This window comes from Butyrivibrio sp., assembly GCF_017433805.1.
Taxonomy (GTDB): Bacteria; Bacillota; Clostridia; order Lachnospirales; family Lachnospiraceae; genus Butyrivibrio.
The window spans coordinates 57,672-115,342 of record NZ_JAFRGN010000040.1; the positions used below are offsets into that span (position 1 = coordinate 57,672).

The following is a 57,671-nucleotide window of genomic DNA, read 5'->3' on the forward strand; positions in this document are numbered from 1 at the left end:
ATGGCCGCTGCCATAGCAGTCTTCCAGGTTCCAAATACATTGTTTTTGATAGCTTCTCCAGGACTTGTCTCCATAAGTGGAACATGCTTGTGAGCTGCAGCATGATAAACAATGTCTGGTTTGTACTCTTCAAAAATGTTGTTGATACGAAGTGTATTTCTAACGGATGCAATAAGCACTACAAGATCCATTTCAGGATATTTGCGAATCAACTCCTGCTGGATATCGTATGCATTGTTCTCATAAATATCTACTATGATAAGTCTCTTAGGCTTGTGTCCTGCAATCTGTCTGCAGAGCTCTGAACCAATAGAACCACCACCACCTGTTACCATGACCACCTTGCCTTGAACATAACCTGCAATCTGGTCCATATCAACTGCGATAGGATCTCTTCCCAGAAGGTCTTCTACTTCTACGTCTCTCAGTCTTGAAACATTAACATCACCGTTTACAAGCTGATACATTCCTGGAAGTGAACGAAGCTTACAGTTAGTATTCTTACAGATTTCAAGAATCTTCCTAAGTTCAGGTCTTGATACAGAAGGAATAGCAACAATGATCTCATCTATGTCGTAGAGGTCTGCACATTCAACGATTCTGTCTCTACCGCCAACTACTCTAATGCCCTGAATGTACTTGCCCCATTTATTGGAGTCGTCATCAATGATACATTTGATGGACATTGTTGAGTAATTACTTGTGATGATATCCTTGATGATAATGTTGGCAGCTTCACCAGCGCCGATTATCATAACAGCCTTACTGTTGTTCCTGTTCTCTACTCTGTGCTTCTGACTGCGCAGGAATCTATAGGAGAATCTGCTCACAAAGATCATGCTGATCAGAATGAAGGTATACAGGAAATAATAGCTCTGTGGAACTGGCTGTGACTGGGACTTAAAGAACTGAAGTCCTATTGCATTGATCACACCTGAAATAACACAGGCCATTACCAGATTCTGCATTTCTCTTTCACCTGCATATGCCCAAAGGCTGTCATACAGTTTAAAGATATAGAATACGCAGAATGTCAGTAAAATATTGATAGGCAAAAAGGTGTTTACCGGAGTCATGAAGTGATCCGGAATCGCATCCAGCTTAAACTCATATCTGATCAGAATAGCGAAATAACTGGCAAAAATAATGCTGATTATATCGTAGATGATAAGACCAGTTCGCCTATATAGTTTTTGATAATTAAAAGGTTCTTTTTTCTTACTCATTAGTTTTTTCCTTAAAGATCATCCCCGCAAAAGATAGCATCAGAGCAACCGTCATAGGGTTACATAAATGGAACACCCACTCTGTCATTCCTGCTACAACAAAACCTATTGTAATTGCAAAAGAAATAAGTGTAAGCGGATCGTTATTCTTATTTCTCCTGTACATACTGATACCTGAGATAATAGCCGAGAGTATCAGCAGAACAAATACAGCACCCGTGATAATACCATTATCATAGGCAACCTGAATATAAGTATTATGCGCATGAACTGCAATTTCCCCATTTGGAAGCTCTGCTCCCATCTCTTCATGCCCATACATATTAAGCTCTTTAAGATAAGACTTGAATATGGTGATACGGCCGTTGGATACAACATCCAATCTGTTATCGAGGTCAACATATCCATTTAGAGTATCCATAAGCATAAGATACTCAGCGCGCGTAAAGCCATTAGCAACAAGATAGTCGCCGACAGGTCTGGCAAAAGTAGCTGCGCCCTGCTGCTGATAATATTCTTCTACAGAATTCTCTAAAGGATATCCATAGTTATCCAAAACAGGATTTCTGTTGCCATCATAATTATACACGTCAACAGGATAGAAATAATCATCAGCATCTATGCCAAGAATCTTGGTTCCAAAGAGATTAACAAATCTCTCTACACACATAAAGTTAGGATTATCCCAAGATGCTCCTCCACGTATTCCTGCATCGGCATCGTCAATTACATAGAACACGGGCTGTGAAACTATTGTAGGAACAATCCTCTGAAGTGTAAATGCAGCAGGGAAGCACACAATAACTGCAGCAACCATAACAGCAACAATTCTGAAGAACTGCTTCCTGTACTGGCTGACAACCACCAGCAGAACTGCAAGAACAACTGCACAAATAGCCACATAGGCTGTTCTTGATACTGTAAAGATGGCATACGCCATGATCCATCCAAAAAGAATCAGCTCCTTCCATGCTGTTCTGAACAGATCCCAGCAGTGCATTCTCTTAGGGAATGCCACAACCTTGATCGCCAGCATTACTGTAGCAACTGCACCCATAAATGTAAGATACTCAGCAGTTACTGTAACTGTGTGGAAAATAAAGGCAAATCTTCCGCTTACATATCCTGGGAAATATCTGTATAAAAGGGAATATCCCAGAGAGATGGCAAAATTAAGCATGAGACCACCGGACAATATCCTGTACCAGTCTCTTTTGCCCTTCCAATAATACAATCTAAAGTAAAGTCCGCCATATATAAGGGCCAGGTAAATTCCCCAGGTCCTGGTATTTCTGAAGATGATCAGCATCGCAAAAAGAAGTATCAGAACAAATCCGAATACAGTAATGCGATAGCTTGTACCAAATACCTTCTTGTTGCTACGAATATTATGAGCAATACATGACAAAGCTGACCTGATGATATTGATCACGATAAAACCAGCAAGTATCACTATGATGATCAGATACTTAAGAGCCATGTTTTTGAGGTCAAACTCTTTTTCCTCAGGGCTGACAGCATTGGCGCTGTAGTAGTTAAGACCACCTGCCACAGATGCCACAAACCAAAGGAAATTAAACGGATTGAATACATCCTTAAAGGAGAAGGTCAAAATGATCAAAAGCAACAGACAGATCACCATTCTTCTCTCAGATAAGGTGTGGAAAATGTCATACAGGCCATTCATATAGTCGTTGGCATGCCAGATTGCAAGGGCAATCATCAGCATCTGCAGGACATAGATAACCCTGTTCTTGCTATTGATGCCATCCCAGAAGGATATTCCGAATCTATGACTCACAACCTTGTGGTTAATACCATAAAATACCATTGCTGCTGCAATGAGTAGACCAGCTTCATAGAAAATTATATCCGCCACTCTTGAATCAAATACTCTGAGCGGAAATACCATGATCATCAGACTTGCAAAGCACACAGCAGCTATAGGATTAGCCACAACCCTAAGTGCGCTTTCGCCAGTTGATAATGTGTTCTTATCTGGATTCTTTTTGAAAAACAGCTCTGTAAAGAGCAGGATCACGATACAGGCAGCTGCAATAGCCAGTATAACTATCATGGAAATGCTCTTAGCCATAGGAATCCTGTAATTGTATCTGGCATAAATATGCCTTGCCGGAATCTCTTCCCAGTTATAGAAGAGTCCACCAACGTAGCCAGCCTCTCCTGTCAGATTCTCAAGGCCAACAATATACTTGGATCTGCAGCCATTAAGGCCTACGTAATACTCTTTACCAACCTCAAGATTGAGCTCCATTGGTACATTTACAAAACCAGGAAGCGTAAGTCCATCTGTATCTATAAAGGTTCTCAGAATCTCAGCTGCGTTTTCATCATACACAGAAACGCCTATATATCTGCCATTTATCATTTCAGATACATAAACGTCTACACTACTAAGTCTGTCATACTGACTCACAAATTTCTGCTTGAGAGTATATTCGTAGTTGATAACGCCAGAATACTCCGTGAGCTCTCCACCAGCAGAATACTCCTGCACTGTTGTCCACACTCTAAGTGGGAAAACACTCAGGATAGCAACCAGTGCGATCAGTATTGTCGTTATTGAAATTGCCGTTTTCTTACTAATAATTTGTCTCATATATTCAAGTCCTTGGTAATTAAAGGGCACAAAAAGCCATCATTAAATATTATCATACCTGTTATTCTTAATCAAATCAGTGACAGAGCCTGTGATCATCAAAAGAGGCAGAACTGTCCACAGATACAGCACATATCTTGGCAGGTAAGTTGGTCCAAGGAGTACTGTAAGCCATGTCAGCATAACTGGCACAAAAGGTAGCACTCTTTTGTAGTTTTTTTGCGAGATACGATACAAAAGCGTGAACATAAAAATAATTATCATAAGTCCTGGCGCAAAAAGCAGCGACAAAACAAGATTATCATCATGAAAAGATCCAATTGAAATATATCTGTAAAGCTCATCGATTGCCGGAATAAAGCTGGTGCGCTCTCCTGGCTGTTCCACTTCATAGCCAAAATATGAGCTTTCGTCATAGGTAAATGTGAAAACTGTCGTTCCTTTATAGACATTTATATTTGCAGCCGGATACCAATAGCCATAAGAAGTCAGCATCCATGCATTCATGTAGGTCATAGGATGCTTTTTCAAAAGAGAAAACCACAGCTTCCAAAAGCTGTTTGAGTCCTGCTCATATTTGTCGTTGTTAAATGAAACCTTCACAAGATCTGATACTCTCGCAGTATACAGATTAAGATTTTCTTCAGGGATATACTCTTTTAACGTTGCTATTTCTTCCTGTGTCATGCTATCTCTGTCATAGGTATAAACCCTTGCAATCTGCATGATAGGAACAGTGAGCTTTTCCTGGTGATGCGTGCCCTGACATCCAAGTGCTGCTGCCAGTACTGACGAAATGATAAGATACAGCACTACAGGAATTACAAGCATTGGTATCAGGAATGACTTAAGCTGCTTTCTGAAATATATGAGAGCAAATGGTATGAACACAAGATATGCATAAAAGCCATTGTGTCTAAAGCATGGCATAAGAGTTGCCACACAGATAAACGTTGCTATTTTCCTCTTATTTGACAGAAAAGCCTCTGAATCCTCAGTAAGCTCTATCAAAAGAACTGTCAAAAGAACAAGAAGTGCTGAGAAAAGCCCATCCTTGCAGGAGCAAAGCGTGAACATGACGATAGTAGGGAACACGCCATAGTAAAGGATCCACAAAAGCTTTCCTTTCTGTCTAAGTCCTTTTTTTCTCATGAATGTTATAACATAAGCAAATACCGCTGTTATGACCAGCATCTGTATAAAAACATAGGTAGCGATTCCTACATTCCAGGATCCTGTTAATTTGTGCACGAGGGCAATCGTTCCACCTAGAAAAAGAACGTGAAGAAGCGGGTGATGAGTAGAAAAGCTTCTGGTTATGACCTCCATCAGCTCATCCTGAGCGTCATAGACAAAAAAGCCAGGAAAAACGCCAAGAAATACAGGCATATTCAGTACAATGAGTAATATCCAGTTAACAAAAAAGTCGTTCTTTTTAACTGGTTCTGCAGCCTTTCCAAAAATCTTTTCAAGCCTGAAGGTTCCCATAAACTTTCTGCCATAAAAGCTCTGAGTATAGTTATCCCAGATATGTTTGGTGTCTATGGCAAAAACTGCGATCATCAGGGCCAGTACCAGAAGAGAGTTCTGGTCAGATAAATTTATGCTATCGCTCTTTTCAAGCTGATATCCAAAGACAATAAAAACAGCTGATAAAACGCCAAATAAGCCTGACAAAAGCCAGGCTAATCTATCGTTTTTCATGTGGTTTGTTTTCCCCAAATTACTTTTTTCCATCTTCTGTAGTCTCACGAATTACATATTGTGGATTCTTGTTCTGAGAAATATAAACTCTGCCCAGATACTCGCCAATCATACCCAGCATGAGCATCAGCATCCCCCCGATAAAGATAACTGCGCTCATAAGTGCTGAAAAACCAACTGGCACTGCTGGATTGACGAATTTCTTGACGACAGTATATATGCCATAAATAAATCCAATCGCAGCAAATGAAAATCCGGAAAAAGTAGCAATTCTAAGAGGCTTGATGCTAAAAGCGGTAAAACCGTTTATCCAAAGTCCGAGAAGCTTGGAGAAGGTATATCCGCTCTGACCAACCTCACGCTTTCTGTGATTAACATCGACATTCACGATGTTCTTGGTAGTTCTGAGAACCAGGCCAATAACATAGGGATAAGAGCTCTCATATTTGACCATCTCATCTACAACAAACTTCCTTGCTGCAAAATAGCTGGATACAAACAGGTCCTTGGGCTTACCAAGCATTACTGTCGCCATGGACTCATTCATGAAGGTTCCGAAGTTTCTGAAAACATTGTGCTGCTTGTGACCATATCTTGCATAAGCTACATCTGCGCCGTTTTCAAGTGCATCTATCAGCTTGAAAACCTCATCCGCAGGAGTCTGTCCATCATCATCAAGACATACAACATAGTCACCTGTTGCCCTGTAGAGGCCAGCCATAAGAGCTGCATGCTGTCCAAAGTTCTTGGCAAAGTTGATACCAAGAATATGACCATCTGCTGCCTTGGAAACCTCGCTGCATATAGCTCCCCAGGTATTATCTGGTGATCCATCATTTACGAGGATAATGTCATGGCTATAATCACTTCTTGTTGCTAATGTTCTGTCTATCTCTTCTATTACAGAGCCAAGTGTATTCTCTGATCTGTAGCAGGGAATCACAAAGCTTATCTTTTTATCTGCCATCTGAAATCTTACCTTTCGATTTATAAACAATTCTCCATGAGTATCATATCACTTTTTTGACCATCACTGCACTCTACACCTGGCATATCCTGAAATTTAACAAATCCAGCATTCTCATAGCTCTTGATAGCTGCAGTGTTATAACAGAAGGCTCTGAGTATCAGCCTCTTAATTCCAAGCTCTTCTCTGGCATACTTAACAGCCAAATTTGCCGTTTCATTACCATAGCCTTTTCCAATAGCATCATCTTCACCTATAAAGATTCCGTACTCTGCTTCTGACTTGTCATCCTTGGTATATTTGAAATACACGCTTCCAACTGGTTTGTGATCCTCACCAGCCATAATGATCATCTGTACTACAGCACCTGTAAACACAGAATTCTCAAGCCATTTCTCGTGAATCTCTTTAGTAAAGAATTCTCTATATACAAAATTATTTCTGACTCTTGGGTTGTTGCGCCACTTAACAACAAGCTCTGTATCCTGTCTTGTGATCATTCTAAGGCTTACAAGCTCGCCTTGTTCTAATATTTCCATTTCACTCATCTCAATTAACTCTTTCTAACTTATAAATCACAAAAGCATCTGCAATTTCATCTATCTCACTGATATTTATATCGATGCCCTTTTCCAGATAATAGTCTGTAAGCCATTTGGTCTCATAGGTCTTATTCTGGACAAAATATGCATTTTCAGCTAATAGTGCATCCTGAACATTTGAAAAGCCAGCTCTTCTCAGCTTATCCTCATATGCCGGGCTCTTGGATGCCCAACCTCCCAAAAGGTCGTGGTTGGCAAAGCTGTTGTCTACTCCTACAAACATCTTCTCCGAGAAAGTAGCTACATCTCCCTCTACCGCTTCCCCTAGAGATACACTTGTGTAAACATCTATAAAATAATACGAATCCTTATTGTTCGCACAATAGTCGTATAAAGCCTCGTATCTATCAAGCATTGCCTGTCTTGAAGCATTCTCTTTGGTTATAACGCTACTCTGCATAGGAATCGTTACTATGCCGACAATTGCCAATAATACTGCAACGATCCATGTCTTTGCAAGCCTGGAATCTTCGGCTTTATCCTCTTTAGCTGTAACCAGTAGGTACATTCCGGTTAAGATCACCATCTCGATGAGATACAGAGGATGTGTGATACGAATCGGATCTCTTCCGCGAATAATAATATACAGCCACAAAGCTGATCTGCAGGCTATAAGAGTTACAGTAAGAAGACACCCTATCTTGATGTAATGTCCATCCTTCTTATGGCCAATGAAAAGACCTGCTATCACCGCCAGGTACAAGAGAATAACTCCAACATTCCATGGATAGTCTGTCATTGGATATTCATAGGTAATTGGAGCAGCCACGTAGTGCATTCTATAAACATAAAGAGAGATTGCGCTGCGAAGCCTATTGGCAAATGGCTCTTCCGCACTCTTGGTTCCTGCTGCATACTCAGCTATAGCACCAAGTGTATCTGCATTTATCTCATCATCAAGAGCAAAGTTGTAGTTGATAAGCAGCTGCTGCTCACTTTCTGAAAGGCCTATACTGTCGTAGAAATCCTTGTTCTCTGCATAATCAGGAATGTACTGGAAATCATAAAGCTCAGTCCTGTTGTCAAAAAATCTGTTGAACTCTTTCCAGTCAGCTCTGGAATAGGCCAGTCTATGGAGCCCTGTGCATATCACAAGTCCCAACACCAGAGTAAGGCATAGACATAGGTATCTACGGAATAGCTCTTTCTTTTCACCCACGTGAGATACTGATATATCCTTCGAATACTCGATTCTCGATAATGCCCACTTGATAAGAATAGCCACGCCTACCATAGGCAGAGTTAAAAGAAGCATCTCAGATCTGATAAGATACGCTACCAGAATAAGTACAACTGCAATAATGTTGTTCTTTTTGTCCTCTTTTGCTGTCAGAATCAGAAGCGCTGCTGTTCCAGACATCAGTCCGCATACAACTGTGTACTGAACGAATAATAAATGAGGCCAGAAAAATCCAAGGCAAACCAGCACAATGCTTACTGCACAAAGAAGCTTTTTCCTGAAATCCGCAATTCTCGAAACAAGCGCCTGTAGTATCAGGAACAAACATAAATACTGGATAAAACATAAAAAGATGCCGTACCAGTCAAGGTTTATTCCCGTTTTATACAAAAGAGAAATAAACCAGCTAATTGGATACAGCATCTGTATATTGTGCCCCTCAGGCGTACCTGTATAGGCGCCTGAGAGAATATCTCTCATCAAAACATCGTCGTTAAGGTCGAAAAAATAGTCACCAAACACAAGTGTCACTACCATTACAGCTAGTACTGCCACAGCGGATACTATTATGCTAATAAACTTTTGTGACTTCTTCATAATCGCCCCAACTCATGTTAGTTTTCTAGAATAGGCTACTGCTCAGCTAAACTTGTAGTACTCCTTGACTCTCATAACTACTTCGTCAAGATCTTCGTTAGTAAGCTTATAGTACATAGGAAGTCTAAGCAGTCTCTCACTCTCTTTGGTTGTGTACTTATCTTCCCCTCTGAACTCACCGTAGATAAGTCCTGCCTTGGAAGAATGAAGTGGTACATAGTGAGAAGCAGGAAGGATATCATTGCTCTGAAGGTAATTAATAAGTCCTGTTCTCTCCTCAAGGTCCTTACACTTAATGTAGAACATGTGAGCATTGTGAACGCATCCCTCTGGAACAACAGGAAGCTCGATAAGTCCCTTCTCCTCAAGTGGTCTGAGGGCTTCGAAGTATCTGTTCCAGTGATCCATTCTCGCATCATTGATCTCATCTGCCTTCTCAAGCTGAGCATAAAGATATGCTGCGTTCATCTCGCTTGGAAGATAGGATGAACCTGGCTCGATCCAGCTGTATTTATCAACCTTACCCAGTTTGTAAAGAGTACGGTTTGTTCCTTTTTCTCTGATGATGATGGCATCATCTACAAACTTCTCATCGCGAAGAAGAAGTGCTCCACCTTCTCCCATGCTGTAGTTCTTGGTCTCGTGGAAACTAAAGTTACCAAAATCACCGATAGCTCCAAGTGCCTTGCCCTTGTAAGTAGACATTACACCCTGAGCAGCATCCTCGATAACATAGAGGTTATGTCTCTTGGCGATATCCATGATTGTATCCATCTCACAGGCAACACCAGCGTAGTGAACTGGCACGATTGCTCTTGTCTTGGATGTGATAGCCTGCTCGATCAGGTTCTCATCAATATTCATTGTATCAGGTCTGATATCAACAAATACAACCTTGGCTCCGCGAAGTACAAATGCATTCGCTGTAGAAACAAAGGTGTAAGAAGGAAGGATTACTTCATCCCCTTCCTTGATACCAGCAAGGATTGCTGACATCTCAGTTGCATGTGTGCATGAAGTTGTAAGAAGAGCCTTGGTTACGCCTGTCTTTTTCTCAATCCACTCATTAGCCTTAGCTGTATATGGACCATCACCACAGATCTTCTGGTTCTCTACACACTCTTTTATGTAATCAAATTCTTTTCCTGTAAAAGGTGGTACGTTAAAGTTTATACGCATAAATTAGTCCTCCAAGTAAAATACCTGTAGTCAATCAGTCTTTCTTTTTGAAAACAATAAGCTTACTGATGATATAGTTGAGCACGATTACAACAAATGTAGCTCCAAGCTTGACTGGCATCTTGGGCAGGCCCATAAGGGTAATGAAAATAAAGATAAGAACATCCTCAACTACAAGAGTAAATAATCTTCCTGCTGTAAAAGCTCCAGCCTGTTTGAAGAAATCCTTCTTGGTCTCTACCTTGCCATCAAACACCCAGGTTCTGTTGGTAAAGAACTGGAATGCCACACAGATTACCCAGTCAATAGAGTTATTAACTACCTCATTAAGGTGCATCACACTGTCCATAAACCAGAACAGGAAAATGCTCAAAAAGAAAGTCAATCCTCCGAAAAAGAGGTACATAAGACCTTCCTTGTATTTCTTATAAAATGGTTCAAATATATTCAGGACAGGGAGTGACATGATCTTGTCAAAAATGTCCTTCTTCTGAGTCTCTTCCATAGTTATTATACTAATCCTCACTTTCTATCATTACCAGCAAAAACAATAAATCTTTCGCTCTCAAAGACACTATTATAATCGTGATTATCTATATAGTCCAATAAAATATCATACTTAGCATCAATATTAGCGTAGTCCTGCATATCCTTGCCAATAATGATCATAGGTGTCGGATTCTCTGAAACTGAAAGTTCCATAAGCGCGCTGTCAAAACGCTCTGTCTCATAACTGTCAAGGTCAGGCCATACAGTTCCAATAGCTGGCTCAAGATCGAAGAGATAAGCAAGGCCCGGTACTCCGCCAAATAATATCACGCGGTTGTCTATTTCTCTTGCATCTTCTACTACAACAGCCAGTTCCTCAAGAGTCTCTATATTACCCTTAGTTGAAACCATTCCCTTTGCCTTATGAATAGTTGTGGATACCGTATCCCTCTTTTGTCCATCTGCGCCGTCAACAAAGGCAAAGTTGCAGTGGAAAAGGATTCCCTGAACTATAACCACAATGATAACCATTGTTATCATACTCTGCCATGCAAAGTTGTATTCCCTCTCTCCAAGCCTCTGCATAAGTCTTCTCATGAGCCAAAGAGTTATAGGGGCTACTATGTACAGGTTGTTGATAACCGGATAGGTGTAATTGTTACTTCCAAGAGGTGTTATCAGTACTATCATCAGGACAGCAAATGCAAGGGACTGTTCCTGTTTACTTCCGTTCAAAAAGCCAGTGCTGCCAACTATTGCAAGTATAAGCGCTATGATCACAAACATCATTGCAGCTTTGAAAATACTGTCATAGTAAAAGTAATTTCTGGTAAATACGCCCTTGGCAAAATAGTATCTTACAAGTACCAAAAGTCCAAGGCAAAATAGAAGCTTCTTTATCCATACAAATCTATCTTCCTGTAAAAGGAACATAACAAAGCCCGCCATAAGACACGGAATCAGAACTATCATCGCAGAAGCTGCCGATGTATAGCCAGAAAGGATAAGGCCCAGCATCCCACCTGATGAGTAATCTAACGCAGTCTCTGTCATTCCAAAGAGGCTTGCGATCATATCAAAGTACGCTGTCGGGCCATGAATAACACTTATTATTATATAAGGCATTCCCATTCCTACCAGATAGCCCAATATACATGTGCCAGTCTTTTTAGCTGCTTCTACAAATTCTACTCTTGTAATAGCACAGTAAAACCATAATACAAGAATCATTCCCGCTTCTACTACGTTAGGAAACCTTACCATTACATTCAGTCCAAGGCATACACCAGCAAGAAACAGATACAGCTTTTGTCTGTCCCATGCAAACATTCCCTTGAGCAAAAAGATTGTTCCAAGAGTGAAAAATAAATATGTCAGGTAATTGTACATGATTACTCTTGGGCACCAGGAAAGGCTCTCTGCTATGAAAAGCCCAATAAAGATCATCCACCCAGGCATATAATCCTGAAGGCTATAATATACCACTAATGCTATAAGACTTATCAGGAAACTACAGTAAACGCTAAAGCCAAGCATTGTTCCGGCAAATGGAAGATGCATTATTATGTTGCCTGTCACATTGCTAAGATAAGTAGAGAACATCCACATAGGATAAATGTGGTCTATATACTGGTAGTTTGCCAGATTATACATGGTATCAGATATATCAAGGCCGGCATTTACACCTATAAGTGGGTACAGTAACAGAACCAGTGGAAAAAAGTACTTTTCCAGAGGGCTTTGAAGTCCCTTATAGCGCATAAAGTAGCATCTGATATTTTTTAACATAAGTCGTTATCCCACTGTCTTATTTTCTTAAAAAGCCAGGTATCATGCAGAACTCTTCCCACATAGTCAAAGATCATCTTTCTGATCCAGTCCACAAATACACCAGCTGCAAAAACGATTATCACTGATCTGACAAGATGCCATACATACAGGATAATGCTTCCTGTAGGAATATCTCCCAGAAGATGTGTCAGCCATATAACCCATCTGTCCCTGATCTCCAGATGCATGTGGAGAAGGTACACACCAAAAGTAAGTGGCGCAACAAATCTGACTACATCAGCAAATCTGCTCTCTCTCATCTGGTAGAACCTGAACATAGAGAACAGTCCAAGAGAACCAGTAAGAGTAAAGATAAAGTTAAGATGGATTGGAACCTCTGCGTAATAATTCAGACCGCCAAACTTAAGATTATAGAGGTAGGTTGCAATGCTCATAAATCCGATCATAAGACATGAGATTACAAACACCAATGCACTTCTTTTGGCGTTATAGAACAGCACTATGTCATACTTTCTGACATATGCTGCTATAAGATACAGGCATAAAAACCAACCATAGTCATATCCAAAATGGTCTGTAACAAACATTACAGGCACGATACTCTTAATAAAGCTAAACCAGATCAGTAAACCAAGTATGGTCCATTTGAGCTGCTTTCTGGACAACACTTCTACTGCAGCATTCATGATAGGAGCAAAAACATACATGATGATGTATGCAGTAACAAACCAGTAATGCTCAGATGAAATAGGGAACAGATACTGAACCGTTTTGAATACTGAGTCGTTTGTCTGTACGACATATATGCCAACTATCATCATAGCAACTGATATTAAAATAGTATAGAAATACACCTGGCAGATCAGCTGAATGATCTTGCCTGGCTTAATCTTGGACTTGGAAAGAAAATATCCACTAAGAAAAACATAGGTATTAAGTCCTGTAATACAGAAGCCTTCCAGAATTGTAGCAAATATCTGAACTCTGTTTGCAGGTACTCCAAGCTGGAGTAAAACATTCGCATGCGAATTATAATGAAGTACCAGAATCATGAGCATAGCCACAATTCTCAGCAATTCAAAATTAGCATTTCTCTTTTTCTTTGTCTTACTCAGACTTTCCCCACCAGACATTACGCCTCCAACTGCAGTTATCTGTCACGAACCGCTTTTCCTTCTTCTATTCTGTAAACCATATCGCACTTCTCAATTGTCTGAAGTCTGTGCGCGATAATGATCAAAGTCTTTCTGCCATGAAGCTTGTTGATAGAATCCATGATAGCAGCCTCTGTCTCATTATCAAGAGCAGATGTAGCTTCATCCAGTACTAAAACCTCAGGATCCTCGAAAAGAGCTCTTGCAATACCAATTCTCTGTCTCTGTCCACCAGAAAGTCTGATTCCTCTTTCACCGATCTGAGTATCAAGTCCCTCTGGAAGACTCTTAACAAATTCATCAAGGGAAGCTTCTCTGAGAGCCTGCCATACCTTGTTATCATCAATCTCATCATCAGCGTAGCCAAATGCCACATTCTTACGGATTGTTGAATCCACCATAAAGATAGTCTGTGGAATATATCCGATATTCTTGAGCCATCCCTTGTAGTTACTCATTACATCTGTGCCATCAGCTGAAATCTTGCCACTCTCAGGCTTAAGAAGGCCCAAAAGCACGTCTACAATAGTAGTCTTACCTGCTCCGGAGGTTCCAACGATTCCCACTGACTTACCTACAGGAATGCTCATGCAGGCCTTGTTCAGGATATAGGAATCTGTATTTGGATACTTGTAGCAAATATCAGTCATCTCGATATCTTTAGTCACAGGAAGCTTAGTAACTTCTGTCTTTTTCCTGTAATCTGCAACATCATAGGAAACTGAGCCGTCATGGATCTCCTGCTGGAGATTATCTGTAACATTCATCATGAATGGCTCAAAATATGCTATAGATGTCAGGTAGTTGTTAATTCTGTTAGCACTTGGTAAAAGTCTTGTTGCTGCAGCAAGAAGGACTGTGAGCTGTGGAAGCAGTGTTGTAAGAGATGTTCCACTCATCATAACGATCAGCATATATCCGATCATTCCGGCAACAGCAATTGTTTCTATCAACAATCTAGGTGTTGAGTTATAAAGATTGTACTTCTGAACTGCATATACATAGCCAGCTCCGCAATCAGCATAACCGTTAATGAAGTAGTTTTCCTTGTTAGCGATCTTAATCTCTTTGATTCCTGTTACAGACTCATTGATCCACTTATAAAGTCCGCTGTAGAAATCCTGATTGTCTTTTCCTGCCTTGACCATTACAGGCTTGATCACGAACTTAATAATGAGAAGTACTGTAACCAAAAGAGCTGCTATGGTGATAGTCATCATGGCATCCATTCTCAGAAGGAAGGCTACCAGGCAGATAAATACGATAACTTCACTTGTAAGCTGTAGAATACTAAGGATCAGAGCGTACATATTGTTAACATCAGAGGTGATACTACGCTGAATTACGCTGGTATCAGCATTCAGATAGTATTCGTATGGTCTTTGCATAAAGTTGATCATCATACGTCTTGATGTAGCAAACTGATTAGTGTATGTAAACTTAAGCTGAACAACGTTTATCAGGAACAGAACAAGGTTCTTGATGATAAAGACAAGGATAAGACCACCCATGATCACTTCTGCAAGCTGAGTAGTTGTTGATAAGTTAAGTCCATGGTACATAGCAGAAAGATATTTGCTCTCCTCAACCTTCTGAGGGTCTACGACGATCTGCATAATAGGTGCCAGCATGGCAATTCCCAGTGATTCGAGAATACCTCCAATAAGCATCAGGAAAACAATTCCTACCATCTGTGTCTTTTGTCTTTTATCCAAAAGAACGTTTATCTTCTTAAAAATCTTACGCATAAATAATATATGTCCTTCCAAGTGGTTCAGGCCATAAGCTGTATTATGGCATCCACTATTTTTTCTGTGCCCTTTCCATCTACGATTTCCTTGGCCTTTTTACTCATTCTGGATCTGAAGCCCGGATTATCTACCGCAGCAGTTCCCCAGGTCACTATCTTCTGAACAAGTCTGTGATCATTTCTGGCATCACCGGCATATTTGCCAGCGCCGGCCTGATCAAAGCCCTTAGCAAACTCAGCCTGGCTGTCGTTCACACTAAATATTACCGTAGGAACGCCAACTGCACACAGTTCGTACAAAGTGGCTCCTCCAGCTGAAACAGCAAAATCACAACCACTCATTATAGCGGCCATGTCATCGCCAACGCCGCTGTGCAGGGTAATGGCGCTATGTCTGTCTGCTATTTCCTGTAATTGTCTCTTATAATCAGCATCAAACAATGCCCCAACAATCACGTCGCAGCCAAGTCCCTTGGTATCAAGAACCTTCCTGCATGGACTGTCTGCTTCATATATCTCAGAGAGAATATCTCCAAGGACATAATTTGAGTCTGTTCCTCCAGCAGAAAGAAATACTCTTTTAGCATGAGGATTTATAACATATTCTGTCTGTCCAAATTCTGCGCGAATAGGCGCAAACTGACCGCCCAAAAGCTTTATCTGCGCACTGTAGATATCTTCTGGCCCAGAAACATCATAATTGATTATTAAATCCACAGGATAATCGTTTTTATTGTAATCGTCAATGTATCCCGTTTTGATACTGTGATTGCTACCTGCAAAGAGCTTATTGATCTCCTGAACGTACTCAGGGGTTACAAATGGAGAGTCCACCAAAAAGAAATCCGGAGCATCATCCTTTATTATATCTGCTATCACGGGAATATCTCCCATGGGCTCAGAATATACTGTATGAAGAATCCTGGCGTCGAAAGCAGCATCTTCCTGATCAGATAAGGTTATAAGCACATTGGCACTGTACTCATCTGATAATATGAATTCCACATCCATACCATGACTTATCAGCTCGCTGGCAATAGTCATACAGCGTCTGATATGTCCAGTTGCTACTTCACCATTTCCGTTGGCCTTGATCCAGATCTTTTTCTTTTCCATTTGTCATCCTCTTATCAAGAATACATCAGGTTATACTTAAGTTCCGCAAGTTTCCAATCTACTTCGTTATCTATATCCTGAACTTCCAGTTCTGAAAGTTCAAGCGGTATTATGCTGCCCATCAGAAGGCTGTTGGTACGAAGAAAGCTCTCTGTTCTGGTAACATAGAACTGTCCGGCATCGTGATAATGTGGTGTCAGATCCTGAGATCTTGCTGTAAGATTCTCCGGCTGTCTGAACACAAGCCTTCCATCCTGTATTTCCATTGCTCTCTGTGGAGGATAAGAAAATCTAACCACAGGAATAAGAGAGTCGGCATCAGAGCTTTCAAGGTCTTCTACAGCTTTTTTTAATTTCTCGGATGTAATAAAAGGGGCTGTAGGATAAATGCAGGTAATGATGTCAAACTTCTGACCGCGTTTTTCGTACTCGCTTATAACTTCATTTATAACATCGGATGTTGTGGCGAAGTCATTAGATGTCTTTTCGCTTCTAAGAAATGGCACCTGTGCTCCATAGGATCTTGATATTTCTGCAATTTCCTCATCATCGGTAGATACCATTACTTCATCAAATACTCCGGAACCAAGAGCTGCCTCAATGGAATAAGCTATTATTGGCTTACCATTAAAGTCTTTGATATTTTTCCTTGGTATTCTCTTACTGCCGCCTCTGGCAGTAATAAGTGCTAATGCTTTCATTTCTTGTTTCCAAACCTCTTTCTCAAACCTCTATAACCCCATAGGAGCCTGTAATATACATAAAACAGCACTGCAGAGCTGCAGGCCATATTTATAAGCTTCTTTTCCTCAGGATTAACCCTGTCTATATAATAGCTGTTCTTGGTAAAATCAGGAAATGTCTCAAGCATTTCTCTTGTGAGCTTCCTGACAAAAGATATCCTGGCCGGCTTAACACAAGGCATATATGTAAAAAGAGTATTCACATAAAACAGCTGTGTGAAGATAAACTCTATCTCCGACCTGAACTCATTGAAAAATCCAAGTCTTCTGGCCTCGCTCAGCATTATTCGTCCCGCTTCCATCCTGTCCTGGCACATCCTCTCGGAAAAAGAGTGAACCGTGGAGCTGCCATGCTGGTAGTAGTAATACCACGGCTTTTCAATGTACTCATAATGACTTGCAGTAAGCAGATAAGAATTGCTCATTGCGTTGTCTTCGTAAAAGATGTTCTCTGGGAAAAATAGCTTATTCTCTAAAATAGTGGCTCTCTTATAAATCTTAACTACAAGTCTTCCGCCGTCCAAAATAAGCTGCTTTTTCCTGTCGTGGTCAAGTGGACCAGACAAAGAAGCATTTCCATTTTTCTCTATTTCATCAGAGACCTGATAGGTGTGCTCTGTGACAAGTGTAAGATCACAGCCCACCATATCTGCACCCGTATGATCTGCCTTTTCCAGCATAAGTCTGTACATGTCAGGATCAATCCAGTCATCTGCATCAATAAAGCCAATCCAGTCACCCTGAGCTTCGCGGATTCCTATATTCTTGGCTCCGCCCTGATGCTTGTTAACTTCACTGTGGATAGCCCTGACTATACCAGGAAATCGCTTCTCATAATCCTTTAGTATTTCAAGCGAGTTATCTGTAGAGCAATCATCAACTGCAATGATCTCAAAATCTTCCAGATTCTGCGAAGTAAGGGAATCCATGCAGAACTGCAATTTATTGTCCTTGGACATATTATATACAGGAACAATTATACTTAGTTTCATAAATCCCCCATGAGCGCCCTAGCTATACGAATAGCGCCTTTTCCGTCGGTAATTCTCTTAAGACTAGCTGACAGCTTATCAAGCTGCGAAGTATCTGACAGCCTTTCGATAAGCGCTTTCTCTACATTATCAATAGCAAATGTTTTCTTTGTGTCACTCTCAGAAACATCACCTGCAAAGGTCATTCCCTCAGAATTTCCCCAGTACTGAACATTGAACTTCTGATTGTCAGCCACCTGATAAAAGATTGTAGGAAGTCCACAGGCAGCGCACTCTGTCAGCATAGTTCCCGCTGCCATAACAGCCAGATCGCATCTGTTCATAAGATATGCCATATTCTGAACTGCTCTGTGTATCACTATACTGTCATGCCCTTGTGCCTTCCTGATAATGGCATCAGCATTTTCAACAAATCCACCTATTACAACATGCCAGATTGCTTTATCCTCAAGCTCTCCGGAAATAATTCTATCTATGAGTGGCATCAGCATACCACACATGTCTGCTCCACCAGTTGCTATCAGCACGTGTCTTTTATCTTTTCTGGCAAAAGAATCTACTATGTCTTTATCTACTTCTGAATCAGGAGTTTCTTTGTAGAACTGTTCCCTGAGTGGTGCATATTGAAGGCCAAGATATAAGACAGTTTTCTCATCATTATATCCAGTCATATCCTTGTAGCCTTCGGTATAGTCCATATTCAAAGAATAACCGCTGTAATTTATAAGCATATTTACAGGGTAAGCTTCCTTGTTAAGGTCATCCAGATAAGCCACTTTACATATTTCTCTTAGTTTCTCAAAATATGTCCTGGTCACACTGTAAGAATCCACAAGCAACGTCTTAATAGCTCTTTCCCTGAGCTCTTTGGTCAGAATATCCAGTTCGCCTTCCATATTCTGCCAATCGGTACCAAGTACAACAACCTGGAATTCGTTTTCAGAAGTACTACTCTCAAAAAGTCTGAGGGACTCCTGATCTGCCAGGAAGAAAGTCACTTCCTCCCCTAGTTCTTTGGCAGCCTTGGCTATACTGATACACCTCATTACATGACCAGTTGCTATTATGCTGTTGGCGTCTGCTCTGATTCCAATCATATCTCTAGTTATTTAATAAGATCCCAGCTAAGTGGTGTTCCTTTCTCAATATCATTTACAGCAGTCATTCCAAGTACTTCTTCATAGTGCTTGGTGTGCATGCCATTTCCAGGTCTGATAGATCTGACATTCTCAGGAGTAAGCTTTTCTCCTGCCTTGATATCTTTTACTACAAACAAGGATCTGCTAAGTCTTCTCTCAGAAGCCTGCTTATCAGATATAGCGTACTCTTTCTGTCCAAGAGCCTGCTCCATTATTCTTACATTTCGAACCATCTCAGCAAATTCAGCTGGTTCCATAGAAAATGCATCATCAACACCTCCAGCAGAACGGTCAAGTGTAAGGTGCTTCTCGATCATCTTTCCACCAAGGACTATGCTTCCTGTTGCTACAACGCTTCCAGGAGTATGGTCTGACAAGCCTACTATACACTCATATTTCTCTGCAAGGTCCTCCATCATCCTGAGGTTGACCATATCATAAGGTGTAGGATATGCACTTACACACTTAAGGAGAATGATGTCATTATTTCCTTCTTCCTTGCAGGTATCAAGCGCGAGCCTGATATCTTCTTCATAAGCTATTCCTGTTGCAAAAATAATAGGCTTGTGGAGACTGGCTACCTTCCTGATAAGAGGAATATCATTTATCTCAAAGCTTGCGATCTTGTATGCAGGGACATTGAGATTTTCCAGATAATCTACTGCTGTGAAATCAAAAGGTGAAGAGAAGCATTCAAGGCCAAGCTTATTAGCTTCTTCTATGAGGCCAGCATGCCACTCCCATGGTGTATAGGCTTCCTTGTAGAGGTCATGAAGTGTTCTGCCCTCCCAAAGGCTTCCCTCTGATGTCATAAACCATGGTTTGTCACAATCAATCGTTATTGTATCAGCGGTGTAAGTCTGCAGCTTAACAGCATCTGCTCCTGCTTCTGCAGCAGCATGAATGATCTCCACTGCTCTGTTATAATCGCCGTTATGGTTACCAGAAAGCTCTGCAACAATCATGGTCTTCTGGTCTTTTCCAACGTATTTATTTCCAATCTTGATCTTGTCGTTAAACATTACTCACTCCACAAATTCTTAATATAACATCTGATATCACCAGCGATCAGCTTGGTGTATCCGTTTTCTTCAAAGCATCTGGCTGATGCTACATTGTCCTCATTCACAAAACCCACAAGACTCTGAATTCTGTTGTCAGTTACTGCAGTCTCTAATTCAGGAACATTGTCTATGAGCTTTATTATTTCCTTGCCTAGTCCCTTTCCCCTGGCTGCAGGCGCTATCATATAGCTAATCTCAGCAATCTTGTCTGTAATATCCAACCTGATACTGCCTAAAGAGCCAGTTTCATCCTCAAGGATATACATGAGACAGTTATTATCATCCAGTTTTCTTTTGAACCATTTCAGATGATTTTCCTCTGATATCTCTTCCTGCGTAAACGAATTCTTCCTTGTGGTCTCATCATTACGCCATGTAAGCACATCGAGAGCATCATCCATCGTAGCGCGCCTAAGCTGCATATTTACTCCTTAATACTCACTTGTCTAAAAGCTCTGTCTTCCTGTGAATGCTAGGATCCTCATACTTATCAAGGAAATCCAGTCCCAGGTAAACAATCTCTTCAGCAAAATACACATTATCAACCTGTGTGATGACTGATACAAGCTTATCTACCTTAAATCCTGTAATATCCCCCAAAACTTCCATCGGGAATCTGTCCTTGACAACCACAACTCCGGGGAACTCCTTCTCGTAATCCAGAAGATCTCTTGGATGTGGCTTGATGATAACCCTGTAATTGTCCTTGTAATCGTTAACTATATCTGCAAACATCTGCCTTCTGACATCAAGCTCGCACAGAGGCTCAGTTAATATCATAACATTTGGTTTGTTTGCATCAGCTTCACTCTTATCAAGGAGCTGGCTTACTAATCTGTCAGGATCAGTTAGGAATATCTCTACCAGAACTCTGTGATCATCTACTGTCAGCTGGCTATTCATTCCTTCTCTTGGTATCTCTACAACATTTGGAGGAAGACTATGGTTGGCCTTTATGTCATTTACTTCATAGTCAAGACAGTACTTGCTGTAGCCACTCTCGATGAAAATAAGTCCCATACCGGCCATAGCCTTTTTAAGTGGCCATGCACCCTTGTTGGCATTCCTGGCCTGATCATCCAAAAGTCCTGAATTAAGGCCATCTTCTACGGCATGATAATGTATTTTTTTGTAGTTAAGATAATATCCGATAGGATCAGAATCGCAGAAAACATATACATCGCTGTATTTTGAAATATCTGTTGGTATGTAATCCTCCTGAAGCTTACCAAGGAGCTTAGTATATTTAATTCTCTGCATCAAATTAAGGACGATGTTTCCTCTATCCCTGTGATATTTCATCACTTCCTCTGAGGTAACATCTTCCTGTTCATCGTAAGTATAGATATTCTCAAATACACCAGACTTAGAAAGCCTATCTTCAAGACTCTCAAAGTTATTGGACATTGTGCTGAGAATAATATCAGCACTTCCGTTGCTCTCACGTCTTCTGATCAGCTCTTTTACCACTGAAATATAGACGTGATAATAAGTGTGGCAAATATATACTCGCCTGTTAGTTTTATCCCTTTTCATGCCCTTTATTATATAATCAAACGCTGTCATTGTCATCCACTTGCCTTACCTTATTATTTAGTAGTATACTAAATCGATTTATTTTTTACCGTATATAAAGGAGAAAACGCACATGAAAATGCGATATTGTAAGCGTTGCCTGCAGCCAGACACCAGACCAGGCATTGTTTTTGACGACGAACAGATTTGTTTTGCCTGCCGTTATGAAGAATCTAAGGCAACTATCGATTGGGCAGCACGTGAAGCTGAGCTCAGATCATTTGCTGAAGAAGCTAAGGAAGAAGCCAAGAAGCGTGGTAACACTTATGATTGTATCATCGGTGTATCAGGCGGTAAGGATTCTACATTCCAGGCTGTTTATGCAAAAGAAAGACTTGGACTTAATCCTCTTCTCATCAACTGTATGCCAGATGAGATAACAGAGATTGGTCGCAAGAACATCGAGAACCTCAACAATCTTGGTTTTGATATCATTTCTATCAGACCTAATCCTATTGTTGCCAAGAAGCTCGCCAGAAAGTCATTCTTTGAGAGAGGTAACATTATTGCTGCTTCTGAATACTGTCTGTGGGCATCATCATATATCATGGCTGTTAAGTTCAATATTCCTCTTATTATCCAGGGTGAGAACGCAGCACTTACACTTGGCGCTGCCAAGAACCAGGAAGCTACAGGTAATGCATTCTCAGTAATGCAGCTTGAAACAATCCGTGGCGCAAGCGTTGACAGCTTTGTAGATCTTTCTAATAACATCACAGAAAAAGACCTGTTCCTTTACAAGATTCCTACTGTTGAGGAGATGCAGGCTAAGGGAATCAGAGCTATCTTCCTTCAGTACTACACAAAGGAATGGTCACAGGTTACAAATGCAGACTTTGCAGTAGCTAGAGGCCTTACAGGCAGAAGTGGTAACCTTCACGATCTTGGCCGTTACAGAAGATATACAGCACTTGATTGCGACCTTCAGATTCCTAACCAGATGATCAAGTATCTCAAGTTTGGTTTCGGATATGCAACAGATGAGATCTGCTACGACATCAGAGAAGGCCGTTTCAGCAGAGAAGACGGCAAGTGGTATGTCAATGAGTACGATGGTGGCTGTGGTGAACAGTACATCGAGCAGACATGCAAATACTTATCAATCACCAAGGAAGAGTTCTGGGAAGTAGTTGATAAGTATGTAAATAGAGATCTCTTCGAAAAGATTGATGGTAAATGGACACCTAAGTTCACTGTAGGAGAAGATTACGAGTCATGACAAAGACAAATACTCTTAAAAAGTATTGGTACGTATATTTAACAGGAACACTGCTGGCTATTCAGGCCGCAGTGTTCCTTATATTTAGAGGCGAAAGCTATTTCCAGATTCACGATAACCTGGATCTGTTTATGGCTCACTATGAGATGCTCAAAAAAGCAGGGCTGTGGTTTAAGCAGGGCGCTGATGCTCCTATTCTCCACGGTGTTCCAAGAGATTTATTCGGGTCCGAATTCCTGATCTACAATCTCTTCTACATTCTGCTTCCTGGCGTTTGGGCATACCTTGCCGGTTACGCAGCCAAAATAGCAGTTGGTATGATATCCTTTATCCTTTTGGCCAAGGATGTGTACAAGGATCACTACGAGCAGTACAAGCCTCTTATTATTGTAATTGCTGCAGCTTATGGAATGATTCCTGTATTCCCTACCTATGGAATCGCCTTTACTTCTGTTCCATTTATTATTTTGCTTCTCAGAAAGCTGTACTTTGCAGATAACTTTAAGCAGAGACTTCCGTACTATATTGGAGTATTTTTATATCCACTGTTATCTTATTTCTCCTACCACGGATTCTTTATTCTTTCCTACATGGTAGTAGCTGTAATCATTCTGTGGATAAGGGATAAGCATTTTCCTAAGAGCACTTTTGCTTCAATAGTTATTCTCTCAGCTGGATATATTATCTTTGAATACAGATTGTTCAAAGAAATGCTCTTCACTGATACTGTTACTATCAGAACTACAATGGATCACGGCGATATCAGTTTTGGACAGGCAATACTCACAGCTCTTACAGAATTTGCTGATGCTTCCTTCCATTCTGAGGATTCTCATACCTATGTAGTTCTAGGCGTTGTATTGATTGCAATTGTTATTATTAATGCAATCTATATCAAAAATAAAGAAGCAAACAAGATCCTGAAGGATCCTATCAATCTGGTTATGCTCTGGATTCTCTTCAATGTTCTGATTTTTGGATTATACCAGTATGCTCCATTCAGACATCTGTTTGAGCTTCTGGTTCCACCACTTACAGGCTTCGAGTTTGCAAGAACTGCTTACTTTAATACCTTCCTGTGGTACGCTGAGCTACTGCTTGTTTGTATCAGAATGTATGACTATAGCAAAAAGAATCTCAAGCTTCTTGCTAATGTAATAGTTACTCTGGCAGTACTTGTTGTAATGTTTGTTCCTCAGGTATATAACGACTTCTATTACACCTGTTACAATCAGGCCTTTAAGATAATCAAGCATCGTGACACAACTTATGTTAACTACAATGAATTCTACTCAACCAAGTTGTTCGATAAAATAATAGATGATATCGATTATAATGGCGAGTGGTCTGCTGCTTACGGTATGCACCCAGCAGTTCTGAACTACAATGGAATTGCTACTGTGGATGGTTATCTTGGAATGTATGCTCAGGAGTACAAAGATAAATGGACCAGTATCATCGAGCCAGCTCTTGAAGGTTCACCTTCACTTAAGTCCTATTTCGAGGGCTGGGGAGCGCGAGTAAGTTTGTACTCTGGATCAGATGAGAATACTTATGCTCCTCTGAGAAATCTTGAGGTAACTGACAAGAGACTCGTGGTAAACATGGACGAACTTAAGAGCCTTGACTGTAAATATATTTTCTCACGAATCGAGTTATCAAATGCTGATGAGCTTGGAATCAAACTTGTCGGCACTTACACAGACGATAGCAGTCCTTATACAATCTATGTTTATGATTTAGACGCTTAATATTAAAAGCCGCACGGATATGATTCCGTGCGCTTTTTTTATTCTAATTCATAGGAGTTCCACATATCCTCAGTAAAAAGTGGCATAATCTGCGTTTTCCTCGTAGCCTCTTTAAGGTCAGTGATTGCTTTGTCCTGATAATCATCATCAGCTACATAGAGGATAATCTTTGAAGCATTAACAATCTCAGAATCTTCGATATTATTGGAATTCTCCACATCCATATAGAAAACTTTATCATATTGCAAGAGTTCATCTGTGAGGCGCCATATGTTATGAGGAGTGGCTGGGTTGAACATTACTACTGCCACCTGATCGTGGTTATCAGCAGCGTATTGAATCTTAGCTGTATCCTCAGGATAGAGGAACAATACGCGGTTATCAATACATATTCCTTTTACCAATATTACTAATACAAAAACACTAGCCAGAACACCAGCAATTATAGGTACTACAGAATTCTCTTTTCCCTGAGCGTCTTCAAATCTCCATATCCTCTGCAACAGAATCACAGTAATCAAGATAATAAGCCCGTAGCAAGGCATCTCATATCTGTTAGAAGCAGCACCCACGAGAAGTGCTGTCTTGGAGGTAATGAGGAAATATCCGATTGTGCCGATGATAAGTATCACAAGGTCAGGCGTAAATGCTATGGTCTTCTTTTGGTAAATTCTGATGCCAAGTCCAATAAGAATCGCCTCGAGCACCAGAATAAATAATCCAGCAAATACGAAGTCATTAAGAAGACCTGCAAAAAACGATAGCCTCATAATCGTATTTCCTATATCAAACAGGCTTCCAGCTGCCTCATTTCCTCTGTATCCGCCTAGCATATGGTGAATGCTTGCAGGGTAAGTTATGACTGCTAATCCAAGGGATATAGCGCAGCTTGCCACATATATCAGACCATATCTGACATTCTTTTTCCAAAATATTAGCCAAGCAGTAAATGCAATTCCAATGGACACAAAGAAAAAGATGTAGAAATATTGTGTCAAAAAGCCAAGGTACGAAGTAACCATGACAGGCAGCATATATGAAGCATAAGCTCTGAGCGCAGACTTCATATCTCTTTTACCAGTATTGGCCTTATCCCCATAGAGAGAATAATCCTGGATCAGCCTGATATGAAAATAAGCACAAAGGGCTACCCACAGCGAAAGCCATGCATACATTCTGATGAGCATATTGCTGGAAATAGTCTGAGGATTTACTCCATAGAACAGCAAAGCTATAGCTTCTAGCCAGCATGGTGTTTTAAGGCGCTTCATGATAAGATGCATCACCCAGAAAGCTAAGACAAATGCAATAAGATTAGTTATGACACCCGTCCATTTGGTGAACACGCCAGGTACTAATGAACAGATAGTGTGAAAGATCATGTAATAAAGCGGCGGATGAACATCCCAGGACTGAACGAGCTTAACAAGCCCATAGTTAAAACCTTCCCCTGGTCTTACTACGAATTCATCCAGTATAGTCTGCCTATCCTGCCACTCTCTGTCTGGCTGATAGAGGCCAGCCGTTCTATTGGAAGAATAATAGGTATAGTACTCATCCTCATGAAATCCGGACTTCTGGAATCCGAAGTATATATTCACTATTATTGAAAGCACAAAAATGAGTAATATGCCACATTTCTTCATCAGTTCAAACCTCTTACAAAGGCGTGGAGCCTGCGCACAAACCTGGGTGCAGGAGCAAGAATAAATAAATACGCCTTCTGTTTACCAGTCAAATACTCATTGCCAAGTATCTCTCCCATATTGGATCTGATATTCCTGACAACATCCATGTAGAACGTGTTATCTCTGGTCATCTTGGACACAGGGATATGCAAAAGATAATCCAGTCTCTGAACAGCACCAAATCTTTTAGCTACGCTCTCCAGCTCTGGAAACTCTTTTTTAACAAGCTCAAGTACAACATCCGCATTACGCACAATATCAGTAAATACAGATGGAAAATAGTCCCTATCTTCAACTTTTCTGCGGCTGTTACTGCCAAGTCTGTAGAAAACGTGATAATACTGCTGAGGAAGAATAACCACTTTATTGACCTTCCCCAGCATGTGGATCATCAAATAGAAATCCTCGTTAAGTTCGCCCTCAGGAAACAACATATCCTCTGTAAAAAGAGCTCTTTTAACAAGCTTGGTGCAATAAGAAGCATCGCCCGTGTGCATCAGAAGAGTTCTGAAATGCTCCCTGGGCTCAATAACTGTAACTCCGGAAGGAGGAATCACAACATCAGGGCGTTTAGTGCCATCCTCTGATATCTCATCCCTGGAAATCTGTACCATATCAGCATCGTACTCGAGAGCAGCGCTCATAAGGCTGCTGTACATACGAGAATCAACAAAGTCATCGCTATCCACAAAGCCGATATAGTCCCCTGTGGCATGCCCTATTCCAAGGTTTCTGGCACTACTGGAGCCACCATTTTCCTTGTGATAAACAGTCACATTCTCATATCTGTCTGCCAGCTCATCAGCCACTTTCCCTGTGCCATCAGAAGAACCATCGTCCACAACAATTATCTCCAAAAGCTCTGAAGGATAATCCTGTGAAGCAACGGATTTAACGCATTTACCAAGCAGGTCTTCGATATTATATGCAGGAATAACAACCGATATCTTTTTGTCAAAATCAGGCATTTGCTTCCTCCGGAATCTGCATCTGCTTATAAAGGTCATAGCCTACAGTAAGGATAATAACAAGCATAGCAACAGTAAGTGGCCACAGGTATGTAACTGTAGAGCCAAATAAATATCTGGTATAAGTGATCATTGAAATCACCTGAAGGAACGCACATACAGGAAGTCTCTTGTAGCTATAAAGAGCATAAACTACTGCAAGCAGCTCAGGCATATATCCGTATCTCTCATGCATAACAGGAAGGCAGAAGCAACAGAGCTCAGCTGTAAATATAACAAGAGTTATCATAAACTTATCGGTAATCTCGAACTTCTTGTTGTACATATAGTAGGCAATCATACCAAAGATAACTACAGTTGCCAATACTCCACCTTTGATAATAAGGCGCCTTACGTTCTTATCAAGATCGGATGTTATTATTGTATATATACTTGGATAGTTCATTGAAAGTCTTGTGAACATTTCAACCTGGTTGCCATAGATTCCCAGAAGGTCAGCCCATTCTCTTCCAGCGATTGCTGAAGGAATCATAGAGACAACATGGAATACTGGAACCACTAAAGCATATCTGATCTTAATCTTGTTCTTAAGCCACATCAAGATAATGAATGGCACAAAGAAAATTGCCTGCTGCTTAAAGCTGTAGGATATAGCCAGATACAGAAATACTCTGAAATCATTCCCTTTTAACACATGTAAAAGGGATAACAAAATAAAAGCTGTGTATATAGAATCATTCTGAGCCCAGGCTGCACTGTTGAGCACAACAGTTGGAAGAAACAGCACTGCGAAATATGCAAGCATAGACTTCTGCACATTTCTGCCTGATACATGGTATGCAATCCTTGCAAGGTTAACTGCGCAGACAAAGTCAAAGATTACTGACAAGGTCTTAACCAGATACATATCAGCTATAGCTCCATTACCGCCAATATAGTGCAGTAATACGATCAGATACTGAAACATGCAGTTATAATCGAAAGTACTGGCATCAGATACTCCAGGCTTGATTCCAAGGTATGCAAAGCCTCCAGCTGCATGACACTCTTTCATCCAATCCGCAAAGGCTTTCACGTAATCTCCAGACTCAATATCATACAGGGAAAATCTGAACATCACTCCCAGTGTAGTCAGTACAATAGCCACCAGAATGTCAAAGCACTTTATCTTTACATCCCCAAACTTAAATTCAACATCAAAAATCTTATCAATAGTTCTCATTTCTTATTCCAATCTGTTTTTTTCCTGTAATGAACGAATAAATCCTGCCGGCGGAAGATTAGGCGCTAAGCTCATAGGACCATCTGCGCTTGGCTCTGGAGTATTTTCGTTCATATACTCTTTTACAAATCTTATCAGCTCCCTGGCTGCATTTTCAGCATTCCACCACTTCTCAATGCTCTCCTGCGCTCTTTTGCCAAACTCTCGAATTTTATCTCTATTTTCAAATAAATACAAGACTTTGGCCTGCATGGCATCCAAACTGCCATTATCATAGCTAAGTCCATTTACGCCATCCTGTATCAGGAACGGAACAGCGCCAGCCTCATTAGAAGCTACCACAGCGCATCCGCACTGCATCGCCTCATTAACAACAGCGCCCCAGCCCTCTAGATAATTGCTTGTAAAAAGAAATACATCAGCCTTCTGCATATATGTGAGCACTTCGTCAGGTCTTTTACCACCATGCATTATTACCTTATCCTGAAGACCATACTGACTGATAAGCGCTTCCAGGTCGCTTCGCTTGTTGCCATCTCCAACAATATCAAGCCTGAAATTATATCCCTTTTCAGCAAGGCTTCTGGCGGTTTCTATGGCATATTCGCTGTGCTTGAGCTCTATAAGTCTTCCTGCCCAGCAAAGCTTGATACACTCAGACAACTCTGGTTTAATATAGCTCTCACTAGCCTTTTCAGGGAAGTATCCCCATTTAAGCTTCTTGCCCGGATAGCTCCTTATCAGATCAAAATCCGAGGCAACATAAGCGCCTGCGCACAATAAATACACAGGCTTATTTCTATATCTGATATGTTCGTTATATTTAGCCATAAGTCCCTTGGGGCTTATGAACTTCCACTGTCCTTCCCTGTAAATGCGTTCACTCACCCTGAAGGTCAGCTTACCGGAAGACAGCCTCTCTTTTTCTATATCTGCAACTATTCCATCGGACCATCCAAGGATAGTCACATCACTATCCAGAATAAGCCGTTTGCACTTATCTTCATCCTCGTAAAAAAGCGAAACAAATGGGAGTTCACTAACATCCATCCCCCAGCCCATAGCAATACGCTTTTCCTCCATAGGCTCTGTCTGGATAAAATGAAACTCCACATCCTCCATGCTGTTCATGGCTTTGCAGAATGGAAGCTGATGATGATTTATGTAGTTGGAAACAAAGGTAACTTTCATTCCTCTTCCACCTGATATGTCATTTCTGATCAATGATCTGTTTATAAATCTGTATTAATCTCTTGTAATTAGCGTCGGGATCATGTGACAACTGCGCGTGTTTTCTGGCATTATCTCCGTACACACCAGAAATAACAGGCTCATCCCACATCTGAACAACAGCATCAGCAAGGCTCTGAACGTCTCCAGATTCAAAGAAGCTGCATTCCTTATTGGCCTGTATCATACTGGGAACACCGCCTACTCTGGACGCTACGATTGGCATACCAAGAAGCATTGCTTCTGCCAGTGAATTAGGAGAATTCTCCACAACTGACGCACACACAAAGAGGCTGCTGTCAAGCATTCTCTGCTTCATCTCCTCTTCGCTCAGCATTCCAACCATTGTAACCTTTTTCTTGAGCTTATTAGCGGCTATTATTGACTTCAGATACTTGCCATAGGCGCTGGCTCTAAGGAAATATGGATATTTGCTCTGGCCTTTCCCAATAATGTTATTTCCTGCAACGTATAAATGAGCATCTGGATATTTTTCCAAAATAAGTGGCATTGCTTCCAGCACAAAATGGAAGCCCTTAAGCGGATAATCACCCTGTGACAAAAAGATGCTGTGAGGCTGTGCATTCTTCTCTTCCCACTTATCCTGGTAGAAAGAAGGTCGCATGGTCTCATTCATGGCAAAATATCTGGCCTCTGGATTGATCTTGGCAACTTCCTCTTTATCAAAAGCAGTTCTGCCTGTAACATTGCCAGTTAAAAGAATTGATTCTCTCTCATGCTCAGCTCTTACCCTATACTTCTCCTGCTGCTGCATAAGTGAATCATCTTTAAGTCTATCGCGTAGTGTTGCTGATTTCTGGACTTCCTCAGGGATACCCGCCATATACTCCTCAGCAATCCTTGTACAAACTCCCTGAATACCTACAAGAGCCCTGTCCGGAGTACCAAAGGACCTGAGCATAGCCAGAGTATGTGGAAACTCAGTTCCAAATATATGCACTATATCTGGATTAAAATCATCCAGTATCTCTCTGAAACGATTCTCTATAGTGCCATCATATACTTCAGGGTGGTTTAGATCCTCTGTAAAGCCATAATAAGTAACTCCATCTATAACTTCCTTGGAAGAAGCTATTTCTGAAGTTGCAGGGAAGCATACTCCCAGCTCAATCTCTCTATCAGCAAGAGGTTCCTTATTGATTCTGTCAAAACATCCGGAAAGCCAACCTTCCCTGACAGAAAATTCCTGGTTATGAGCTCTGGCATACGCCGGAAGCATAATATTACATAGCCATAAAACCTTCAATATTACTCCTCCTTACCAACTTTGATTCCGTAAATAGCTGTCTTTACAGAGTTATAAAGACCAGCTGTTATTTTATTGGATGCCAAAGCCGTCCTCAGTTTTGACAACGTAACTATCCTGAGAAAATCATATTTTCTGATCTGTGCACCTGTCAGGTAATGTTTGATTATCTCTTTTCTCTCTTCCTCAGAAAGCTTTTTATTCTGATCTGAATATCCTCCGCCCTCATAGCTGGAAACAACTATAGGAACATAATATGTAGATGCCTTGTCTCTATAAAAGCATCTAAGGAACTGCTCATAATCAGCCCTGACTTTGTATTTAAGATCAAATGGGTTCTTGTAGATAAGCCTCTCATCATAGAAACATGCCTGATGAGATGGTACATTTCTATAACAAGCGTAATCATTTATCTGCGGATTAGAAGCGACCTTCTGACCAGTCTGCCTCTCAAAAATATCACCATAATAAATAGCCGGAAGAGTTGTTCCTTCCTTGGCAGTTTTGCTATTTATAGCATCATGCATGTTCTTGAGAACATTCTCATCATAAAATCTGTCTCCACAATTAAGGAAAAAGACATATGATGGAACCTCGCCTGCTCGTAAAAGTTTAACATCCTCTGTGTTATCAACATCATCTCTTATGGCTCTGTTCTCAATGATCCTGTCCTTAAGATATGCTGTTGCAATGTTCATTCCATGATAAATACCGTTATCACAGCTCTCCAAAAGAGTGATCGTCTTGTCATCGTCAGTTCCTGCGATAGCAACATCATATTCAGCTTTCAGCTTATCTATGGATCCGTCTGTAGACATACCATCCTTGACCAGAATCCTATAGTCTGTAAAAGACTGCTTCTCCACACTCCTGATAGTCTCGAAAAGCTTCTCTCCAGGATTATATGACACTATGATAATTGTAAAAAAAGTTTTCTTCATAGTTATTACTCTCCTTTAATAGTAGCCTCTCTCAGAGAGAGTTAGTGGCAAGTCATGAAAAAGAAATGTCTGATAAGGAAGTATTCGAATCCCGTCATTTCCCGCGCCTCTCATATAAAGAGCAAAATACATAACACACGCTATCGTAACGCAGGCTGTGGCAAGTTTTCTTTTATCCTCGTCCTTAATTCCCATTACAAGAGACGGGATAAATAAAAGATGTGTAACTGTCAGGTAATAGCCAACTCTTGAAATCACCGGAATAAAGGCTCCAAAAACATAAAGAACCATAGCCATGATATTACAGATAAAATAGAACCTGTCAGCCCTGCTGTCTCGTATAACATCCTTGTACATCCATAAAGAAAATGCAAGGATCACAATACATCTGACTATGTTTACAATACTCGTTCCACCCTCGAGATACTCCGTATCCTTGTAGGATGGATATAACAAAATTACTACCTTAAGATAGAAATCCTTGAGAACCAGGCATGAAGCTCCGAGTAGTCCAAGGCCAACGTACATCCATCTTCTCCACTTAAGCTGTGCCACCACATATAATAGCAGGATAAGCAGAAGTGATTTATGGAAAAGACTGCCTATAAGCGTTATCAGAACAAACCTTGGCCAGTCCCTGTTTACAACAAATTTAACAGCATAAAGAGCTACAGATAATGCCAGATAATACCTGACAGTACTAAGTGACTGAAAATAGTAGCCCAGCAGCATGAACATCACCATGCTCAGGGTAAACCATTTGCTCTGCTCATACATAGCCTTCATAAAGAAGTAAATGGTAGCAAACGCAAACATGGCAAATATCAGAAGATAGTTCTCAAAGCCGCATACAAAATACACTATTCGAGCCAGAGCATTAAAGCCAATCTCAGTTGGCACGTAAGCCCTGCTATAGGCCAGATGCATAAACTCAACGTATTTGAGATAGTCATTACCGACATTGAGTCTAAGGGCAGAAACAGCAAATAGGAGCACAAAAATAATAAGGCAGGTGACACAGTTAACCATCTGCTGCCTGCTCATTCCCTGATAAATGCGGAGAGCTCCTCCTGCTCTGTCAGTCTGTTTAATTAGTAGCGCCAGTAACAGCACTATAACAGTAAGGGATAAATAAACTGCCATTTATTCTCTAATCGTCCTCCCGTGTCTGACTCCGGATACCAGTAGCCTAAAGCACTTAAATAGTCCCATATCAGCACACATAGATTGTCTGTTCTTGAATAAAAATCTAAATCCCAACAAAACGGCCATTTTACCATATAGGAAATGGTATAAAACGCCTCTGTCAAAAAAGAATTTCTCTGTATAACCTTTAAACCAGGTAGATTCGCCGACAAGCTCATGGCCGATAGCCACATCAGTCCTGTATACAGCAAGTCCTGCCTTCAGACAGTCATGTAAAAAGAGGCTGTCTTCACCGTTCATATAAGGTGCTCCGCCGCCAAACAAAAGCGAATACCTGACACCACTATCTCTTAGCTTATTTCTCCTGGCGCAGATTGCATAAGCTGGATATCTGCCGTAATTCTTCCAGGAAATCTTAGCAAAGTCCTCATTCCAGTAGGTTTCTCTTCCTGGCTGAGCCTTTACATTAAACAGCAGAACATCTGCTTCAGGATGCGCATCAAATTCTGATACGATTCTGTCTGCATATCCACTGTCGTACACTATATCATCATCACCGAACTGAATAATCTCATGATCAGCATTGTCAAAAGCAAGATTTCGAGATCTTCCTACACCCTTTTCATGTCTGGTAAGTATGATTGCCTTATGCTCACCAAAGCAAAGCTCTTCATCCAAATCTTCCTGGCTGGAAGCATCTTCCCCTATGATCTGATTGACAATAACAGTATCAGATTCTAATTTCATAGTCTCAGGAAGCTTACCTGCATCCTTATTAACCGCTGAAACAAGAATCTGTAGTCTTTTTTCATCCATATCTTTTACCATTTATTTAATGCCATAATAGCCGCGCATAAAAGTCCTGTCAGCTCTGACGATAACCATACCCAGAACCGGGCACTCATGCTTTTTGAGCTGAGTCAGAATATGCTCAGTAATAGCACCATTTCTGATTCCAAAAGGTACACATACGATTACACCATCGCAGGTACCAATCTTCCTGTAATTATCCAGTACAGTTCCAGGTACAGCCATAGGAACAAGACTTACATTCTCTGCAGCCTCAGAACCCGCAATGATTGCCTTAATAGTCTCAGTATCTTTTTCTGAAACTTTGTCATCTTCTATGCTGTCAACGGAAATGACTGCTACTCGTGTTGCACCTTCTGTGGCCTTTCCAAATGCTGCAACAAGCTCGTTCTTAAAAAAGTCATCTGCCTTTTTACACTGAATTCCAAGAACATTGACGGAGTATCTCTTTTCCGCATCCTCCTGGATAAAGATAGCATCATCAATAGAATAGATAAGAAGCATAGCCAGAATAGCAATTATCGCAGCAGCTACTGCTCCAAATATGCCTGCTGCCATGCTTCTGTCTGAATAAGTAACAAGCTTGGCTTCATCTATGCTAAGGCATTTGATGGAATCGAAAGCTTTATTAGTACTACCATACTTCTCAAGCGACTTAACACTAGCGCGAAGGATCATATCAGCCAGATCCTTGTCCGTATTCTCAGCAGAAAGAAGCATGAGCCTTACATCTGAAGGCGTATCAGCATTTATTGAAGAAAGCAGCTCATCTTTGGTAATGGATTTCTGGTCGCCATAGTTGGCAATAGGTCCTCCATCCTCAACTACATTGACCTCATTAGCCATAAGCTCAGCAATAATAGGAATTAAAATGTCATCAGTTGGCATCAGCATATGCTGCCAGGTGTAGGCATTGTAGTGATCAACCAATGTACCCTTGTTCTCATCATAAGCAAAGCTCACATATAGTCTCGCCTCAGCCTTGTAGGTTCTGGCAGGACCATAAGTCACTGTAGCTAGTGTGTATATTCCAAAGCACAGAGCAGCTCCGATTATTGCTGCCAGTGGCACTATCCATATCTTTCTGAGAAGCTTCAGATAAAAACACCTTAGGTTAAGTATTTCATCTCTATGTCCCTTACTTTCTCTTTTCATACTCTTCTCCCGAACTAAGGATCACACCTTTTTCTGGGCTGTGACCTGATTATCATCAACACCTTCTGTACTGTCAGGTGTGAACAAAATCTTGACTGTTAAGAGCATAAGCTTGATATCAAGCCATACGGAATAATTCTCTATATATGTAAGATCCAGTTTGAGCTTGTCGTAAGGTGTAGTATTGTACTTGCCATACACCTGCGCATAGCCTGCAAGACCGGCCTTAACCTTCATTCTGAAAGCGAACTCAGGCATCTCCTCAAGATACTGAGCAATAATCTCTGGTCTCTCAGGTCTGGGACCAATAAATGCCATATCACCCACAAGAATGTTAAAGAGCTGTGGAAGCTCATCAATTCTGCATTTACGAATGAACTTACCAATAGGAGTTATTCTGGAATCATTCTTGGAAGCAAGTCGCGCCACGCCATCCTTCTCGGCATCAACACGCATACTTCTGAATTTCATGATCTTAAATTCTCTTCTGTTCTGAGTGCATCTAACCTGCTTGTAAAGAACAGGGCCACCATCATACGCCTTGACGATAATCGCAGTTATCAGCATTATCGGCGATGTCAGTATTATCAGTAAAAGAGAAAGAACAATATCGATAAGTCTCTTAATCGCTCTCTGCTCAACCTTGATGGCATATTCTCTAAGGAGCAGCACTGGTGTATCGAACAGATGAAGCTGTGTAGAGCCCTTTAAAAGAACATCTGTTATCTTAGGCATTACATAGATTCTGATGTTTCTGCCATAGCAGTACTTAACCAGACCATTTCTGTACTGGCTTGGAACATCCCAGATAACAACTCCGTCGTAGTCTCCAAGACATTCCTCATATACCTTTTCGATTCCCTCAGATATATTCATGGACTTGACGATGTTGTACTTGTCTTTTCTGGTATTGAACTTCTGAGTAATATCATCTACAGGATAAATACCACTTATTAGAAGAAGTCTTCTCGGCTTAAATATCCTCATATACAGGGCATTTGTAGCATAAGCCCACAAAAATGAGATGACCAGCTGGATCACGAATATCATCACGATAGGAGTTGCTGTTACCAGCCAGTTTCTCAGAAGTGAAATCTGAAAATATGAAATGAAGTTTACCATGAAGAGGGCAAAAATCTGTGAAAAGAACACATCCATAGGCTTGAGATAGCCTATCTTAAGTCCTCCGTAGGTATTAGAAAAGAACAAAAGAAGTATGAAATAAATTCCAAGTATAAGGAGATGACCTCTAAAGTACAGCTTAAGTCCTCCACCAAGCACGTAACCATCCTGGCTTATACGAGTAGCTGCAACTATAGGATAATATGTTCTAAACCAAAAAAAGGCATAAACAGCGGTTTGCATCCCCAAACCAACGAATCCCAGGAATAAAACAAGGATTCTCTTTGCTGATTCCACATTTTTCATACAAAATCCCCTTTTAACTGATCAAATTCTCCTCAGTGTGGCTCTTACGGCCCATCCGACGAAATAAAACATAGACTGTATCACTGAGAGATCAGCAATATTTCTATACAAAAACCATATTCTCTGTATGGCAACAAATTTATTGGAAGACAAGGATTTAGCTGGCCTTCTGTAAACTGCAAGATTCTCATCCAGTCCATAAGCCACATATCCGCTCTTTAAGATCCTCCACCAGGTTGCTGTGTCCTCACTTGGCACCTGTGGCATGTGGATGATCTCCATGTCTATCTTCTCTGTGTCAAACATGACTGTAGTAGTAAATATAACAGTTCGTGAAAGCGCCTGTCTGAACTTAAGTGTCTGTGGCGCTCTTACGACTCTTCCCGTTGGATTAGCCTCTTCATCTCCAAACTCATAGGAGTGAAAAGAAAAAGCTGCTCCGGTCTGTTCCATAAAAGCAATCTGCTTCTCAAGCTTCTCCGGGCGCCATACATCATCCGCATCCAAAAAAGCTATATATCTGCCGGCAGAAGCATCAATTCCACTATTTCTGGCAGCTGCTGCACCTTCATTAACACTTTTCCTGATGAGCCTGATGCGCTTGCCCTGACTGGCTATAATATCTTCAATCAGGTCAGCACTTCCGTCAGTAGAAGCATCATCCACCAGAATAAGCTCCCAGTCCTTGTAGGTCTGCTCACTTACCATGGTAATGGTCTTCTCTATATATTTAGCTGCATTGTAAACAGGAACAATAATGCTGACCATTATAACTCCTCTTTTACAATGTACATAGGACGCTTTTTAATCTCCAGATATGCCTTGGAGAGATACTGTCCAACAATTCCCAGACAAAAGAGCTGTACACCACTTACCAGTGAAATGATACATACAGTTGACGCCCATCCCACAGTATTGTTAGGATCACCGACAGTAATCTGTCTTACTACGATAAAGATAATGAAAATAAGCGCTATAAAGCAGAACAATACGCCAAAGACTGACGCCATTGCAAGTGGTGCTGTCGAGAAAGCAACGATTCCATCGAGTGCATAGAGGAACAGCTTCCAGAATGACCACTTAGTCTCGCCCTTCTTTCTCTCGATATTCTCGAATTCGAGCCACTTAGTCTTGAAGCCAACCCAACCAAAGATTCCTTTGGAGAAACGATTGTACTCTTCAAGAGAGAGGATAGCATCCACAAACTGTCTTGTCATAAGTCTGTAATCTCTTGCTCCATCTACAATCTCAGTCTTGGACATCTTGTTGATGATCTTATAAAACTGTCTGGCAAAGAAGGATCTGATAGGAGGCTCTCCCTTTCTGTCTACACGTCTGGTAGCCACACTGTCATAGCCTTCCTCTACTATACATTTAAACATCTCAGGCAAAAGAGCTGGTGGATCCTGAAGGTCACAGTCCATAACAACTACGTAGTCACCCTTGGCCTTCTGAAGTCCGGCATACATACCAGCTTCCTTACCAAAATTTCTGGAAAAGTTGATGAGATGCACTCTCTCATCCTTAGCATGAAGCTCTTTTACAATAGGTACCGTGTTATCTTTTGATCCATCATTTACAAAGATAAGCTCAATATCAACATCCCTGTTCTTAAAAAAGCCCTCATATTTAAAAAGCTCGTTGTAAAAATCTACAATATTCTCCTGCTCGTTATAGCAAGGCACAATAACGCTTAACAGTTCCATTACAATTCTCCCAAATACATTTTCTATTGATAGCGCATTCAACGCATAGTAGCGCAATCCTACCAAGTATTTTACACTTATCCACCAGTTCTTTCAATGGTTTACAACTTCGGTAATTTCGCTTATTTCCACTGTAGTCTGTACTCCAAAGGACTTATTCCTTCTATTTGCTTGAATATCCTTGAGAAATAGTAAAGCGGCGTTATTCCACATCTTACCCCAATCTCTTCAACAGTCTCATCTGTGAATCTCAGCATCTGCTTGGCATGGGTAATCCTAGTTATCAGAAGATAATTAATAATAGATGTTCCGTACTGTTCCTTGAATCCTCTGGACAATGTGTACTTATTTATAAGAAACATATCTGCCAGCATATCCAGACTTATCTTTTCCTGATAATGGGTATCAAGATAATCTTTGAGGTTCATGAGCGTCTGGGAGTTATTGTTAACAGGTGCAGCATCAGGATTCCAGCTAAAGCTCATCAAAAAAGTTATGAGCTTACCCAAATATTCATTGATACGGATATCTCTGATGTAGTCAGAAGATCTTGCTATTGTGTTTATCTCCTCCCATATTCTATGAGCTTCAAGGCTTGTACCTGGCTGAAAAACCGGCTGTCCACCTCTTTCCACATATTTCAGATATATTGGGAGCATGCTGTCTCCGTTGAAATGGATCCACTCAAGGGCCCACAAATCTTCTGAGGTTCTGTGAAGATATGGATTCTTACAGTTAATAAACACGCAGTCCCCGGTTTTAACCATATACTCTCTTCCGTTATAATCCAGCGTTCCACTTCCCTCTTTTACATAAAAAAAGAGAAACGAATCAAGATTCTGTCTCTTGCTGGCGTGGGTTTTCCTAGCTTTAAGCGCGCCTATTTCCTGCAAATACATAAGATTGGACTTGGCAAATTCAGATGGAGTATACAGCATTCTGTCTGATGACACATACTCGCCCTGAAACAATTTTTCCTGCATACGTCGATTTCTCCTGCATTTAATAGTTTGTTTAGCATTTTTATAAAAACGTTATATTGATTCTTTTATTGCAAATTACGATGATATCTACAGTATAATTACCTCGTCAAGATAATGCAAATAAAAATCAAGAAAGTGAATTTGCACAGCAGAGCTTAGACAATATAATAAGCAGGAAATATGCAAATATTATTCTTTATTTATTATTGAGAGGAAAACAATATGGCTAAAAAAGCACTTATTACTGGTATAACTGGTCAGGATGGATCTTACCTTGCTGAGTTCCTTCTTGAGAAAGGTTATGACGTTCACGGTATCATCCGTAGATCATCTGTAGACTACAGAGAGAGAATTGCACACCTTGAGGGACATCCTAACTTCCACCTTCATTATGGTGACCTTGGCGATTCAATGAGCATCCTTGGCGTTGTTGGTAAGGTTCGCCCAGACGAGATCTACAACCTCGCAGCTCAGTCACACGTTCAGGTATCTTTCGATTCACCTGAGTTCACAGCTGATGTTGATGCTACTGGTGTTCTTAGAGTACTCGAGGCTGTTCGTCAGTGCGGTCTTGCTGATACATGCCGTATCTACCAGGCTTCTACATCAGAGCTCTATGGTAAGGTTGAGGCAGTTCCTCAGAGTGAGACAACACCTTTCCACCCATACAGCCCATATGCTGTAGCTAAGCTTTATGGTTACTGGATCATCAAGGAGTATCGTGAAGCTTACAACATGTTCTGCTGCTCAGGTATTCTTTTCAACCACGAGTCAGAGAGAAGAGGCGAGACATTCGTTACACGTAAGATCACTCTTGCTGCCAGCAGAATCGCTCAGGGCAAGCAGGATAAGCTTTATCTTGGTAACCTTTCATCACTTCGTGACTGGGGTTATGCTAGAGACTATGTTGAGTGTATGTGGCTCATCCTTCAGAACGACAAGCCAGAAGATTTCGTAATCGCTACTGGTGTTCAGCATTCAGTTCGTGAGTTCGCACAGCTTGCATTCCACTACGCTGGTATCGAGCTTGAGTTCAAGGGCGAAGGCGCTGATGAGAAGGGTTATGACAAGGCTACAGGTAAGGTTCTTGTTGAGGTTTCACCTGACTTCTACAGACCTACAGACGTTGTTAACCTTTTAGGTGATCCTACTAAGGCTAAAGAGAAGCTTCACTGGAATCCACAGACAACTTCTTTCGAAGACCTTGTAAGAATCATGGTTGAGCACGATATGAAGAAGGTTGCTGTTGAGAGAGCCAACGAGCACGTAAAGTTCAACCTTGCTGAGTTCCTTGAGAAGGGTATCGACAAGTAATTTAAGCTAATCATTTAAATTGATATTGGAGATCTTACAGATGGAAAAGAATTCTAAAATATATGTAGCAGGCCATCGTGGAATGGTAGGCTCTGCAATCGTTCGTGAGCTTAATAAGCAGGGTTATAACAACATTATTACCCGTACACATAAGGAACTTGATCTCACAAGACAGGATCAGGTTGAGAAGTTTTTTGAAGAAGAAAAGCCAGAGTATGTATTCCTCGCAGCTGCCAAGGTTGGTGGTATCATGGGTAACTCAGAAGCTCTTGCAGATTTCATGTATGAGAACATGATCCTTGAGATGAACGTTATCCACTCAGCATGGAAGAACGGCTGTAAAAAGGTAGAATTCCTTGGTTCATCATGCATTTATCCTAGAATGGCTCCTCAGCCAATGAAGGAGAACTGCCTCCTTACATCTGAGCTCGAGAAGACCAATGAGGCTTATGCTCTTGCCAAGATTTCTGGTCTTAAATACTGCGAGTACCTTAACAAGCAGTACGGCACAGATTACATTTCAGTAATGCCAACAAACCTTTATGGTCCTAATGATAACTATCATCCAACACATTCACACGTACTTCCAGCTCTTATCCGTCGTTTCCACGAAGCTAAAGAGCAGAACCTTCCTTATGTAACATGTTGGGGAGATGGAAGCCCACTTCGTGAATTCCTCTATGTTGATGACCTTGCAAACCTCTGTGTATTCCTTATGAACAACTACAGTGGTGATGAGACAGTCAACGCAGGAACAGGTAAAGAGCTTACTATTAAGGAGCTTACAGAAAAGGTTGCTTCTATCGTAGGTTACACAGGTGAGATTCGTTGGGATCCTACCAAGCCAAACGGAACACCACGTAAACTTCTTGATGTTTCCAAGGCTGAAAAGCTCGGCTGGAAGTATACTACTGAGCTTGATGACGGTATTCGCCTTGCTTATGAGGATTTCCTTAACAATCCTATGAGAGCAGAGCGCTAATCGCATCACAATATAATAAAGTGCTTTTGATTCATACAAAAGGCCATACGGTAATACCGCATGGCCTTATCTATTATCATTATAATCTCTGCAACATCTCAACGAAATTCACATACTATAAAGGTCTCTCCATTGTCATTGCTATAATATGCAATCCCAACTGAGGAAAAAGTGCTACGAACAACATTAGCATAATGCTTGGGACTAAGCGTCCACGCATATACTACATTTTCAGGTTTCTGCTGAGTCATGGTAACAGCATGCGCAAGATTCTCACCATTAGTCAGCTTGGATACTGTATACCAGGCCTTACCATTGGGACGTATATGAGAAAACTTCTGGGAACATTCTACAGCCCGAATTTCAGCTATATCCTGTAGATCTTCATCCACAGTAAAAGCCTCAAGTCCAGCTGATTCTCTCACTGCATTCATCAAAGTAAGAACATCATCTTCATTTGATGCCTTAGCAGTGATCGGATCAAAGAACATTGCTACTGTTAAAAAAGTCATTAAAAATGCTAAAGCCTTCTTCATAAAGTATCCCCCTTATCTAGCAGATCGGGTTGTCCTTTTACCTACTAATATGATACTTTACCCAGGCTTGCAAAATTTAATTATGCACTATATTTAATACATTTTTATACATTATTTAACTTTATAAAGATTTTTTCAGAAATTTTTCACTCCTCTGAAACTGGAGCAAATCCGCTTGTAACATCATATCCCATAAACTGGATTTCCTGGCTCATATCCCTGGTAGCTGCAGGGAAATACTCATAGCCAATCCTGTCATCTCCCGTAGGATAATAAAAAGTAACACCTGATATTTCAAAAGATGCAACTTCATAATGTCCGTAATCCTGCTGAATAAGGAAGTTTCTTGCATTAAAGGATGGAATGTCATCTCTCACAAGATATGCCCCCTTATAAATAAGCCATGCTATAAATATTACTGTTACTACCGTAATTGATTTTTTGGCCAACTCACTCTCATATCCTACATAGTTGAACAGACGAATCAATAATCGCCCAAATATTATGGCAAAAGTAAGATATACATACACCACTCCATATCTGATAAGAGGCGCTGTAAAGAGCCAGAAAAGAAGACAGGCAACCATAGTACCACTTATAGTCAGGAAATCTGCAAAATTAACCATCCTGCGGTCGCTGATGCTAAACACCTTATTATCTGCAATACCAGCCTTCTTGTTAATATAAATTGCAAAGAAATAAATGAGGCATGCGATATATACTACAACCGCCACAATATCCATTATGAGCATAATCTTGTTAATGCCATGTATGCCAGCAAACCATGGACCAATCCACTCCTTAAAAGACATATCTCCATAAGTAGCAACATCAGTAAAGCCTCTTCCAAAGGTCTTTATCTCTTTGGCATCATACTCAGCAAGCCCCTTTGGAATCTTCCATGCAACATCAAAAAGGTCCACAGAAGTAAATGGATATACCAGCCAGCCAGATATGACCACATTTCGGATAAGAAATGGTGCAACTATTATAAAGGCCAGCAGAACAGATAATCCCAGTGCTTTCATTTTATTTGTATTTCTGTTTGTCAGAAGTCTGTGTATAGGAATTATAGTCAAAATCAGAATTGGCGCTGCAGACAGCTTAATAGTAACTGCATACACTCCCAAAAGAGACAACATAATATAAGGCACATATGAACGCTCGTGCTTAACATTCATATCAAGCCATCTGATGACAATATAAAAAACTATTGTGGACAAAAAGTAATCAGATGCCGGAGCCACCATCTCATCAAAAATGGTAAAGAGGTAGAAAATCCCCATCACTCTGGCAAAATCAGATAATATCGGCTGCCCTCTTCTGACAATATCCTTGATATCAAGGCACTGCCATGCAAGCATAAGCGCACAGAATCCCGCCATAACATGGAAAGATCTTCCTCCAAGAAAACTCATGCTATAAAGAGCAGACAACGGAAAAGATGCACTATTATAAGCAAGCCTCACATGAAGATTACCCAGTCCCCTGATAAGTCCATAATCTTCAATCCAATGGATTGCCTGAGCATGGTACAGATCAGAGTCGTAATGCATGATTCCATGTGAAGTGCCATAGGCCATGATCAAAAAGACAACAAGATAGTAATAGCCGCTACGACCAGAAACAAACAGACGCAGAATATCTGTAACATCTGACTTCAGCTCATCTCTGTAGTAAATAGCTATTACAATACAGAAAGCCACCATCAGGACATTGGCCACAAGGCCAACACCCTCAAAAAGACTATAAATCTCGGCATATATTGTATTAACTACAAGGCCTGCAATAATGTAGCTGGCCCTGAAATGCGCATTATATTTTTTGTATGTACCCTTAGCTTTCTGAGAATGCATACAATCTAGTGAGGTTATGAATTTGAGTAATGCAAAGCCAGTTAAATAAGTTGTGGCTATCACATATATCCAAATGAGTACAACAGATAGCATTAACTAATAGCCCCCACACATCATAATATTTAGAAGTTACAGATAATTATTCCAACTACAACACCAAGAATTGCTCCGAACAGTACCTGAAGAGGTGTATGGCCTACAAATTCCTTGAGTTTTTCTTCTACAGGAATATCACTGTCAAGCTCCTGGAACCAATCCATCATGTTGTTGATAACCTTGGCCTGAATTCCAGTCTCTCTTCTAACGCCCATAGCATCGTGCATAACAATAAGTGCCAGGACACCTGATATAGCAAATTCAAAACTTCCTGCTCCAAAGCTATAAAACGTACTGGTAACAAGGGCCATAACTGTAGCAGAATGTGAACTAGGCATTCCACCATCACCAGTAAGTCTTTCAGCGTTAAATTCCTTGTTAACAAGAACGTATATTATTGTCTTAAGAACCTGTGCTGATAACCATCCAAAGAATGCTGCAACAAGTATCCTATTGCTAAATAAATCATTAAAAAACCGCATAAAGCAAAATCTCCACTACTTCCTCAAATTAAAGAAGCTCTTTTAAGTATTCCTCAATAGCATCATGCCAATCAGCAAACATGTAATCGGATGTAAGCTTAAGCATGTAGTTCTCAAGAATACTATATGCTGGTCTTGGAGCAGCCTGAGGATTCTTCTCGAGATACTGCGCTGTAGTAACATGATTAACCTTTGTTGTCTTGCCAGCAATTCTGAATATCTCGTCTGTGAAATCAGCCCAGTTAGTAGAGCCTTCACATGTACCATGGAATACACCATAGTTATCCGTTGGGAAAAGATATGCTATAGCCTTAGCGAGTTCCTTAGCACTTGTAGGCGTTCCCTGCTGATCCATAACAACGCTGATCTCATCCATCCTCTCTGAAAGTCCAAGCATTGTCTTAACAAAATTCTTGCCATCACCATAGAGCCATGCTGTTCTGACGATAAAGAATCTGTCTGCAAACTGCTTAACAAATTCCTCACCTGCAAGCTTGGTCTTACCATATACACTTACAGGACCAGTCTTATCAAACTCTACATAAGGTCTTGTTCCATTTCCTTCAAATACGTAATCAGTTGATACATGAACAAGCTTGGATCCAACCTCAGTAGCTGCTATAGCAAGGTTTCTTGGGCCAATAGCATTTATCTTGTATGAAAGATCAACATCTGATTCCTGCTTATCAACAGCTGTATATGCGGCGCAGTTGATGATTGCAGAAGGCTTAACCTCTCTTGCAAGCTTAATTACATTATCAACATTTGTGATATCAAGCGGTGTAATGCCCTCGCCTTCAAATACATCAGTATTAACGATCTCATACTTACCAGCAAGTTCCTTGTTAATAGCTCTTCCAAGCTGTCCATTGCAGCCTGTTACAATTATCTTCTCCATAGTAGCAAAACCTTCCTAAAATCAACGTAAGCGGACGGCATCTCTGCCGTCCGCAGTATTCTAATTTAATAGCATCAGTCTTCGTAAGTTGTTCCATTCACTTCAAACTTAGAGAAAGAACCGCCCTTTTCCTGTACAACAAAGATCATTGTCTTACCAGTGTTAAAAGTAATCTCCTGACCATTGTCATCATAGTACTTGGTTGGAGCATAATCTGCTGTCTTTTCCCAAGTCATATGGATCATCTTACCCTTTGTGATGTAATATCCATCTCTTGTCTTGTCATGCATCTGATATGCAAGATATCCGTTAGAATCACGAACTTCGTGATATGTTCTCTGAATTACAACGTTTGCAAATGCAAGCTGTTCGCCTGTTACAGCATCTTTCTGAGCATCGCCATACAAAGTCTTAAGATATACTTCCTTCTCAGGATCATACTTAAGCGCTGACTTAGTTACAGGATAGCAACCAGCCATATCGATCTCTGTAGCTTCTACAGCATCTGGATAGTCTTCCAGAGTATTAGGATTGGTATAGCCTGTAAATGTAAAGTGAGGGCCTTCCTGGAAGTACTCAGTTCTATGTGTCTTGGAATAACCGGCCTTTTCAATAGCTGATGCAACATGAGAGCCATCTGTGAATGCAGTATGCTCTGATGTGCTTCCCTCTGGAACTCTGAAGAATGCGCCGTAGTCAGGGCCCATTGCCTTACCACCAACACCGTTCAGGTTATCAACATCATCAACACCATCTGGTCTGTTCTTACCTGTCAGAACACCGCTAACGTATAATTCAGGACCACCAAAGTGAACGATAACTGGATCATACTCAAGCGCTGCATAAATGAAGTAATCACGGATACTTCTGATATTACCGATTCTATCAAGACCTTCCCAGTTCTCGAGAATACCCATCTGACGGCTCATGCTGCCCTCTTCCATGATCTCATAGAAAACTGCAACATTGCTAAGTCCGTACTGTGGCTGAGCCTCTTTGTTAATTGGATACATTACTGCAAGTGGTCTGTTAGTATTAACTGCTTCATCAACCCACTCATTAGTGAAATAACTTCTTACCATGCCTTCCTGAGGTGGCATGTCTTCATTAGACTCCTCAACAGAAGCTTCTACACTAGCCTCTACAACAGGTGCTACATCTTCTAGTTTCTCAATGCTGATACCAACTACTGCATCATCATCAGAGCTTCCGCAACCAATCAGCATAGCAGCTGTTAATCCAGCCAGCAACAAAGCTTTAAATCTTTTCATTTTAAACAACTTCCCCTTTTGTCTTATTTTACTCGCCAAGGCCATTTTCAATTGCTTCCACAAGAGCATCCATTGCTTCCTGCTCGTCTGGGCCTTCGCACTTAAATTCTAATTCATCTCCACACTTGATGCACGCACCAAGAACACTGAGAACACTCTTAGCATTAGCAGTGTTTTCACCATAACTGAACGTTATATGTGATTTGAAGTTCATCGCAACCTTACACAGATTTCCCGCAGGTCTTAAGTGCAAACCTGTAGGATTAGTAATCACTACTTTCTGGCTAACCATATTACAGCATAACCTCCTCAATGAGCTTAGCAAGTTTTTTGGCTTCGTCCTCTATCTGATTCTGATCTTTACCCTCTATCATTACTCTTACAAGAGGCTCAGTTCCTGATGGTCTGATAAGAACTCTTCCATCTCCGGCAAACTGTTTTTCAAGATCAGCGATTGCTCCTGCAATCTCAGGATATTCCATATAGGAATCCTTTTTGTGTGTAGGTACATGTGCATTCACAAGTGCCTGAGGCATAACTTCCATAACCTTGGCAAGTTCTGACAGTGGCTTGCCTGTGGAAACCATTACTTCTAACAGGTGAAGAGCTGATAACAATCCATCGCCTGTTGTATTATCATCAAGGAAAATAATGTGTCCAGACTGCTCTCCGCCAAGATTAGCTCCGATCTCTTTCATATGCTCAAGAACATATCTGTCACCAACCTTAGTCTTATCTACTCTGATTCCTTCTCTTTCTGCCATCTTGAAGAATCCAAGATTACTCATGACAGTAGCAACTATAGTATCGTTGGCAAGCTTGCCCTTTTCTTTCATAAACTTACCGATGATAGCCATGATCTCATCGCCATCAACCATTTTACCATTCTCATCAACAGCAAGGAATCTGTCAGCGTCTCCATCGAAAGCAAGTCCAATATTAGCCTTCTCAGTTACAACTCTGCCCATTAATTCTTCCATGTGAGTTGAACCACAACCAGCGTTGATATTTGTTCCATCTGGATTATTGTGGATTACTACAACCTCTGCACCAAGCTGTCTGATTGCCTCTACAGATGTATAGTAGGAAGCACCTTCAGCACAGTCCATAACAACCTTCATGCCAGAAAGGTTGATATCTACAGCATTAAGATTGTGGTTGATATACTCTTCTCTGGCATCAGTACGATTCTTGATCTTACCAACACCTGCTCCGGTTGGCATCTTGACGCCTTCCATATTATTTCTGATAAGCTCTTCAATCTCATCTTCCATAGCATCAGGAAGCTTGAATCCGTTTGCATCAAAGAATTTGATTCCGTTGAATTCCATAGGGTTATGTGATGCAGAGATAACAACACCTGCATCTACACGATATTTTCTAGTAAGATATGCAACAGCTGGTGTAGGAATGATTCCTACATTTACTACATCAGCTCCAACTGAGCATGCTCCAGCCATAAGTGCGCTTGCCAACATGTCTCCAGAAAGTCTTGTGTCACATCCAACCATGATAGTAGGTCTGTGATTAACTTCTTTAGAAAGGACATATGCGCCGGCCTGGCCAAGCTGCATAGCAAGTAATGGAGTGAGTTCGTCGTTAGCAACTCCTCTGACGCCATCTGTTCCAAATAATCTACTCATAATTAAAACCTCTTTAATCTAATTCTTTAACTGTAACATATACACTTACAGCAGATTTACAATATACACCATCTGGTACGTTCCACACAATAGGACCTGTATATGTACCAGGAGTCAACTCTTCCAGCTCATTAACAGACAAAATATCACTTACTCTGACTGTTCCAGTGATGTCTGATGGATTAATAGCATTTAAATTAGCTCTAAGTCCCTGCAGAGTCAGTGAAATCTGATCGTATTCACTATCGTCTACAAATATCTCATATCCATCAACTGCCCCATCTATCGCAATCTTATTGGTACTGATCTCGAATGTTTCTTCTACAACAGCACCAATGTAAACAACAACTGACGCAGTACCATTGAAATCACTATCTCCAAATACCGCTCCCGTAGGAAGTGATTTAGTCAGATCAATTGTAGTTGTAAGATTGCCTGTAAGACCAGTTACATCCAGATTCTCATCTGTTACTTCCAGTACATTAAGCCCTGAAATAACACTGCTCCTGCCCGCCACAAGTACCTCAGAAGGAGTACTGTCTATCTGACCGGTAAGGGCATATCCATTAGCAGGCTCACCTTCTACAGTGTATTTGACAGGAATATATTTGGTCTCAAGGATCTGAATATTAACCCTAACAGACTTAATATTCATGGTCACACCCTGCTGAGATGTATCCAGTGGATTTCCATCATAGTCATACAAAACGATATCTGCATCCGTTCCAATGTTGGATGTAAATCCAGTTACGTCAACATCAACCGCAGCCTTAGCTACGCTGTTGATGAAGGACTCTGGTCCACTTATCCTGACCATATTCTGCTCAGTTGTAACATCTCCGATAATATATCCATCCGAAACCGTTCCAGATGTAGTCGCTGTAAGTGCAAGGCTCTTGCTGGCCTTTCTCTCAACATTGAGCTTGACCACATCAGAACTAAGAATGATCTTGTCAATCTTGTCATAATACTTGTTGGTCACACAATCGATGCTAACTGTATTAAGACTTGATAACTTCTGAATATCAGCAGTCGCAACAATATTGCTCTGACTAAGAGAATCAATTACGCCTCTTGGCGCATAGATAGTCACAGAGCTAATGGTGTCGCTTCCATCAAGTACTGTATATACCTGACCTTTATCAGTTATTAAGTTTCCGTTTTTGATTGATACTGGGACATTGGTATATCTGACAGAGATAACCGGATCATTGATATTAGTAACCAAAAACCACACAATCACTGCAAATATAAGCGATGCCAGTTTTAATCCCCAGTTGGCCGTTATCCTCTTCATCTCTTAGCCCTGGCCTTTCTGGCAAAATGTTTAACCGGAGCCTCAGTCTTGTGCTTGTTCTGAATGAATCTCAAGCGCTCACGCAGTCTGTCACTATCAACTGCTCTCTCCAGCTCTCCCTCATACGCAACACTTATTTTACCTGTTTCCTCAGATACAATAATTGTAAGAGAATCTGTTGCCTCAGAAACGCCGATACCAGCACGGTGTCTTGTTCCAAGTTCCTTACCGATTCCCATATTATCTGACAGAGGAAGATAACATGTAGCCGATGTAACTCTGTCTCCTCTGATAATTACTGCTCCATCATGTAGCGGAGTGTTATGTTCGAAAATATTGATAAGGAGCTGACTGGTAACTATACCATCAACATCAATTCCTGTGCGCTCATACTCAGTAAGAGGATGATTCTGCTCAATAACTATCAGTGCTCCAGTTCTCACCTTACCCATTTCTACGCAGGCTCTTGTGATCTCATTAAGAGTCTTGTCAGAAAATCTCTCCTCAGTCCTGCCATCACCTATAGCAAACAGGTTTGCAAAAAAGTTCTTACGCCCCAATTCTTCCAGTGCCTTTCGAAGTTCCGGCTGCAAAATAACAACCATGGCTGTAATAGCGATACCAATTACCTTTTCAACAATCCACAAAATGGTGGACATGTTGAAAATTGCTGCGATAAGTATAAACACGACAATAACTATGACCCCTTTTAACAGGGACCATAGTCTGGTATCCTTCGCCCAAACCAGAATGTGATATACCAGAAATGCGATAATAAAGATTTCCAGTACATCGAAGAACCTGATAGTAGGCATATGTAAAGTTGTTCTGTTAATATCAAAGAGAAAATCCATATGCTACAATATTTCCTTTATATCATCTGCGCCTATCTTTGGCACGGTTAATTCTCTTTACTCTTCTATCTGGTGTAGAAACTGTAACCTTAGGTACAGCCTTTACATAGTAGTAGTAATCGTCATCTTCAAACTGAACCTTTTCAGTTCTGCTATAGTCCACGTTAAATGCAAAGAACTCCACAACGAGCATCAGTGCTGCAGATACAATTGTTCCCAGAATGACACCAAAGAAAGAAATCTGTGTCTCAAGAACAAGATCGCCAATGAGCATACAAACAATAATACTGATAGCTCCGGCAGCAATTGCTATTCTCCAGGAATAATCAATTGAAGCTCTGCGGATAATATATACAACGATGAGTGCAACAGCAAAAGCTATTATCATCACAAGCATTGTCTTGTCGCCAAGGATTCCCTTGAGTACTGACTGGAACTGGTTAGATGCTTCCTCAACATCTGTTCCGATCTTGCCAACGCTGTTACCAGCTGCAAAATAATTGATCATATACGCAATTACAAGTCCAAATGACACTGATACAACTGAAGTAGGCAATCCCAAAAGTCCCATTGCAAGAGGCATAACATAAGGGATATGCAAAAAGAAGAAGATTGGTGTCAAAAGAACTGCCAGTGTATCTCTTGGTGAAAATCTGAAATACAGAAGAAACATCAAAAGAAATACAATCGCTACTATAAGGGCACTCTCAACAGCTGCAGAATATAAATGTCCCAGAATAAACGCAGCAGCAATAAACACTATAAAGTTAGCAGGCAAAATAGCGCACAAAAGTGAAGCCATCAAAACAATAGCGATATTATTAAGTGGCTGCATATAACCAAGCTTGTTATTGATGATACCAATAGTGATCAATGCTAAGAGAAACTTCCAGATATAGGCTATGTAAGTTTCGTTCTTGATATAAAATTTACTGATGTATTGCTTAAGTTCCAATAATGAAGTCATATTATCAATCCTTTTTCTCGTACATTCTAGCTAGTTTTTTTAAATTGCCATAATATGCCTTCATACTCTTTCGCATTTTGGTATATCGAACGGAATAAATGACATATGTTGCAAGTGAATACACGCCAACAAGCAGGAGGTAGTATATTAACCACTTCCTGCCTACTGACAATAAATTCTCTGTATTGTAGAGGTCTGATAAAACCTCCTCAAATTTACATAGAACATAGGTCCCAAGAAAAATACAATACACGATCGTCGCACTTATCACTGACTTGATTATGTTATATCCTACATAATCGCTCTTAAAATATGTGTTGATCGCGTCATTCTTCTTGCCTTCACGATCTATGAACGCAGTCATCTTGGTCATCAAAATGACTTTTTCTTCATCTAACATTGCTGCTCCTTATGTATCCAGGAAGCGCATTCCGGCCTTAGCCTCTTTCTTAACTGGCTGCTGAATCTGAGGCTGAGGTTTAGCGATACTCTGATTCAGGTTGTTCGCCATTGAGCCTTTACATTTAGCACAAAATCTTCCTGTCTGAATAAGCTCTCCACACTTCTCACACTGAAGCTGAATTGGAGAATCACTTGTAAACATGAGACGCTCTTCACGAATCCACTGCTGTAACTGTTTGCTAGTTACACCATTGTCTTCGCAAATCTGCCTGAGCCCCGCACGCGGATTATCGACGATGTACTGCTTTACCTTTTGGAAATCTTCCTCAATAGCTTTCTTGCATGGATCGCAAATAGGCTGACCTCCAATGTAATTGAACATTTTACCGCATCTTGCACAATTCCGTAAGTTCATATAGTGACCTCCGTTTATTTTAAGTAGTTTGCCCGATTGCCAACGTCAAAAAATAAATCCTGCTGACCCCCGCAATCCGAAACTCGTGGGCGATCTCGTCAATAGTACTTCCAGTTGTATAGATGTCATCGATAATAAGTATGCATTTAAATTTTACATCATTTTGGGCTATATTAAAAGCCTTTTTCAAATTATTGCGACGCCCGCGAGCGTCTAATTTCTTCATTGGAAGCGTATTTTTATTCCTTTTTATTACATTTTTATAAACTGGAATTCCACATTCTCTTCCAACCATATTGGCGAACACATCCGCCTGATTGTACCCTCTTTTTATCTCTTTGGCCCGGTACATCGGAACAGGTATTATCGCATCAATTCCAAGACTAAGCAGTTCTTTTCCAAGATGCCTTTGAACCGCCTTGCCGTAAAAACTGGCGTATTCCTGCCTTCCCATGTACTTGAACTTGTAAATGGAGCCTGAAATGCTCCTGTAATCAAAAACAGAAAATCCCCTGTCAAATACATGCCTGATTCTCCTGCAATCTCCGCAGTATTCCTGTTCGCTCTCAGAAGAAGCAAGCAGCTTGCCACACTTCATGCAGGTAGCACCCCTGACATATCTTATCTTCCGGGCACAAGCCTCATGAATAAGCCTTCCAGACCGCAATTTTCCATTTTTAATTTCTACTACAGGCAATAGCTTGTCGCATATCGGACAGTGCCTTGGATAAATTGAACCAAGAACCCCGTCCCCCAGGTCCAAAAAGCTATCACTAAAACTCTTAAACATCAAAAAACTCTACTATCCTATCCATTAACCCTGTGTATTTCTTGAGCTGCTGCTCATTTTCCACCATGCTAAAAAGTGTCTGGCTGCTGCCAAGGATACATACAGTACTCTTAGCTCTGGTCACAGCAGTATACAGAAGATTCCTGTTAAGGAGCATTCTCGGTCCTCCCAGTATAGGCATGATAACAGCCGGGTACTCACTTCCCTGGGACTTATGAATAGTAATGGCATAGGAAAGCTCTATCTCGTCCAGATCAGAGAATGGATATCTGACACGTCTGTGTTCATCATATTCAACCACCAGCTCCTGGGAATATTCGTTGATCTCCCTGACTATACCCATATCTCCGTTGAAAATACCCATTCCGGAATCGATAGCCACATTGTATTTACCAACAACTTCCCACTGAGCCTGATAATTATTTCTGATCTGCATGACCTTGTCGCCCTCGCGGATTATCTGGTCGCCATAGGCATGCTCTTTTTTGGACGGATCCGGAGGATTCAGATACTCCTGCAACACAAGATTTAACTGGATTGCCCCAAGAGGTCCCTTTCTCATAGGTGTCAGCACCTGAATATCATAGGAATCAGCCCCAACATACCCAGGGAGCTTATCTCTAATGAGCTGGATCATGTGCTTGTAAATGACATTGCTGTCATCTCTTTCCAGGAAAAAGAAATCCTTACTCTTATTATCAAGCACAGGCTTCTCACCATTGTGAATCCTGTGAGCATTCATAACTATGTCACTCTCTTCAGCCTGACGGAAAATCTTCTGAAGTATAATGGTCGGAAACTTACCACTTCCAATAAGGTCTTTTAACACCTGCCCCGGTCCTACGCTAGGAAGCTGCGAACTATCTCCAACAAGTATCAGATGCGTGCCAGGTACAAGTGCCTTTAACAGGGCGTAAAAGAGATGGATGTCAACCATAGACATCTCGTCTATGATGATAGCGTCTGCCTCAAGAGGGTTGTCCCTGTTCTTCTCAAAATGAACACCACCAGAGCGGCTGTCATCATCGTCGCTCACCTGACCAGACACCTCCAGGAGTCTGTGGATAGTTCTGGCCTCATAGCCGGTTGCCTCTGTCATTCTCTTGGCAGCTCTTCCCGTAGGCGCAGCCAACATAATATCAAGACCTTCACTGGCATAGTAATTGATAATTGTATTGATGGTTGTAGTCTTACCGGTACCAGGCCCTCCGGTTATAATGACTATTCCATTAGAAATACTCTTGAGAACTGCTTCGCGCTGAAGATCATCCAGCATTACGCCTCGCTTATTCTCTATATCCTTGATTCTGTCCAGATATCGCCTCTGCTCCTCCTCTGTTACAGAATCCACCAGATTAAGCCCTTCTAGCATAGCTGCGCAGCCCTGCTCCTCATAGTAATAGCTGGCAGCATAGATCTGATTCTCATTCTTGCAGACAAGCTTTTTGTCCATCATGAGATTGCCGATCTGGGTCTTAATACTCTCACTATCTATAACGCTCTGAGGACCGCCAGATAATATCTCAATCGTCCTGTCTATTAGCTGCTCTATTGGCAGATATGTATTGCCATCAAGAGAAGCCTGTAAAAGACTATACAAAATACCTGACTTTATACGATATTCGGAATCAACAGCGATTCCAACCTTACCTGCAATCTCATCCGCTGTTTTAAAGCCCACTCCACTGATATCGTCCGCAAGCTGATATGGATTCTCTTTGATAATGGCATATATTCTGTTGCCATATTTGCCAAAGATTTTAACTGCAAGCGTATTGCTGATGCCGTATTGCTGCAAAAAGATCATGGCATCTCGCATCTCTCTTTTCTCAGCCATTTGCACAGCTATATCAATGGCCTTTTTCTCACTGATTCCTTTGATCTCAGCAAGACGCTCTGGTTCATCCTCAATTATTCTAAAGGTATCATCACCGAATTTCTTGACGATTCTGGCTGCCAGTGCCTCTCCAATACCCTTGATGGCGCCAGAACCAAGATATCGCCGCATAGAAACCGCATCCTCAGGAACAACAACCTTAAAGTTGGAAACCTTGAGCTGTTCTCCATATACAGGGTGAGTAACAAACGTCCCCTGAATCTCAAGGCTGTCACCAACATCTGCGTCCTTGAAGTTGCCGGTACAGATGATCTCTTCATCCTCAGAGATCAGATTGATAACGCCGTAACCATTCTCAGCATTCTTGTATATAAAATGTTCAATATATCCTTTTATAATCTCGTTCTCATTTTCCATAATAGGCATTATAGCACAATAAAAAGCGCGTAATCCTTAATATTTCTTAAGAATTACGCGTTATTATGATCATATCCTTTTTATTCTTCGACACCCTCTGTCACAGTACCGCTGGAAGCGGCTTCCGGAGCAGTTGGGATATCATAATTTCTCTTGAGATTTTCATACAGCATCTGTGCAAAGCCATTACTCTGCGTATCTACGGCTGTTCCACATATATCCTGAAGCGTCTCACCTTTAAAGTAATCAACCAGAGTGCTTGTGGATCTGTCCTGTGGATCTGGCTTGAGGGAATCTACTGACTTCTGCATTTCTTTGAACATCTGCTCTAAAAAGTATGCCTCGAAGCTCTTACATGCAGCCCAAAGCTCATCATCAGATGACTTCTCTGACACATTTTTGAGCTTGTTCTGTATCATCGTAGCCGATGCGTTTTTGCTCTCGTTTACAGCATATTCAGTTAACGCAGTGGCATTAAGTCCACTAATATCTAATCCTGCCATAGTCATCCCCCTAAGCTAAGATTATCTCTTAAGTCCATTAGCAGTCTGCATCATCTCATCTGTTGTCTGGATTGCTGTTGAGTTCATTTCATATGCTCTCTGAGCAACGATCAGGTTAACCATCTCAGTAGCAACGTTTACATTAGAGCCCTCAAGGTATCCCTGAACGATCTCACTCTTCTTGATTCCGCCAGCTGCTGTTGACTCATTGATAGCTGCTCCACTTGCAGGAGTCTCCATAAATGCTACGCTGCCGACTCTCTCAAGACCTTCTCTGTTAGGGAACTGCCACAATCCGATCTGGAAACCAAGGTCCTGAGGAACACCTGCTTCATCAGGATAATAAATCTTGCCATCGCCGGCGATTGTAATACGGCTGGCAACTCTGTTTCCGTCAACCGTAATTTCTTTTCCTGTAGTATCCAGAACCTTGTTACCTTCTGAAGTAGTCAGAACAAGAGATGTTCCACCAGCATCAGCAAGAGCCCAGCTGAAGTTACCATTACGTGTGTAGAGCTGAGTTGTTCCATCACTATCAAAATAACTAAAGAATCCATCGCCACTGATAGCCAGAGCTGCTGGGTTATCATTAGTCAAAAAAGATCCCTGCTTAAAATACTGATTTATGGACGCAACACGAGTACCCAAACCTACCTGTGAAGTAACTGGTTTGGGAGCGCCATTAGCTGTAGTTGTAACTGTCTGAAGTTCCTGATACAGGAGAGATTTAAACTGAGCACCCTGTGCCTTATATCCTGCAGTATTAACATTGGCTAGGTTGTTAGATATAGTATCTACATTAGTCTGCTGGGCGTTCATACCCGTTGCAGCGGACCATAAACTTCTTACCATAAGCCACCTCCGATTTCGATAATACCTATATTACCGTCCTCCGTGACTGGTAATCTTTGTTCTATCTTTATATCGGCCTGAGAACTAGTAGACTTTATTAAAATTTTCTAAATTTTAGATCAGACTTTTCCTATCTGGTTAACTGCTATTTCCAAAGTGCCATCAATAGTGGTGATCATTCTCTGGTTGGTGTCATAATTTCTCTGTGTTGCGATCATGTTGACCATCTCATCAACAACAGAGACATTGGACTGTTCAAGAAAGCCTGAATAAACTTTGGCATTAGCCACAACCTCTGCTCCAGCATCATCTCCTGCAGGAATGTATAAATTCTCGCCGTAGTGAAGGAGGTTATCATAGCTTATTCTTCCATCAGGATAAACAGTCGCCTCAAAGTCATAAACACCGATCTTGGCTACGACATTACCATCCTGAATGATATTTCCAAGAGTATCAACCTCTACAGGAAGGTTAGGATCCATCTGAATGTGGCTTCCGCCATCATCAAGGACAAAATCACCATCCTGAGTTGTAAGCACTCCATCAATATTCATGGTAAAGCATCCATCTCTGGTGTACATTACATCCATCTCACCAGCCGTATCTCTTTCGATATTGACGGCCTTATTAGTATATTCCACAGCAAAAAAGCCACGTCCACCAATAGCGAAGTCGAAGGTATTCTTAGTCTCCTTCATAGGCCCTTCGCTCCAGTCAACGTAGCCCTCTCCAATTTTAACACCAGGATTAATGATGCCCAGTCCACGTGCAGTGTATAGAGCATCAGTATAATCCTTTATTTTCAGTGCAAGCTGGTCACTAAAAGCCTGCGCTGTTAATCCTTCTTTTTTGTATCC

52 protein-coding genes (2 of these 52 cut by a window edge) are annotated in these 57,671 nt (G+C 41.0%); 4 read left to right on the forward strand and 48 right to left on the reverse strand.

Annotation, left to right across the window (positions count from 1 at the left end):
- The 18 genes in view from IJI01_RS10455 to IJI01_RS10540 are tightly spaced (at most 42 nt apart) and all read right to left on the reverse strand, a layout consistent with a single transcriptional unit that may run on beyond the window.
- Window positions 1–1,226: the 5' portion of a polysaccharide biosynthesis protein gene (locus IJI01_RS10455; RefSeq protein WP_292189818.1), read on the reverse strand. The gene continues 721 nt to the left of window position 1, outside the view; the window shows 1,226 of its 1,947 coding nt (coding positions 1–1,226); the start codon lies at window positions 1,224–1,226; its stop codon lies beyond the left edge, outside the window.
- A complete protein-coding gene (locus IJI01_RS10460; protein ID WP_292189820.1) occupies window positions 1,219–3,846 on the reverse strand; it encodes an O-antigen ligase family protein in 2,628 nt (875 codons plus the stop codon). Before IJI01_RS10460 ends, IJI01_RS10455 begins: the two co-directional genes overlap by 8 nt.
- A gap of 42 nt (window positions 3,847–3,888) precedes the next feature.
- Window positions 3,889–5,550: a DUF6020 family protein gene (locus IJI01_RS10465; protein ID WP_292189821.1), complete on the reverse strand. Its 1,662-nt coding sequence runs from the start codon at window positions 5,548–5,550 to the stop codon at window positions 3,889–3,891.
- Between the two features lie 19 nt (window positions 5,551–5,569).
- Window positions 5,570–6,517 carry a glycosyltransferase family 2 protein gene (locus IJI01_RS10470; protein WP_292189824.1) on the reverse strand — a complete coding sequence of 316 codons (948 nt, stop codon included), beginning with the start codon at window positions 6,515–6,517 and terminating at the stop codon, window positions 5,570–5,572.
- 20 nt (window positions 6,518–6,537) lie between these two features.
- Window positions 6,538–7,056, reverse strand: coding sequence for a GNAT family N-acetyltransferase (locus IJI01_RS10475; RefSeq protein WP_292189827.1), 519 nt, complete (start codon window positions 7,054–7,056; stop codon window positions 6,538–6,540).
- 10 nt (window positions 7,057–7,066) lie between these two features.
- The gene (locus IJI01_RS10480) at window positions 7,067–8,896 is read right to left on the reverse strand and encodes a hypothetical protein (protein ID WP_292189830.1); all 1,830 of its coding nucleotides are present in this window, start codon (window positions 8,894–8,896) and stop codon (window positions 7,067–7,069) included.
- 42 nt (window positions 8,897–8,938) lie between these two features.
- Window positions 8,939–10,075, reverse strand: a complete 1,137-nt coding sequence (rffA, locus tag IJI01_RS10485) for a dTDP-4-amino-4,6-dideoxygalactose transaminase (protein ID WP_292189833.1) — start codon at window positions 10,073–10,075, stop codon at window positions 8,939–8,941.
- Between the two features lie 34 nt (window positions 10,076–10,109).
- Window positions 10,110–10,580, reverse strand: a complete 471-nt coding sequence (locus IJI01_RS10490) for a GtrA family protein (protein WP_292189836.1) — start codon at window positions 10,578–10,580, stop codon at window positions 10,110–10,112.
- A 17-nt stretch (window positions 10,581–10,597) separates the two neighbouring features.
- Entirely contained in the window at window positions 10,598–12,352 is a 1,755-nt protein-coding gene (locus IJI01_RS10495; protein WP_292189839.1) for a hypothetical protein, read from the reverse strand.
- Window positions 12,346–13,488 carry an acyltransferase gene (locus IJI01_RS10500; protein ID WP_292189842.1) on the reverse strand — a complete coding sequence of 381 codons (1,143 nt, stop codon included), beginning with the start codon at window positions 13,486–13,488 and terminating at the stop codon, window positions 12,346–12,348. Before IJI01_RS10500 ends, IJI01_RS10495 begins: the two co-directional genes overlap by 7 nt.
- 17 nt (window positions 13,489–13,505) lie before the next feature.
- On the reverse strand, window positions 13,506–15,257 hold the full coding sequence (locus tag IJI01_RS10505; protein WP_292189844.1) for an ABC transporter ATP-binding protein: 1,752 nt from the start codon (window positions 15,255–15,257) through the stop codon (window positions 13,506–13,508).
- A gap of 26 nt (window positions 15,258–15,283) precedes the next feature.
- Window positions 15,284–16,375 carry a PseG/SpsG family protein gene (locus tag IJI01_RS10510; RefSeq protein ID WP_292189846.1) on the reverse strand — a complete coding sequence of 364 codons (1,092 nt, stop codon included), beginning with the start codon at window positions 16,373–16,375 and terminating at the stop codon, window positions 15,284–15,286.
- Between the two features lie 14 nt (window positions 16,376–16,389).
- Window positions 16,390–17,076: a pseudaminic acid cytidylyltransferase gene (gene pseF, locus IJI01_RS10515; protein ID WP_292189848.1), complete on the reverse strand. Its 687-nt coding sequence runs from the start codon at window positions 17,074–17,076 to the stop codon at window positions 16,390–16,392.
- A complete protein-coding gene (locus tag IJI01_RS10520; protein ID WP_292189850.1) occupies window positions 17,073–18,110 on the reverse strand; it encodes a glycosyltransferase in 1,038 nt (345 codons plus the stop codon). Before IJI01_RS10520 ends, pseF begins: the two co-directional genes overlap by 4 nt.
- Window positions 18,107–19,207 carry a UDP-2,4-diacetamido-2,4,6-trideoxy-beta-L-altropyranose hydrolase gene (pseG, locus tag IJI01_RS10525; protein ID WP_292189854.1) on the reverse strand — a complete coding sequence of 367 codons (1,101 nt, stop codon included), beginning with the start codon at window positions 19,205–19,207 and terminating at the stop codon, window positions 18,107–18,109. The genes IJI01_RS10520 and pseG overlap by 4 nt, the downstream gene beginning before the upstream one ends.
- An 8-nt stretch (window positions 19,208–19,215) precedes the next feature.
- A complete protein-coding gene (gene pseI / locus IJI01_RS10530; RefSeq protein ID WP_292189857.1) occupies window positions 19,216–20,271 on the reverse strand; it encodes a pseudaminic acid synthase in 1,056 nt (351 codons plus the stop codon).
- Window positions 20,271–20,735, reverse strand: a complete 465-nt coding sequence (locus IJI01_RS10535; protein ID WP_292189860.1) for a GNAT family N-acetyltransferase — start codon at window positions 20,733–20,735, stop codon at window positions 20,271–20,273. The genes pseI and IJI01_RS10535 overlap by 1 nt, the downstream gene beginning before the upstream one ends.
- Window positions 20,736–20,751: 16 nt before the next feature.
- Window positions 20,752–21,879: a glycosyltransferase family 52 gene (locus tag IJI01_RS10540; protein ID WP_292189864.1), complete on the reverse strand. Its 1,128-nt coding sequence runs from the start codon at window positions 21,877–21,879 to the stop codon at window positions 20,752–20,754.
- Between the two features lie 82 nt (window positions 21,880–21,961).
- Between IJI01_RS10540 and IJI01_RS10545 the strand changes: the two genes are divergently transcribed.
- A complete protein-coding gene (locus IJI01_RS10545; RefSeq protein WP_292189866.1) occupies window positions 21,962–23,107 on the forward strand; it encodes an N-acetyl sugar amidotransferase in 1,146 nt (381 codons plus the stop codon).
- On the forward strand, window positions 23,104–24,858 hold the full coding sequence (locus IJI01_RS10550; RefSeq protein ID WP_292189868.1) for a DUF6044 family protein: 1,755 nt from the start codon (window positions 23,104–23,106) through the stop codon (window positions 24,856–24,858). Before IJI01_RS10545 ends, IJI01_RS10550 begins: the two co-directional genes overlap by 4 nt.
- A 38-nt stretch (window positions 24,859–24,896) precedes the next feature.
- On the opposite strand, the gene IJI01_RS10555 is transcribed toward IJI01_RS10550, so the two are convergent.
- The 13 genes from IJI01_RS10555 to IJI01_RS10615 form a co-directional block, all read right to left on the reverse strand.
- Complete coding sequence (locus IJI01_RS10555) at window positions 24,897–26,504, reverse strand: hypothetical protein (RefSeq protein ID WP_292189870.1); 1,608 nt, start codon at window positions 26,502–26,504, stop codon at window positions 24,897–24,899.
- The gene (locus tag IJI01_RS10560) at window positions 26,504–27,514 is read right to left on the reverse strand and encodes a glycosyltransferase family 2 protein (protein ID WP_292189872.1); all 1,011 of its coding nucleotides are present in this window, start codon (window positions 27,512–27,514) and stop codon (window positions 26,504–26,506) included. The genes IJI01_RS10555 and IJI01_RS10560 overlap by 1 nt, the downstream gene beginning before the upstream one ends.
- Complete coding sequence (locus IJI01_RS10565) at window positions 27,507–28,736, reverse strand: hypothetical protein (protein WP_292189873.1); 1,230 nt, start codon at window positions 28,734–28,736, stop codon at window positions 27,507–27,509. The genes IJI01_RS10560 and IJI01_RS10565 overlap by 8 nt, the downstream gene beginning before the upstream one ends.
- A gap of 3 nt (window positions 28,737–28,739) precedes the next feature.
- On the reverse strand, window positions 28,740–29,927 hold the full coding sequence (locus tag IJI01_RS10570) for a glycosyltransferase family 4 protein (protein WP_292189875.1): 1,188 nt from the start codon (window positions 29,925–29,927) through the stop codon (window positions 28,740–28,742).
- A gap of 19 nt (window positions 29,928–29,946) precedes the next feature.
- The gene (locus IJI01_RS10575) at window positions 29,947–31,233 is read right to left on the reverse strand and encodes a glycosyltransferase family 4 protein (protein ID WP_292189878.1); all 1,287 of its coding nucleotides are present in this window, start codon (window positions 31,231–31,233) and stop codon (window positions 29,947–29,949) included.
- Window positions 31,234–31,235: 2 nt separating this feature from the next.
- Window positions 31,236–32,174 carry a glycosyltransferase gene (locus tag IJI01_RS10580; RefSeq protein ID WP_292189880.1) on the reverse strand — a complete coding sequence of 313 codons (939 nt, stop codon included), beginning with the start codon at window positions 32,172–32,174 and terminating at the stop codon, window positions 31,236–31,238.
- Window positions 32,175–32,189: 15 nt separating this feature from the next.
- Window positions 32,190–33,317 carry an EpsG family protein gene (locus IJI01_RS10585; protein ID WP_292189883.1) on the reverse strand — a complete coding sequence of 376 codons (1,128 nt, stop codon included), beginning with the start codon at window positions 33,315–33,317 and terminating at the stop codon, window positions 32,190–32,192.
- Window positions 33,318–34,148: a glycosyltransferase family A protein gene (locus IJI01_RS10590; protein ID WP_292189885.1), complete on the reverse strand. Its 831-nt coding sequence runs from the start codon at window positions 34,146–34,148 to the stop codon at window positions 33,318–33,320. It lies immediately after the preceding gene.
- Window positions 34,149–35,285, reverse strand: a complete 1,137-nt coding sequence (locus IJI01_RS10595) for a hypothetical protein (RefSeq protein ID WP_292189888.1) — start codon at window positions 35,283–35,285, stop codon at window positions 34,149–34,151. It lies immediately after the preceding gene.
- Between the two features lie 21 nt (window positions 35,286–35,306).
- Entirely contained in the window at window positions 35,307–36,713 is a 1,407-nt protein-coding gene (locus tag IJI01_RS10600; RefSeq protein WP_292189891.1) for an exopolysaccharide biosynthesis polyprenyl glycosylphosphotransferase, read from the reverse strand.
- A gap of 21 nt (window positions 36,714–36,734) precedes the next feature.
- A complete protein-coding gene (locus IJI01_RS10605) occupies window positions 36,735–37,481 on the reverse strand; it encodes a glycosyltransferase family 2 protein (protein ID WP_292189893.1) in 747 nt (248 codons plus the stop codon).
- Entirely contained in the window at window positions 37,481–38,419 is a 939-nt protein-coding gene (locus tag IJI01_RS10610; protein WP_292189896.1) for a glycosyltransferase family 2 protein, read from the reverse strand. Before IJI01_RS10610 ends, IJI01_RS10605 begins: the two co-directional genes overlap by 1 nt.
- Before the next feature lie 122 nt (window positions 38,420–38,541).
- Window positions 38,542–39,402, reverse strand: a complete 861-nt coding sequence (locus IJI01_RS10615; protein ID WP_292189899.1) for an AraC family transcriptional regulator — start codon at window positions 39,400–39,402, stop codon at window positions 38,542–38,544.
- A gap of 222 nt (window positions 39,403–39,624) precedes the next feature.
- Between IJI01_RS10615 and gmd the strand changes: the two genes are divergently transcribed.
- Window positions 39,625–40,716: a GDP-mannose 4,6-dehydratase gene (gmd, locus tag IJI01_RS10620; RefSeq protein ID WP_292189901.1), complete on the forward strand. Its 1,092-nt coding sequence runs from the start codon at window positions 39,625–39,627 to the stop codon at window positions 40,714–40,716.
- Between the two features lie 40 nt (window positions 40,717–40,756).
- Window positions 40,757–41,698, forward strand: coding sequence for a GDP-L-fucose synthase family protein (locus tag IJI01_RS10625; protein WP_292189903.1), 942 nt, complete (start codon window positions 40,757–40,759; stop codon window positions 41,696–41,698).
- 98 nt (window positions 41,699–41,796) lie between these two features.
- Here the strand turns inward: IJI01_RS10625 and IJI01_RS10630 are convergent, their stop codons facing one another.
- The 17 genes from IJI01_RS10630 to IJI01_RS10710 form a co-directional block, all read right to left on the reverse strand.
- Window positions 41,797–42,234, reverse strand: a complete 438-nt coding sequence (locus IJI01_RS10630; RefSeq protein ID WP_292189905.1) for a CAP domain-containing protein — start codon at window positions 42,232–42,234, stop codon at window positions 41,797–41,799.
- A 146-nt stretch (window positions 42,235–42,380) separates the two neighbouring features.
- Complete coding sequence (locus IJI01_RS10635; protein WP_442861681.1) at window positions 42,381–44,183, reverse strand: LIC_10190 family membrane protein; 1,803 nt, start codon at window positions 44,181–44,183, stop codon at window positions 42,381–42,383.
- Window positions 44,184–44,212: 29 nt separating this feature from the next.
- Window positions 44,213–44,668: a divergent PAP2 family protein gene (locus tag IJI01_RS10640; RefSeq protein WP_292189909.1), complete on the reverse strand. Its 456-nt coding sequence runs from the start codon at window positions 44,666–44,668 to the stop codon at window positions 44,213–44,215.
- Window positions 44,669–44,696: 28 nt separating this feature from the next.
- Window positions 44,697–45,566, reverse strand: coding sequence for a dTDP-4-dehydrorhamnose reductase (gene rfbD, locus IJI01_RS10645; protein WP_292189911.1), 870 nt, complete (start codon window positions 45,564–45,566; stop codon window positions 44,697–44,699).
- Between the two features lie 74 nt (window positions 45,567–45,640).
- Window positions 45,641–46,837, reverse strand: a complete 1,197-nt coding sequence (locus IJI01_RS10650; protein ID WP_292189913.1) for a DUF3048 domain-containing protein — start codon at window positions 46,835–46,837, stop codon at window positions 45,641–45,643.
- A 28-nt stretch (window positions 46,838–46,865) separates the two neighbouring features.
- Window positions 46,866–47,129, reverse strand: a complete 264-nt coding sequence (locus IJI01_RS10655) for an HPr family phosphocarrier protein (RefSeq protein WP_292189915.1) — start codon at window positions 47,127–47,129, stop codon at window positions 46,866–46,868.
- Window position 47,130: 1 nt separating this feature from the next.
- Window positions 47,131–48,480 carry a phosphoglucosamine mutase gene (gene glmM / locus IJI01_RS10660; protein WP_292189916.1) on the reverse strand — a complete coding sequence of 450 codons (1,350 nt, stop codon included), beginning with the start codon at window positions 48,478–48,480 and terminating at the stop codon, window positions 47,131–47,133.
- A gap of 13 nt (window positions 48,481–48,493) precedes the next feature.
- On the reverse strand, window positions 48,494–49,777 hold the full coding sequence (locus tag IJI01_RS10665; RefSeq protein WP_292189919.1) for a CdaR family protein: 1,284 nt from the start codon (window positions 49,775–49,777) through the stop codon (window positions 48,494–48,496).
- Entirely contained in the window at window positions 49,774–50,631 is an 858-nt protein-coding gene (gene cdaA, locus IJI01_RS10670; RefSeq protein WP_292189922.1) for a diadenylate cyclase CdaA, read from the reverse strand. Before cdaA ends, IJI01_RS10665 begins: the two co-directional genes overlap by 4 nt.
- A gap of 22 nt (window positions 50,632–50,653) precedes the next feature.
- The gene (locus IJI01_RS10675) at window positions 50,654–51,598 is read right to left on the reverse strand and encodes a hypothetical protein (protein ID WP_292189925.1); all 945 of its coding nucleotides are present in this window, start codon (window positions 51,596–51,598) and stop codon (window positions 50,654–50,656) included.
- A 4-nt stretch (window positions 51,599–51,602) separates the two neighbouring features.
- Window positions 51,603–51,998, reverse strand: a complete 396-nt coding sequence (locus tag IJI01_RS10680) for a hypothetical protein (protein WP_292189927.1) — start codon at window positions 51,996–51,998, stop codon at window positions 51,603–51,605.
- A gap of 9 nt (window positions 51,999–52,007) precedes the next feature.
- The gene (locus IJI01_RS10685; RefSeq protein WP_292189930.1) at window positions 52,008–52,415 is read right to left on the reverse strand and encodes a flagellar protein; all 408 of its coding nucleotides are present in this window, start codon (window positions 52,413–52,415) and stop codon (window positions 52,008–52,010) included.
- 19 nt (window positions 52,416–52,434) lie between these two features.
- Window positions 52,435–53,205 (reverse strand): ComF family protein, encoded by a 771-nt coding sequence (locus IJI01_RS10690; protein WP_292189933.1) that lies wholly within the window; start codon window positions 53,203–53,205, stop codon window positions 52,435–52,437.
- Window positions 53,198–55,459: an SF1B family DNA helicase RecD2 gene (gene recD2 / locus IJI01_RS10695; protein ID WP_330623131.1), complete on the reverse strand. Its 2,262-nt coding sequence runs from the start codon at window positions 55,457–55,459 to the stop codon at window positions 53,198–53,200. The genes IJI01_RS10690 and recD2 overlap by 8 nt, the downstream gene beginning before the upstream one ends.
- 80 nt (window positions 55,460–55,539) lie before the next feature.
- Window positions 55,540–55,962: a hypothetical protein gene (locus IJI01_RS10700; RefSeq protein ID WP_292189939.1), complete on the reverse strand. Its 423-nt coding sequence runs from the start codon at window positions 55,960–55,962 to the stop codon at window positions 55,540–55,542.
- Between the two features lie 21 nt (window positions 55,963–55,983).
- Window positions 55,984–56,814 carry a flagellar hook-basal body protein gene (locus tag IJI01_RS10705; RefSeq protein WP_292189941.1) on the reverse strand — a complete coding sequence of 277 codons (831 nt, stop codon included), beginning with the start codon at window positions 56,812–56,814 and terminating at the stop codon, window positions 55,984–55,986.
- Between the two features lie 119 nt (window positions 56,815–56,933).
- Window positions 56,934–57,671: the 3' portion of a flagellar hook-basal body protein gene (locus IJI01_RS10710; protein ID WP_292189943.1), read on the reverse strand. Its footprint extends 96 nt past the window's final position; 738 of the gene's 834 nt are visible here — the last part of the coding sequence; the start codon falls outside the window, past its right edge; the stop codon is at window positions 56,934–56,936.

Coding starts and splice junctions, on each gene's coding strand:
- IJI01_RS10690 (WP_292189933.1), bottom strand. CDS start 53,205: ATGTTTAAGAGTTTTAGTGATAGCTTTTTGGACCTGGGGGACGGGGTT.
- IJI01_RS10560 (WP_292189872.1), bottom strand. CDS start 27,514: ATGCCTGATTTTGACAAAAAGATATCGGTTGTTATTCCTGCATATAAT.
- IJI01_RS10495 (WP_292189839.1), bottom strand. CDS start 12,352: ATGTTAAAAAATATCAGATGCTACTTTATGCGCTATAAGGGACTTCAA.
- pseF (WP_292189848.1), bottom strand. CDS start 17,076: ATGAAAGCATTAGCACTTATTACTGCCAGAGGCGGCAGTAAGAGAATA.
- IJI01_RS10605 (WP_292189893.1), bottom strand. CDS start 37,481: ATGGTCAGCATTATTGTTCCTGTTTACAATGCAGCTAAATATATAGAG.
- IJI01_RS10585 (WP_292189883.1), bottom strand. CDS start 33,317: ATGGCAGTTTATTTATCCCTTACTGTTATAGTGCTGTTACTGGCGCTA.
- IJI01_RS10700 (WP_292189939.1), bottom strand. CDS start 55,962: ATGGCAGGATTAGATATTAGTGGACTTAATGCCACTGCGTTAACTGAA.
- IJI01_RS10685 (WP_292189930.1), bottom strand. CDS start 52,415: ATGAACTTACGGAATTGTGCAAGATGCGGTAAAATGTTCAATTACATT.
- IJI01_RS10550 (WP_292189868.1), top strand. CDS start 23,104: ATGACAAAGACAAATACTCTTAAAAAGTATTGGTACGTATATTTAACA.
- IJI01_RS10500 (WP_292189842.1), bottom strand. CDS start 13,488: ATGTCTGGTGGGGAAAGTCTGAGTAAGACAAAGAAAAAGAGAAATGCT.
- pseI (WP_292189857.1), bottom strand. CDS start 20,271: ATGTTTAACGACAAGATCAAGATTGGAAATAAATACGTTGGAAAAGAC.
- glmM (WP_292189916.1), bottom strand. CDS start 48,480: ATGAGTAGATTATTTGGAACAGATGGCGTCAGAGGAGTTGCTAACGAC.
- IJI01_RS10565 (WP_292189873.1), bottom strand. CDS start 28,736: ATGAGAACTATTGATAAGATTTTTGATGTTGAATTTAAGTTTGGGGAT.
- IJI01_RS10475 (WP_292189827.1), bottom strand. CDS start 7,056: ATGGAAATATTAGAACAAGGCGAGCTTGTAAGCCTTAGAATGATCACA.
- IJI01_RS10665 (WP_292189919.1), bottom strand. CDS start 49,777: ATGAAGAGGATAACGGCCAACTGGGGATTAAAACTGGCATCGCTTATA.
- IJI01_RS10460 (WP_292189820.1), bottom strand. CDS start 3,846: ATGAGACAAATTATTAGTAAGAAAACGGCAATTTCAATAACGACAATA.
- IJI01_RS10545 (WP_292189866.1), top strand. CDS start 21,962: ATGAAAATGCGATATTGTAAGCGTTGCCTGCAGCCAGACACCAGACCA.
- IJI01_RS10535 (WP_292189860.1), bottom strand. CDS start 20,735: ATGCAGCTTAGGCGCGCTACGATGGATGATGCTCTCGATGTGCTTACA.
- IJI01_RS10705 (WP_292189941.1), bottom strand. CDS start 56,814: ATGGTAAGAAGTTTATGGTCCGCTGCAACGGGTATGAACGCCCAGCAG.
- IJI01_RS10640 (WP_292189909.1), bottom strand. CDS start 44,668: ATGCGGTTTTTTAATGATTTATTTAGCAATAGGATACTTGTTGCAGCA.
- cdaA (WP_292189922.1), bottom strand. CDS start 50,631: ATGGATTTTCTCTTTGATATTAACAGAACAACTTTACATATGCCTACT.
- gmd (WP_292189901.1), top strand. CDS start 39,625: ATGGCTAAAAAAGCACTTATTACTGGTATAACTGGTCAGGATGGATCT.
- IJI01_RS10625 (WP_292189903.1), top strand. CDS start 40,757: ATGGAAAAGAATTCTAAAATATATGTAGCAGGCCATCGTGGAATGGTA.
- IJI01_RS10675 (WP_292189925.1), bottom strand. CDS start 51,598: ATGACTTCATTATTGGAACTTAAGCAATACATCAGTAAATTTTATATC.
- IJI01_RS10555 (WP_292189870.1), bottom strand. CDS start 26,504: ATGAAGAAATGTGGCATATTACTCATTTTTGTGCTTTCAATAATAGTG.
- IJI01_RS10655 (WP_292189915.1), bottom strand. CDS start 47,129: ATGGTTAGCCAGAAAGTAGTGATTACTAATCCTACAGGTTTGCACTTA.
- rfbD (WP_292189911.1), bottom strand. CDS start 45,566: ATGGAGAAGATAATTGTAACAGGCTGCAATGGACAGCTTGGAAGAGCT.
- IJI01_RS10490 (WP_292189836.1), bottom strand. CDS start 10,580: ATGGAAGAGACTCAGAAGAAGGACATTTTTGACAAGATCATGTCACTC.
- IJI01_RS10520 (WP_292189850.1), bottom strand. CDS start 18,110: ATGAAACTAAGTATAATTGTTCCTGTATATAATATGTCCAAGGACAAT.
- IJI01_RS10595 (WP_292189888.1), bottom strand. CDS start 35,285: ATGAAAAGAGAAAGTAAGGGACATAGAGATGAAATACTTAACCTAAGG.
- IJI01_RS10600 (WP_292189891.1), bottom strand. CDS start 36,713: ATGAAAAATGTGGAATCAGCAAAGAGAATCCTTGTTTTATTCCTGGGA.
- IJI01_RS10590 (WP_292189885.1), bottom strand. CDS start 34,148: ATGGTAAAAGATATGGATGAAAAAAGACTACAGATTCTTGTTTCAGCG.
- IJI01_RS10650 (WP_292189913.1), bottom strand. CDS start 46,837: ATGAAAAGATTTAAAGCTTTGTTGCTGGCTGGATTAACAGCTGCTATG.
- pseG (WP_292189854.1), bottom strand. CDS start 19,207: ATGATTGGAATCAGAGCAGACGCCAACAGCATAATAGCAACTGGTCAT.
- IJI01_RS10470 (WP_292189824.1), bottom strand. CDS start 6,517: ATGGCAGATAAAAAGATAAGCTTTGTGATTCCCTGCTACAGATCAGAG.
- IJI01_RS10465 (WP_292189821.1), bottom strand. CDS start 5,550: ATGAAAAACGATAGATTAGCCTGGCTTTTGTCAGGCTTATTTGGCGTT.
- IJI01_RS10510 (WP_292189846.1), bottom strand. CDS start 16,375: ATGGAAAAGAAAAAGATCTGGATCAAGGCCAACGGAAATGGTGAAGTA.
- rffA (WP_292189833.1), bottom strand. CDS start 10,075: ATGCGTATAAACTTTAACGTACCACCTTTTACAGGAAAAGAATTTGAT.
- IJI01_RS10570 (WP_292189875.1), bottom strand. CDS start 29,927: ATGAAAGTTACCTTTGTTTCCAACTACATAAATCATCATCAGCTTCCA.
- IJI01_RS10505 (WP_292189844.1), bottom strand. CDS start 15,257: ATGCGTAAGATTTTTAAGAAGATAAACGTTCTTTTGGATAAAAGACAA.
- recD2 (WP_330623131.1), bottom strand. CDS start 55,459: ATGGAAAATGAGAACGAGATTATAAAAGGATATATTGAACATTTTATA.
- IJI01_RS10615 (WP_292189899.1), bottom strand. CDS start 39,402: ATGCAGGAAAAATTGTTTCAGGGCGAGTATGTGTCATCAGACAGAATG.
- IJI01_RS10540 (WP_292189864.1), bottom strand. CDS start 21,879: ATGACAGCGTTTGATTATATAATAAAGGGCATGAAAAGGGATAAAACT.
- IJI01_RS10680 (WP_292189927.1), bottom strand. CDS start 51,998: ATGTTAGATGAAGAAAAAGTCATTTTGATGACCAAGATGACTGCGTTC.
- IJI01_RS10630 (WP_292189905.1), bottom strand. CDS start 42,234: ATGAAGAAGGCTTTAGCATTTTTAATGACTTTTTTAACAGTAGCAATG.
- IJI01_RS10635 (WP_442861681.1), bottom strand. CDS start 44,183: ATGCTATCTGTTGTACTCATTTGGATATATGTGATAGCCACAACTTAT.
- IJI01_RS10480 (WP_292189830.1), bottom strand. CDS start 8,896: ATGAAGAAGTCACAAAAGTTTATTAGCATAATAGTATCCGCTGTGGCA.
- IJI01_RS10610 (WP_292189896.1), bottom strand. CDS start 38,419: ATGGAACTGTTAAGCGTTATTGTGCCTTGCTATAACGAGCAGGAGAAT.
- IJI01_RS10580 (WP_292189880.1), bottom strand. CDS start 32,174: ATGAAGAAAACTTTTTTTACAATTATCATAGTGTCATATAATCCTGGA.